The 57052-nt window shown below is 65.5% G+C and carries 56 protein-coding genes (1 of these 56 cut by a window edge); 25 read left to right on the forward strand and 31 right to left on the reverse strand.

The annotated features are described in order from the left end of the window. Window positions 1-23: 23 nt before the first annotated feature. From ACZ50J_RS22620 to ACZ50J_RS22645, 6 genes are all read left to right on the forward strand, one after another. Window positions 24-533 (forward strand): LPD29 domain-containing protein, encoded by a 510-nt coding sequence (locus tag ACZ50J_RS22620; RefSeq protein ID WP_464301606.1) that lies wholly within the window; start codon window positions 24-26, stop codon window positions 531-533. 576 nt (window positions 534-1109) lie between these two features. Beyond that, window positions 1110-1889: a ParA family protein gene (locus ACZ50J_RS22625; RefSeq protein ID WP_464301607.1), complete on the forward strand. Its 780-nt coding sequence runs from the start codon at window positions 1110-1112 to the stop codon at window positions 1887-1889. Continuing rightward, a complete protein-coding gene (locus ACZ50J_RS22630; RefSeq protein WP_464301608.1) occupies window positions 1889-2491 on the forward strand; it encodes a hypothetical protein in 603 nt (200 codons plus the stop codon). The genes ACZ50J_RS22625 and ACZ50J_RS22630 overlap by 1 nt, the downstream gene beginning before the upstream one ends. Window positions 2492-2788: 297 nt before the next feature. Next, window positions 2789-3262, forward strand: a complete 474-nt coding sequence (locus tag ACZ50J_RS22635) for a thermonuclease family protein (RefSeq protein WP_464301609.1) — start codon at window positions 2789-2791, stop codon at window positions 3260-3262. Next, window positions 3234-4445, forward strand: a complete 1212-nt coding sequence (locus ACZ50J_RS22640) for a hypothetical protein (protein WP_464301610.1) — start codon at window positions 3234-3236, stop codon at window positions 4443-4445. The genes ACZ50J_RS22635 and ACZ50J_RS22640 overlap by 29 nt, the downstream gene beginning before the upstream one ends. A gap of 51 nt (window positions 4446-4496) precedes the next feature. After that, the gene (locus tag ACZ50J_RS22645; protein ID WP_464301611.1) at window positions 4497-4847 is read left to right on the forward strand and encodes a hypothetical protein; all 351 of its coding nucleotides are present in this window, start codon (window positions 4497-4499) and stop codon (window positions 4845-4847) included. 9 nt (window positions 4848-4856) lie between these two features. Here ACZ50J_RS22645 and ACZ50J_RS22650 read toward each other — a convergent pair whose 3' ends face one another. Further along, entirely contained in the window at window positions 4857-5162 is a 306-nt protein-coding gene (locus ACZ50J_RS22650; protein ID WP_464301612.1) for a hypothetical protein, read from the reverse strand. A gap of 46 nt (window positions 5163-5208) precedes the next feature. Between ACZ50J_RS22650 and ACZ50J_RS22655 the strand changes: the two genes are divergently transcribed. Continuing rightward, entirely contained in the window at window positions 5209-5628 is a 420-nt protein-coding gene (locus tag ACZ50J_RS22655; RefSeq protein WP_464301613.1) for a hypothetical protein, read from the forward strand. A gap of 128 nt (window positions 5629-5756) precedes the next feature. Here ACZ50J_RS22655 and ACZ50J_RS22660 read toward each other — a convergent pair whose 3' ends face one another. Then, a complete protein-coding gene (locus tag ACZ50J_RS22660) occupies window positions 5757-6320 on the reverse strand; it encodes a hypothetical protein (RefSeq protein WP_464301614.1) in 564 nt (187 codons plus the stop codon). Between the two features lie 224 nt (window positions 6321-6544). Here ACZ50J_RS22660 and ACZ50J_RS22665 point away from each other — a divergent pair, with 224 nt between their 5' ends. The 7 genes from ACZ50J_RS22665 (at window position 6545) to ACZ50J_RS22695 (ending at window position 12848) form a co-directional block, all read left to right on the forward strand. After that, window positions 6545-7435 (forward strand): helix-turn-helix domain-containing protein, encoded by an 891-nt coding sequence (locus ACZ50J_RS22665; RefSeq protein WP_464301615.1) that lies wholly within the window; start codon window positions 6545-6547, stop codon window positions 7433-7435. Then, window positions 7429-8037, forward strand: coding sequence for a hypothetical protein (locus ACZ50J_RS22670; protein WP_464301616.1), 609 nt, complete (start codon window positions 7429-7431; stop codon window positions 8035-8037). The genes ACZ50J_RS22665 and ACZ50J_RS22670 overlap by 7 nt, the downstream gene beginning before the upstream one ends. Window positions 8038-8057: 20 nt before the next feature. Further along, entirely contained in the window at window positions 8058-8594 is a 537-nt protein-coding gene (locus tag ACZ50J_RS22675; protein ID WP_464301617.1) for a M48 family metalloprotease, read from the forward strand. 206 nt (window positions 8595-8800) lie between these two features. Further along, complete coding sequence (locus ACZ50J_RS22680; RefSeq protein WP_464301618.1) at window positions 8801-9580, forward strand: hypothetical protein; 780 nt, start codon at window positions 8801-8803, stop codon at window positions 9578-9580. Window positions 9581-9672: 92 nt separating this feature from the next. Next, window positions 9673-9990, forward strand: a complete 318-nt coding sequence (locus ACZ50J_RS22685; RefSeq protein ID WP_464301619.1) for a hypothetical protein — start codon at window positions 9673-9675, stop codon at window positions 9988-9990. Between the two features lie 32 nt (window positions 9991-10022). Beyond that, a complete protein-coding gene (locus ACZ50J_RS22690; RefSeq protein WP_464301620.1) occupies window positions 10023-11441 on the forward strand; it encodes a hypothetical protein in 1419 nt (472 codons plus the stop codon). 63 nt (window positions 11442-11504) lie between these two features. Then, window positions 11505-12848 carry an ATP-binding protein gene (locus ACZ50J_RS22695; RefSeq protein ID WP_464301621.1) on the forward strand — a complete coding sequence of 448 codons (1344 nt, stop codon included), beginning with the start codon at window positions 11505-11507 and terminating at the stop codon, window positions 12846-12848. A gap of 26 nt (window positions 12849-12874) precedes the next feature. Here ACZ50J_RS22695 and ACZ50J_RS22700 read toward each other — a convergent pair whose 3' ends face one another. From ACZ50J_RS22700 to ACZ50J_RS22715, 4 genes are all read right to left on the reverse strand, one after another. Further along, window positions 12875-13741 carry a M48 family metalloprotease gene (locus tag ACZ50J_RS22700; protein ID WP_464301622.1) on the reverse strand — a complete coding sequence of 289 codons (867 nt, stop codon included), beginning with the start codon at window positions 13739-13741 and terminating at the stop codon, window positions 12875-12877. 166 nt (window positions 13742-13907) lie between these two features. Further along, a complete protein-coding gene (locus ACZ50J_RS22705; protein ID WP_464301623.1) occupies window positions 13908-14474 on the reverse strand; it encodes a hypothetical protein in 567 nt (188 codons plus the stop codon). A 16-nt stretch (window positions 14475-14490) separates the two neighbouring features. Next, window positions 14491-14874: a hypothetical protein gene (locus ACZ50J_RS22710; RefSeq protein WP_464301624.1), complete on the reverse strand. Its 384-nt coding sequence runs from the start codon at window positions 14872-14874 to the stop codon at window positions 14491-14493. Window positions 14875-14968: 94 nt separating this feature from the next. After that, entirely contained in the window at window positions 14969-17521 is a 2553-nt protein-coding gene (locus tag ACZ50J_RS22715; RefSeq protein ID WP_464301625.1) for a hypothetical protein, read from the reverse strand. Between the two features lie 458 nt (window positions 17522-17979). Between ACZ50J_RS22715 and mobF the strand changes: the two genes are divergently transcribed. Beyond that, window positions 17980-23970 (forward strand): MobF family relaxase, encoded by a 5991-nt coding sequence (gene mobF, locus ACZ50J_RS22720; protein WP_464301626.1) that lies wholly within the window; start codon window positions 17980-17982, stop codon window positions 23968-23970. 72 nt (window positions 23971-24042) lie between these two features. On the opposite strand, the gene ACZ50J_RS22725 is transcribed toward mobF, so the two are convergent. The 3 genes from ACZ50J_RS22725 to ACZ50J_RS22735 all read right to left on the reverse strand — a co-directional run bounded on the left by ACZ50J_RS22725 (window position 24043) and on the right by ACZ50J_RS22735 (window position 25993). Further along, window positions 24043-25188, reverse strand: coding sequence for an IS30 family transposase (locus ACZ50J_RS22725; RefSeq protein WP_464301635.1), 1146 nt, complete (start codon window positions 25186-25188; stop codon window positions 24043-24045). A gap of 144 nt (window positions 25189-25332) precedes the next feature. Continuing rightward, window positions 25333-25593, reverse strand: coding sequence for a metal-sensitive transcriptional regulator (locus ACZ50J_RS22730; RefSeq protein WP_464301627.1), 261 nt, complete (start codon window positions 25591-25593; stop codon window positions 25333-25335). Continuing rightward, entirely contained in the window at window positions 25577-25993 is a 417-nt protein-coding gene (locus ACZ50J_RS22735) for a DUF302 domain-containing protein (RefSeq protein WP_464301628.1), read from the reverse strand. The genes ACZ50J_RS22730 and ACZ50J_RS22735 overlap by 17 nt, the downstream gene beginning before the upstream one ends. Window positions 25994-26082: 89 nt before the next feature. Here ACZ50J_RS22735 and ACZ50J_RS22740 point away from each other — a divergent pair, with 89 nt between their 5' ends. Beyond that, entirely contained in the window at window positions 26083-28254 is a 2172-nt protein-coding gene (locus ACZ50J_RS22740) for an MMPL family transporter (RefSeq protein WP_464301629.1), read from the forward strand. A gap of 400 nt (window positions 28255-28654) precedes the next feature. Here ACZ50J_RS22740 and ACZ50J_RS22745 read toward each other — a convergent pair whose 3' ends face one another. The 4 genes from ACZ50J_RS22745 to ACZ50J_RS22760 are packed head-to-tail and all read right to left on the reverse strand — an operon-like array spanning window position 28655 to window position 31461. Continuing rightward, window positions 28655-29548: a cytochrome c biogenesis CcdA family protein gene (locus tag ACZ50J_RS22745; protein ID WP_464301630.1), complete on the reverse strand. Its 894-nt coding sequence runs from the start codon at window positions 29546-29548 to the stop codon at window positions 28655-28657. Then, a complete protein-coding gene (locus ACZ50J_RS22750; protein WP_464301631.1) occupies window positions 29545-30240 on the reverse strand; it encodes a DsbA family protein in 696 nt (231 codons plus the stop codon). Before ACZ50J_RS22750 ends, ACZ50J_RS22745 begins: the two co-directional genes overlap by 4 nt. Window positions 30241-30292: 52 nt before the next feature. Next, entirely contained in the window at window positions 30293-30778 is a 486-nt protein-coding gene (locus ACZ50J_RS22755; RefSeq protein ID WP_464301632.1) for a hypothetical protein, read from the reverse strand. A gap of 5 nt (window positions 30779-30783) precedes the next feature. After that, window positions 30784-31461, reverse strand: coding sequence for an ArsR/SmtB family transcription factor (locus tag ACZ50J_RS22760; protein WP_464301633.1), 678 nt, complete (start codon window positions 31459-31461; stop codon window positions 30784-30786). Window positions 31462-31619: 158 nt separating this feature from the next. On the opposite strand from ACZ50J_RS22760, the gene ACZ50J_RS22765 reads away from it, so the two are divergent. Next, window positions 31620-32021 (forward strand): cytochrome c oxidase subunit 4, encoded by a 402-nt coding sequence (locus tag ACZ50J_RS22765; RefSeq protein WP_464301634.1) that lies wholly within the window; start codon window positions 31620-31622, stop codon window positions 32019-32021. Between the two features lie 87 nt (window positions 32022-32108). Here ACZ50J_RS22765 and ACZ50J_RS22770 read toward each other — a convergent pair whose 3' ends face one another. Both ACZ50J_RS22770 and ACZ50J_RS22775 read right to left on the reverse strand, forming a co-directional pair. Beyond that, window positions 32109-32879: a GntR family transcriptional regulator gene (locus ACZ50J_RS22770; protein WP_464301636.1), complete on the reverse strand. Its 771-nt coding sequence runs from the start codon at window positions 32877-32879 to the stop codon at window positions 32109-32111. A gap of 35 nt (window positions 32880-32914) precedes the next feature. Further along, window positions 32915-33259: a DsrE family protein gene (locus ACZ50J_RS22775; protein WP_464301576.1), complete on the reverse strand. Its 345-nt coding sequence runs from the start codon at window positions 33257-33259 to the stop codon at window positions 32915-32917. A 141-nt stretch (window positions 33260-33400) separates the two neighbouring features. Here ACZ50J_RS22775 and ACZ50J_RS22780 point away from each other — a divergent pair, with 141 nt between their 5' ends. From ACZ50J_RS22780 to ACZ50J_RS22790, 3 genes are all read left to right on the forward strand, one after another. Next, window positions 33401-34777: a rhodanese-like domain-containing protein gene (locus tag ACZ50J_RS22780; protein WP_464301577.1), complete on the forward strand. Its 1377-nt coding sequence runs from the start codon at window positions 33401-33403 to the stop codon at window positions 34775-34777. Window positions 34778-34813: 36 nt separating this feature from the next. After that, the gene (locus tag ACZ50J_RS22785) at window positions 34814-36019 is read left to right on the forward strand and encodes an NAD(P)/FAD-dependent oxidoreductase (RefSeq protein WP_464301578.1); all 1206 of its coding nucleotides are present in this window, start codon (window positions 34814-34816) and stop codon (window positions 36017-36019) included. 154 nt (window positions 36020-36173) lie between these two features. After that, entirely contained in the window at window positions 36174-37451 is a 1278-nt protein-coding gene (locus tag ACZ50J_RS22790; protein WP_464301579.1) for a chloride channel protein, read from the forward strand. Between the two features lie 482 nt (window positions 37452-37933). On the opposite strand, the gene ACZ50J_RS22795 is transcribed toward ACZ50J_RS22790, so the two are convergent. From ACZ50J_RS22795 to ACZ50J_RS22860, 14 genes are all read right to left on the reverse strand, one after another. Continuing rightward, the gene (locus ACZ50J_RS22795; RefSeq protein ID WP_464301580.1) at window positions 37934-38236 is read right to left on the reverse strand and encodes a hypothetical protein; all 303 of its coding nucleotides are present in this window, start codon (window positions 38234-38236) and stop codon (window positions 37934-37936) included. A gap of 130 nt (window positions 38237-38366) precedes the next feature. Beyond that, a complete protein-coding gene (locus ACZ50J_RS22800; protein ID WP_464301581.1) occupies window positions 38367-38615 on the reverse strand; it encodes a hypothetical protein in 249 nt (82 codons plus the stop codon). A gap of 5 nt (window positions 38616-38620) precedes the next feature. After that, complete coding sequence (locus ACZ50J_RS22805; RefSeq protein ID WP_464301582.1) at window positions 38621-39436, reverse strand: hypothetical protein; 816 nt, start codon at window positions 39434-39436, stop codon at window positions 38621-38623. Then, window positions 39433-41319, reverse strand: coding sequence for a type IV secretory system conjugative DNA transfer family protein (locus ACZ50J_RS22810; RefSeq protein WP_464301583.1), 1887 nt, complete (start codon window positions 41317-41319; stop codon window positions 39433-39435). Before ACZ50J_RS22810 ends, ACZ50J_RS22805 begins: the two co-directional genes overlap by 4 nt. Next, a complete protein-coding gene (locus ACZ50J_RS22815) occupies window positions 41319-42962 on the reverse strand; it encodes an ATP-binding protein (protein ID WP_464301584.1) in 1644 nt (547 codons plus the stop codon). The genes ACZ50J_RS22810 and ACZ50J_RS22815 overlap by 1 nt, the downstream gene beginning before the upstream one ends. A gap of 11 nt (window positions 42963-42973) precedes the next feature. Beyond that, window positions 42974-44515: an SCO6880 family protein gene (locus ACZ50J_RS22820; protein WP_464301585.1), complete on the reverse strand. Its 1542-nt coding sequence runs from the start codon at window positions 44513-44515 to the stop codon at window positions 42974-42976. 94 nt (window positions 44516-44609) lie between these two features. Beyond that, entirely contained in the window at window positions 44610-46142 is a 1533-nt protein-coding gene (locus ACZ50J_RS22825; protein WP_464301586.1) for an ICP22 family protein, read from the reverse strand. Between the two features lie 27 nt (window positions 46143-46169). Beyond that, window positions 46170-46988 carry a hypothetical protein gene (locus ACZ50J_RS22830; RefSeq protein ID WP_464301587.1) on the reverse strand — a complete coding sequence of 273 codons (819 nt, stop codon included), beginning with the start codon at window positions 46986-46988 and terminating at the stop codon, window positions 46170-46172. Window positions 46989-47046: 58 nt separating this feature from the next. Next, window positions 47047-47391 (reverse strand): hypothetical protein, encoded by a 345-nt coding sequence (locus ACZ50J_RS22835; RefSeq protein WP_464301588.1) that lies wholly within the window; start codon window positions 47389-47391, stop codon window positions 47047-47049. A gap of 19 nt (window positions 47392-47410) precedes the next feature. Then, window positions 47411-48289, reverse strand: a complete 879-nt coding sequence (locus ACZ50J_RS22840) for a hypothetical protein (protein ID WP_464301589.1) — start codon at window positions 48287-48289, stop codon at window positions 47411-47413. Continuing rightward, entirely contained in the window at window positions 48286-48600 is a 315-nt protein-coding gene (locus ACZ50J_RS22845; protein WP_464301590.1) for a hypothetical protein, read from the reverse strand. Before ACZ50J_RS22845 ends, ACZ50J_RS22840 begins: the two co-directional genes overlap by 4 nt. 22 nt (window positions 48601-48622) lie before the next feature. Continuing rightward, complete coding sequence (locus ACZ50J_RS22850) at window positions 48623-48982, reverse strand: hypothetical protein (RefSeq protein ID WP_464301591.1); 360 nt, start codon at window positions 48980-48982, stop codon at window positions 48623-48625. A gap of 296 nt (window positions 48983-49278) precedes the next feature. Then, the gene (locus tag ACZ50J_RS22855; protein WP_464301592.1) at window positions 49279-50379 is read right to left on the reverse strand and encodes a C40 family peptidase; all 1101 of its coding nucleotides are present in this window, start codon (window positions 50377-50379) and stop codon (window positions 49279-49281) included. Beyond that, window positions 50376-51485 carry a MinD/ParA family ATP-binding protein gene (locus ACZ50J_RS22860; protein ID WP_464301593.1) on the reverse strand — a complete coding sequence of 370 codons (1110 nt, stop codon included), beginning with the start codon at window positions 51483-51485 and terminating at the stop codon, window positions 50376-50378. Before ACZ50J_RS22860 ends, ACZ50J_RS22855 begins: the two co-directional genes overlap by 4 nt. Before the next feature lie 1237 nt (window positions 51486-52722). On the opposite strand from ACZ50J_RS22860, the gene ACZ50J_RS22865 reads away from it, so the two are divergent. The 3 genes from ACZ50J_RS22865 (at window position 52723) to ACZ50J_RS22875 (ending at window position 54079) form a co-directional block, all read left to right on the forward strand. Then, window positions 52723-53049 carry a helix-turn-helix domain-containing protein gene (locus ACZ50J_RS22865; RefSeq protein ID WP_464301594.1) on the forward strand — a complete coding sequence of 109 codons (327 nt, stop codon included), beginning with the start codon at window positions 52723-52725 and terminating at the stop codon, window positions 53047-53049. Further along, entirely contained in the window at window positions 53039-53419 is a 381-nt protein-coding gene (locus tag ACZ50J_RS22870; RefSeq protein WP_464301595.1) for a hypothetical protein, read from the forward strand. The genes ACZ50J_RS22865 and ACZ50J_RS22870 overlap by 11 nt, the downstream gene beginning before the upstream one ends. 273 nt (window positions 53420-53692) lie before the next feature. Further along, window positions 53693-54079 (forward strand): helix-turn-helix domain-containing protein, encoded by a 387-nt coding sequence (locus ACZ50J_RS22875; protein WP_464301596.1) that lies wholly within the window; start codon window positions 53693-53695, stop codon window positions 54077-54079. Here ACZ50J_RS22875 and ACZ50J_RS22880 read toward each other — a convergent pair. Further along, window positions 54035-55195 (reverse strand): MFS transporter, encoded by a 1161-nt coding sequence (locus tag ACZ50J_RS22880; protein WP_464301597.1) that lies wholly within the window; start codon window positions 55193-55195, stop codon window positions 54035-54037. The genes ACZ50J_RS22875 and ACZ50J_RS22880 overlap by 45 nt on opposite strands. Before the next feature lie 20 nt (window positions 55196-55215). Continuing rightward, window positions 55216-55803 (reverse strand): helix-turn-helix domain-containing protein, encoded by a 588-nt coding sequence (locus ACZ50J_RS22885; protein ID WP_464301598.1) that lies wholly within the window; start codon window positions 55801-55803, stop codon window positions 55216-55218. Between the two features lie 395 nt (window positions 55804-56198). On the opposite strand from ACZ50J_RS22885, the gene ACZ50J_RS22890 reads away from it, so the two are divergent. Next, a complete protein-coding gene (locus tag ACZ50J_RS22890) occupies window positions 56199-56441 on the forward strand; it encodes a hypothetical protein (RefSeq protein WP_464301599.1) in 243 nt (80 codons plus the stop codon). Between the two features lie 269 nt (window positions 56442-56710). After that, window positions 56711-57052, forward strand: the start of a protein-coding gene (locus ACZ50J_RS22895; RefSeq protein WP_464301600.1) for a hypothetical protein. It continues 903 nt past the right edge of the window; 342 of the gene's 1245 nt are visible here — the first part of the coding sequence; the start codon lies at window positions 56711-56713; the stop codon falls past the right edge of the window.

Here is a 57052-nt window from a genome sequence, read left to right on the forward strand (position 1 = left end):
TATCGACCAGAGGAGCAATTCTCATGTTCAAGACATCTGTCACCTCGACTTTTACGCCTTCCGAGACCGCGCAGTGCATTCGGCAGACCCTGCGGTCGCGCCATCGAGGTACCGACTTCCACCTGGTGTGCAGCCAGGGCAAGAACTACGGCTTCATGAGCTTGCAGTGGACGGGCGGGCCTTCGCGAGAGGAGGTCGAGCACACGCTGCGCCCGTACGTTCAGGAGCCCGCCGGCGGAGCCGATCGGCGATTCACCTGTAAGGGCATCGACCTGGTGCGCACTGACGAGCCAATCGCAGCCGAGGTGACTGCGCACCAGGACGGAATTCTCGTGCTGAGCGAGTCCGTGATGTTCCACGACGGGAATGGCAGCGTGATCACCGCCGCCGTCGACCACGACACCTCACCGGCACAAGTCGTGGTACGCATCGAGGGGGAGGAGCTCACCGTCGGACTCCCCACTGCAAGGGCACTGATCGCGGCGCTGACGGGAATGGTCAACACAGCCGAAATTGTCGGCTGCCTGACCTGACGTCGAGCCTTGCAGGGCAGACGGGGCAGGGGGCTGGCTGGGCCAGGCCCAGGCCGCTGCCTACGGCTATGCCAAGAAAATGGGCCGGCGCCTCTCCGCAAGGAGGGACGCCGGCCCGGTGTCAACACAGTGGAACCGGAACCACCCGGCACCAAAGTGAACGGCCAGCCTACCCGACCGTGCTAGTGCGACGAGCACATCTCACTCACCGGACTAACTAGGCTAATGTGACTAACTGCGCTAATCTTTTGGTTGTCAACGCAGGGTATGAACCACCGAGAACGGCGGAGCCATGACATGCAGATCCTCACGGTCGGCGGCCCGGCTGCGGTCGCCCGGGTCGGCGGCGCCCTGCACGACGACAGCACATCGACTTTCCGGCGGACGCCTGGTGTTGACAACGCAGGTTGAAGCCGCGGCAGTTGGCAGGCACGGCTGGGTGCGAGCCCAGGTATCGAGTCCTGCAGGCAGCTGCCGCGACAGCCGGCGCCTCGAGCGACTCTTCTTGGTTGGGGGAGTAGCACGAGGCGCCGGCGGCACCCCAACACACATCCACCCGAACGGAGATCCCGCGGCATGACTATCTACGCAATCGCGAACGGCAAGGGCGGAGTCGGCAAGTCCGTCACCGCGGCCGAGCTCGTGGCCGCGCTCCAGCGAGCTGGGCGCATCGCACTCGGCGTCGACCTGGACCAGCAGGGCAACCTCACCAAGCGGCTCGGAGTTAACGAGGCCACCGGCGGCATCCTCTACGACGCAGCCGACGTCATCCGCGGCGACGCAGGCCTGACCGAGGCCGCGATCGAAGCACCTGCGGTCGCCGGCGCACACCTGGTCGTCGGTAGTCACAAGATCGCCACCGTGACCCCGCAAGAGGTGCCCGACATGGTCACCGGTCTGCAGACGCTGATCCGCACCACCAGCCCGCTGCCCTGGGACGACGTCGTCCTGGACTGTCCGCCAAGCCTTGTGGGCACCACCCTGACGGCCCTGGCGGCCGCCGATGTGGTGATCGGTGTCAGTTCTTGTGAAGAGTCCTCGGTTGAGCAGGTGGACCGGCTCAACGAGATGATCAGTGGGGTGATCGCTCGCCGCATCCGCCCTGAAGCCGTCATCAACTGGATCGTGCCGACCATGTACACCAACACGCGCGAGGCGAAGCGCGGGTTGGAAGACCTGCAGATCAAGTGGGGGAGCAGCGTCACCACGCCAATCCGTCGCGCCACCGTCGTCAGCGAGGCATATCGCCATCACCAACCCGTCAGCCGCTACCGACCCGGCGCAGACGTCAGCACGGACTACATCGAGGCCCTAGGGCCCATTATCCGCCAGCACAGCACCTCCAGGAGCAACTGATGAGCGACCGCCAAGCGCGCAAGTACGGCGACATGAAGTACGACGGCATCGCGGATGCCCTAGGGCTGCCACCCGAACTCGCCACCGACACCGATAACAGCTCGGACGGAAGCGTGCCATCGACCGGGCCGGCGAAACGCACCCAAACCAGCTACGAAACCTCCGCCATCGAACACCAGCTGACGCGAGCGGCGTACCTGTACGACAAAGGCACCCAGCCCGCAATGGCTGATGCCTCGTTTCGCGACTGGAGAGGAATGGCGGTCGAAAAGCACGCCCAGCTACAACCCAAGCGACGCGAACAACTCGCGGCTGGCGCCAGCCGGATCGTCAACGACCTCGAGCAGCCCTACCTGGACGATCCGGCCCGCAGCAAGAAGAGCATCCGCTCTCTGCACCTGGACGACGCTCCCGCAATCGCCCTCGAGCGCGCACTGCAAGCCGACGCCAAGGCGGGCATCACCTCGGGAGCAAGCCGGTTCGTACGCGAGGCACTGCGCGTCGCAGTCGCCAACGTCAACGACAAGGCCGGAGGACTGAAGCCGGTCGAAGGAGCCCTGCGCGGGGGAGGGCCACGCAAGCGGACGGTGAACGCCAAGTAGTAGGCGTCCGTCAGGCCGAGAAAGCAACCGCGCTAACTCAGCTAATTCAGTCTGCCGACGTAGCTCGTGCCGTCAAGCCGCCGCGGCCGTTCCATCCACGAATGGGAACAGCCTGGCCGGTGTCTTGAGCACCGGCCAGGCCCCGGAATCGAGACAGGAGCTCGACCCATGCAGGAGATTACAAACGACGACGGACAAGGCAGGACCGGTGGTTCTTGGGCAGTTGTGGTGACCGCGATGTTGTTGGCCGGCTGCCAGTCCGGCACGGGCCCGACTGGCCACACAGTTGAACCCTTGATGCCCGGATCGAAGTCTTCCACGGCCTCTGCAAGTGGGGGAGTGCGGGCCAAGGTGACCGCCACGGTCGACGGCGATACCTTCCGAGCTGACGTCGACGGCCGATCGCAACGCGTTCGAGTCCTGGGGATCAACGCACCGGAAGTCCGACACGGCGAGGATCCGGAGCAATGTGGGGGAGAGGCTGCCCGGACCGCCCTGGATCGAATGATCTGGCGCCACACCGTCACATTGTCGACCGGCCCGGGCAGTGCCCGGGCAGATCAGTATGGCCGCCTGCTGCGGTACGTCTCCCTCGACGGGCGCGACGTCGGGCTGGCCATGATCGAGAAGGGCAGAGCCTCGGAGTACCACCCACGCTCCGTCTCGGCCGAGTCGCGCGAGCACGTCTACTCGGCGGCACAGCGAACCGCAGAACAAGCGAAACTCGGGCAATGGGCAGTCTGTGCCAGATCACAAGAAACGAAGCGATGAGCGCACTACGGTGCTCGACGCGATTGGGGTGATTGATGTGGCGCCGCATCTTTTTCGTCACCGGAGCAATGCGGATCAGCCCGGAGCCAGCCAAGAAGAAGTCTTGGCGAGCGTGAGGGACGTGATCGCGACCGAAGGCGAGCTGGACTTCGGGCTGCGAAATGGTGTCGCAGCGGACGTGGCCCACATGTGCTCGGAAGCACTTTGTGAAGTCGTCGGCGTAGTCGCCCCGCTCCCCCAGAGATTCCCCTTCGAGAGGCCTTTGGCCGGATCACGATTCCTCGAGGACCTGTCGTTTGTGCGGGTGCGCCTAGGCCGATCAGGAGCGGCACGTAAGAAGGCGCGGGTGCTGGAGGAAGCACGCAAACAACTCCTGCTGTCGTTGATGTTCCGGACGCATCAGCGGATACAGATCGTCGCGGACACGGCACAGGCGTTGACTGATCTCTTCGAAGCAGACAAGCTCTCCGTCGCGGCGCCTATTTCGGTCGCACGGACAAGTCTCGAGACTGGGCTGCTGCTCGATAAATCGCTCAGCGGCGGCGTCCCGGGAGAGCGGTTTGCACGTACGGCGGCCGCGGATCTGTGGGAGTACGAGCAATCACACAAAGCCTCTCTGGTGCTCTGGGACACGGAGGGTGCGGAGAAACCAGATGGTCCGTGGGAGAAGGCGACGATGACACCGGAGAAGGTGGAAGAGGCGTACGCCGCTGCCCGCAAAACCGCAACCGATGCGGGATTTCGAGCGGACGACGCCAAGAAGAGGAAGTTCGCCGGAAAACCGGCACCTGCCGGCGTAATGGTCGAAAACACCATCGCTCCCATTGAGCCCGGGACTACTGAACTGGCAAAGGCGGCGACACCGGTGCTACACGGAACGCCGTCCAGCCGGGTCAGCTTGCTCTGGGCGCTGTGCTCCGGTGCAACGCATGGGGCGTTGTGGCTGGCGGGCAGCGAACTGCATCGTTCTGCCACCACCCGAGAGTTCGCTGGCGCCGAGGTGATGACAGCGACCGAGGCTTGCATGACGGGCGCGATACTTACCGCGCGCGCGGTGGAGCGCTACTTCGGACTCGATCCGGTTGCTACTGCAGAACTCCAACGCATCATGCGACGGAACAGGATCCGGACGGGTCCACGGATAGTTCAGGCGTACCCCGCTTGGCTGCGCACCTTCATCTAGTAGCGCCGCGGGCACACATTGGATGTCGTAGTGCCCGGGCACAATCTCGTGATGCGCGTTGGTGAGTTGGTCGACTACTCGAACACGTGCGCCTTGGGCGCCGGTACAGAACACCGCGAATGGATGCGCGAGTGGATGGACCGGACGATGGGGTTTGCCGCCTGGGTCGAGGATCTGCGAATCGAGGTCGTCGACGACCGGGAGCTCGAGGAGCTGGTCACGTGGTCTAGCGACCGAGCCAGGTACGTCACTCGTGCCGAGTATTCAGCTCGCGCCGAGAGCGGACAGTTGCGGGAACGGTGGGCACCGGACTTGCTGCGAGTGACGCGACGCTACCGAGTGCTGCAAGGTCCTCGCGGCGAGTGTCCGCTACCGGATCAGCTGCCGCCCCGGTTGGCCTGAGTAGGGCCGTCAGACTGCGACGTTCTCGCAGGAGATCTCCTCGAGCTGGGTAGGAGTGCCGGCCTCTGAGATGGCACGTGTGACCAGGCCGCGCGCGACGCTCGAGGCGCCATAGGTGGGCAACGGGTCGAGCTCAACGACGAATCTGATCGTCCCGTCGATCATGCGCACATCCGCATACAGCCCCTGATCGCCGGCCATCGTGCGGACCGTGGACGCGACCTCGACGAGACGGGCCAGGTCCTCCGAACTGATCTCCGGCGTGCCGGCGTCGTCAGCGGGGGAGCGGTACGTCAAGGCGATGGCAGCAGTCACGGGCATATTCTGCTCTGGACCTGCTCACGTGGGGAGGACGAGGTCAATGACAGTCACCGTCAAGATCCGACCGGGCGCCCGCACCGAGGTGCGGGGTATGCCGTTCAACAAGGACGATCGAGGGAGCAATTACGAGCTCCTCGAAGACGCGATCGACGCGACCCGAAGAGGCCAGATCAAGTATTCCGGGGGAGCGTTTCGTGTTGCCAGGGATCACACCAGCCCGCTGATCGAGTTTCTCGCGCATCATTTCGGACGCGTGCACGTGGTTCAGTACGGCGGCTTGGATCGCTGTGTGGCGGCCTGCTGGGACGCCCGCCCCGAAACCGCCATGCTGTGCGAATGTTCCTGCGCCGGCGGCAACCACGGCACCGGCCGTCCCATCGGTCGAATCGTCGCAGAGACGCCCGTGGGCGCGTTCTCTGTCGCGTCAGCAGCGCCCCGTGAGTACGACGTCCGGGGATAGCTCCTCCTCGTCGTAGGACGCGTCACATATGAGGTGACATGTCGACGAGCCGGGCTCGAAGTTGCACATCTAATTCGTCGATCGTGGCCTGCGAGAACGAAGCGCTCTTCACTGTGAGTGCCTACCGCTCACGGCGACCCCCAACGGTCGCGGGCTGCTTGACGGGTGATGCCGGCGACTCGGCCGATCTCGGCCCACGACAGTCCGGCTGTACGTCCAGCGGCCACCTCGAGGTCGAGGGTTTGCTTGGCGGACGCGACACCGTCGAGTGCGGCCCGGATCGACCGGGCATGGTCTTCGGGTGCAATGTGGGCACGCCATTCGTCGATCAGGATCTCTTCGAGGTCCTGTCGATCGTCGAGGTCGACATCCTGCGAGTCCAGCGGCACGTAGACCAGGTGCTGGTCCAGGTCCTCGGCGTCGGGGGAGTAGACCCGTCGCCACAACGTCGGTGAGAACCACCGTTGGTCGTCCTTGAAGAGGCTCCAGGTCCCAACGATGTCTTCGCGGTCAGTGGTGCGCGCGTGGGCGCAGGTGACGCGCCAGCCGATCACCGCGGCCGCCGGCCGGATCTCATCGCCAGTGCCGACTCCGTACCCGGTAGCCGTCGACCGCCCATTGCCCGTCGCACCGTCGCCGAACACCGGCGCAACGTAGCCCTCATGCCAGGCGCTTTCGTCTATCCAGCCCATCAGGTGCCTCCATGCGTCAGTGCTTTGCAGATGAAGGGAGGGAGGTGCATCATGGCCCACGGTGGCATGCTTACCCTGACATTGCAATATCGCGCGACAAGTTCAACTTGTCATAATCTAAGTTATCGGTCATTTCATTACTGTTACAGTCTCTTGACGACTGGCAACGCTCCTGTCACGCTGGCAGCGTGACGAAACAGGAGAACTCGGCCGAGCTGCGGCCGGTGACGTGGACGTTGTCGGTGGTGATGGCCATGCGCGGCATTCGCAGCGCGAGCGAGCTGCGCCGCCGACTGGTCGACGTGATGGGCGACGAGGCGCCATCGGTCGAGCAAGTACGCCGCCTGACGTCCCGGACACCGGATCGCCTGACGTTGCGCACATTGGCCGGCCTGTGCGAAGTCCTTGAAGTCACACCCGGGGATCTGCTCATCCGATCTGACCTTGAACACGACGAGGCGTGGACGGTGGCGCCTTCGGCTGAGCCGGCGTTGGAGGTTGTGCGCAATCCTGATGCCGCATACATCCTCGCTGGCCACGACCTGATGCCCATCGACCCCAAGCGCCAGGCGCACCTGCGTTCCGCACGTGAGCGCGGCGCATACCTAGCGCGGAGCAACCAGCCGGGCGATCGCCCACTACGTCGACACACACCGGAAGGTCAACTGATGAACGACAGAGTTCTGCCCAGCCCGCGGAAAGCACACATGCGAGAAATTCAACCCGGTGTTGTCTTCTCAATCCCTGACGACGGTGACCTCGAACGGCCGTCCGTCGTCGTCGAGTTGCAGCCAATCGATGAGCGAGTCTGTTTCGTCCGAGTGCGAGACCTCGATGACCTCGACGCCGAAGATGAGCCGCGTAAACAGCACCAGCTGCGCAGTCAGCTCGATTTTCTGATCTATGACGTGACCCTAGAACACCACTTCTACAAGAACGTGTCGGACCAAACGCAGACGGTGCAGCTCGGTCGCCGCATCGAAGAGGCCGACCCGGGAGACGTTCTTCACTTCACCGACGCGGTGGCCAGGCCCGACCTCTTCAGCGAGGAGTTGTGGGAGCACAAGGCAGAACCCGTTGCAGTACGGAACGACCGATCTGACGAACCATGTTGAACGAGCGCCGGATCGGATCGCCCGAGGCCTTCGACAAGGCACTGTTGGGATCGGTCAATCTGTGGAATCAGATCGGTGGCCCGCATGGCATAACCCATGCTCACGTTGCCCGTGCCAGGGAGATCCAGCAGTTGCGCTGGTTGCTACGTGACCGCCCCTGGACCGCGGCCGAGGTGCTCGAAAAATGGCAATCCCTCAAACACCCGACGGAGAGGTCCGCGGTGTTGGCGTATGCCCCGCCGCTCGACCTATCCGCTGAAGTCTTCGAGGCGGCAGCGGCGCTGCTGCGCGCCGGAAGTCGCGATCGCGACGCCGAATGCATAGTGCGCGCCGGGACCGCCGAACTCCCACCGGAAGCTGATCAGCAGGCACGGACGGCCGCACGCGCTGTCATCGATACCTATGCGGCGCTGGAGCGGTCACGATCGAGCGCCGGTGTTGAGCCCGCCGCCACGGAACTGGCCACCGCGGCGATCGATGCCGCAGTCGGGCGTGTCCGTCGACTCCTGGCAGCACAGCAGGAGGATGCCATGCGCGAGCTGCAGGTGCAGGCGAAATACACCGCAACGTGGTCGACCGAACACACTGACCTGACGCTCTGACACCAAAGGGGCGGCGAACAGTGACGGACCCGGTCTCCAAAGACAGCGTGACGGCATTGGTTGCCGACCTGGCCCCTGCCGCGGCCGTGCAGTGGGATCCGGACAGTGTCGTCTCGTCGGCCATCATCACCAGGTCTGGACGTCAAGTGATCACTATCGGCGAACACCTTCTCGACGACCGCCGGCAAGCGCTCTTCTTCGCGGCGCACGAAGCCGGCCACATCACCCTGGGACACGGCACCTTCGCCCGACGAGCGTTGAACGTCACCGGCCTCCTGGTCGTCATGGCGGTCGCCGTCGGCCTCGTGCTCGTGACGACCCCATTTGCCGCGTGGACCCTCCCGACAGTTGCGCTAACTGAGCTAGTGATGCTGCACGTCTTTCTGCGGTTGCGGATCCGGCCGGCGGAATACGCCGCTGACGACTTCGCCGCGGTGCACGGATACTCGATCGTGCGTGTGCCAGAACCCGAGCCGTGGCATTGGTGGCACGAAATCTTTCCCACTCACCCATCGTGGCCGCGCCGGCAGCAACGAGCGGCACGCGAGAAGGGATGACCCCTACCGGGGCGCGATGCACGACGATCCCCCCGAATCGCGGGCCCGGCAGCTGCGGTCAAGAGGATCATCGGTAGCACCTTTTCCATACACCTCCCGGCAGTTTCGAATCGTCCACAAGGACGCCACGTTTCGTGGCCGTGCCAGCCGGTCGCGCCGAATGCTGTTGAACTCCAACACCATTCCGACGGAAGGCGCAAGAACTCATGGTTACGACGACACCGACCCCGACGGGCGAGATCCTCGAAACGCGCGACTGTGACCTCGTCGCCGGCGGACTGTCCTACCGGCTCGGCTGCCGCCGCGTGACCGGCTGGCTGACCCTGTCTCCAGACGCCTATGGATGGCCCACGGAACGCACCGGGCGACGAGTGGTGGTGCTGCCTGGTCTGCCCGCCGAGAAGGCGGATTGGGGAAACCGGGTGGCCGTGATCGACGGCTTCGTGGTTAACGGTGTGCCGATCGGCAATATCGCACCGATGGACACCGACGACGCCGCCCAGATCACCGATGGTGCGTACATCAGCGCGTGGAGTCACAACGTGCGGCGCAGCACCGACAACATGACCGGCAGGGCACCGGATGCCACCGCACGCTGCGTGGTCTCCCTCGCCGCGCACGCGGTCCGCGACTTCGCCTCCCGCGACGACTACGCCGACCGCGTTCGACGGGTCGAGGCAGCCCGAGCCCCGGACCGGATCAGCCGACTGTCCGGCGACTTGAACCTGGCCCGCGCCGAGCTGGCCGCCTGGCGCGAGCACCTCACGCGCATCACCGCGCTGATCCGAAGCCAGGAACAGATCCTCGGCGACGAGACCGTTGAGCCTGACTCGCGCGAGATCCCGCCTTGGCCGGACCGGCACGCGAACCTCGACCGGCGCCCCATCACCGGGCACACCCGCACCGGCCGCGACAGCGAGACCTACCTGCGACGATCCGGCCGCGTCGACTACACGCTGCTGCACGCCGAACGAGCCGACAGCTAGGAAGCACCACCATGCTCTCCCCCGATCCGAGCGTCGCCGGCTGCCGGCGAACGCGGAACAACGCACCATCTGCCTGTCATAGGCTGGCCGGTATGGCGACCATCGAGCACCCCTTGGACCGGGCCTGCTCCCTGCTGGCCGGCGTATCCCAGCAGCTGACCGCGCAAGGTGACTACGCCTCCACCTCCGCGGTCCTGCGGTGCCATGAGGTGATCGCTCTCCTCGAGGAGTGTGGTGCCCAGGGCGCCCAAGAGCCACACCAGCACAGCACCGCCGGCGCGACCGTCGACGCCGTCGCCCAGATCCTCGACGACATCCCGGCCGACGAACGCCCCGACAAACTAGGGGTGGCGCGGGCCGAACTGGCGGGACTGGCCCTAGCGATCAACGACAGCTCTGCGTCTAACTGAAAAGACGCCAATAAGAAGGGGATTGACGTTCGGTGGCTACTAGTGCGGACGACCTGCTGCAGCAGGCGCAGCGAGAGTTGTATGTCGCCACCCAAGAGCTGCCGACCCATTGGTACGGCCGCGGCGCGGCCGCCACGCAGGCCTTGCACGCCTACACCGCGGCCTGGCCGACACTCGCCCAGGCATACCTGCACGTCCTGCGACCCGAACTGTCCCCTGGCCACGAAAGCGTCTCCGCGTCCACGCAGTCCAATAAGCCCAACCACCTAGATGTGTTGCGCCGGCACCTGCAGAACATCGCGGCAGGCGATATCGAGGGCGTCGGCGACGCCGAACCCGAGCAGCACCTGATGCGGGTGGCCGAACTCACCACAGCAGCCGGCGACGCCCTTGCTGTCGTGCGCGGTACCCAACCCGGCGCCGGGCCGGCGTTCGGCACCATTGACCGTGCACTAGCCACCCTCGACCACGCGGCCCGTCTGACAGCGGTATACGCCGAAACCTCCACGGCTGGAATCAAATACAGCCATGTCGATGCGCGCCGATGGTTGTGGATCAGCGGGCACGCTCAAGCTGCCGCTGCCAGCCCGGACCCCACCGCCCGATCGTCCAGCACCGGCTCGACCCCGATCATTTCCTCCGATGACTCCAGCCTGGTAGCTGCTCTCGACCGGTGGCGCGGTGCAGCCAATGACGCACTGCAGCCGACCGATTCACCGACCGCCCGGCTGCCGCTGATCGCTGCCACCTTGGCAACAACCCACTCGGCCGCCGCGGCCCTTGGCATCAACGATGGCCCGCACCAAGCATTTGCTGACTCCTGGGGAGCTGCAGCGAACGCATGGCAGGGCGGCGCGATCCGCCTACCTGGACCCGACCACCTCGAGCTGCGAACGCACACCCGCAACCTGCGCTCGGCACTGGACGGACTCGTCCACCAGCACCAGTCCGGAAACGTCCCCCCGACAGCCGGCCAGGACCGTCACGCCCTCGCCTTCTTCCTGGAGCACCAGGCCCCCGCGATCGAGGCCGGCTATCGAGACCGCACCGTGCAGCTGGTGCAGTCCATGCGGCCGATCATCGCCGCACGCGCCCTCGCCCGTGCCACACCCGGTCCTACGCCCCCACGTCTTGCCAATGCCGCCCGCGCCGGTAAATGGATCCCGCTGCCGCCCAATTCGGCCCAGGCCCAGGACCTGCAGAAGACCACAATCGCGGCATCACGCACGCTCGCACGGCCCGAAGAACCGCTCCCCCAGCTCTCACGCGAGGAAATCGCGCAAGCCCGCCGGGATCGCCAGCCAGGCAGCGTCAAGAAATCGCGCGTGAACATGCAAGCAGTCCAGGATCAAATCGCAGCCCTCAGCGCTGGAGACACCGCCGCCGACCGGACCCAACAGACCGGCTCCCCCACACACAGCCGCAGCCGGTCGCAGGAACCTCGACACTGAGAAACCGTAGACAACCGTAGAAATGGCCTTGTTTTCTACGGTTGTCTACGGTGTGCTGTGAGCATGTTGGATAGCCCGTACGAACCCGGCCCAGGCGCTCGACCCTCCGTGGTGGTCGGCCGCACCCGACAACTCGACCGCGCCGGCGCGGTCCTAGCCCGCACCGCAGCGACGGGACGACCGGCCGCGTCCGCGGTGTGTTTCACCGGATCCCGAGGGACCGGCAAAACTGTCACCTTGGACCTGGTGCGCGACCGGGCCCGCGAGCTGGGATTCGTGACCAGCGAAGTGACCCGGTTCGACAAGACCTCCTCCAGCCCGCAACGCCTCGCCGCCGGTATCGCCGAAGGGGCGCAAGCGGCCGGGTTGGACCAGTCCTCCCGCTGGGACAGGTGGCGACAACGTCTGGCGCAGATGTCGGTCGAGGTGTCCGCCGGAATCGTGAAAGTCACCGGCCGACTACCGGAGGTCGGCGAAGATCCCGGTCAGCGAGACAGCCTGACGAATCTGCTGGTCGAGACCGCGGTCCTGGCCCGGGAAAGCAACCGCGCCGGTCTGGCTGTGTTCGTCGACGAGCTGCAGGAAGCCGGCTACCCCGACCCCGAACGCAGCGACCTGGTCGTGATCGCGAACGCCGTTCAGGACTCGCTGCGGCGCGATGCGCCAATCGCGTTCATGACCGCCGGCCTGCCGGACACCCCGGACCGGGTGATGGCTGCGGCCAGCTTCGCCGAACGGTTCGACTTCAACCAGCTGCCGATGCTTGCCCCTGACGAAGCGGAGATCGCGCTGCTGCAGCCGGCCGCCGAGCTCGGTGTCCGGTTCGACCCCGACGCGGCCGACAAGGTCCTGCGGGCTGCGGGTGGCTCACCGTTCTTGGTGCAGCTGTATGGCGATGAGCTGTGGCAGCGCGCAGCACCCGAACGGGGTGCAACACTGACCGGCGCCGAGGCCGAAGCAGCCATCCAGGACGCCAACACCAACCTGTCGACCGGAATGTTCCGCGGCCGGTGGGGAAAAGCGACCGACGCCGAGAAGACCGTCATGACCGCGATCGCGGCGGCGGCCGGCCCGGACGGTGTTGCCGCCACCAGTGACGTCACGGACCAGCTCGGCGCCAACGATCCTCGAGCATGGAGCCGGGTACGGGACCAGCTGATCGACAAGGGACTCGTCGAAGCACCCGCGCGAGGCCGCGTCGGATTCACCATGCCCGGGTTCGCTCAATACGTGCGAGACCACCACGGCCCAGACCTCGAGCGCGTTAACCGCACCGCTCGGCCACGGGTCGATATGCACGCGGTACAGGAACAGGTCGCCGGGCTACTCAACGCTGGCGACGAGCAAGGGTCGCGCCGCAACGACGATCCCCCATCACCGTCTTACCCCCGCGGCCCTCACCAATAGAGGATGGTCACCGACCTGCTCGAACCTCAGCCCGTTTCAGCATCGCTCTCGATCAGTGGACGGAGATGCTCGATCCTGGATGCCATCGACGGGTGAGTGCCGAAGAGGTCCTCCTGCCAGGTCCGATCCTCTGGCTCGTCCAACTCGCCCAGCACAGCATTCAGGAACGCTGCAAGTGGCTGCGCATAGCCGCACGCGGCCGCGAACTCATCGGCCCGGAACTCCTCGGCCTGGCTGCTTCGAGCGCTGAGGTAGCGCAACAACACGAACACGACTACTACCGCGACCAGCGCCAAGAGGATCAGCGGCCGGCTCACCGCCAATCCCAGCAGCACCATCAAACCGATGAAGGCCAGTCCACACTTGATCAGGACACCCGATACATCAGCGCTGGCATTGCGCCACATCGCGCCGAACCATCCTGCCGGTGCGCGTAACCAGAGCAGCATGACTCCGGCGCGGACACGCTGGCCGGCGTGGTGGCCCAACTCGTGCGCGATGAATGCCTCGGCCCATTCTGGGATCACTTCATCGTTCCTCCACATGTCCAGGAAGAGCGATGTCACCGCAACCGTCCGGCCGCCAATCGCCAGCGCGTTGAACTCCTCCGGATCATTGGTGCGGTAGAAGTCGAACTGTCGCAGATCCATGCCAGTTGCGTATGCGACCTCGGCCGCTACACGGCTGCTCAGCTGTTCCTCAAGTTCGACCGGCTCCCACCGCAGCATCCGTCGCACCAGCCACCGTTCACCAGATGGCCGCAGCATCAAGAACCCGCAGAGCACCCACACGATCACGCCAGCGGTAAACCACCACCACGGATAGGGCGCCGCCGCCGCGCCCGTCCAGGACGCGACAGCACCCGCCGCGAGCATTCCCACGAATCCGGACACGAACACTCCGACAACGATGTGTGGAAGGTTCGTGACGAACAGCAAAGCCGTAGCTGCTGCACGCGGCCGCCGCGGCGGTTCCCCTGACGTATTAGCCATCTTCCAAATCCCCTGTCTTCCGCTCCTACCCACAAGCCAGCATGCGCGATCGCATCGACTGATGGGCTCACCACAGCAACAGTTGTTGCTCGTCCAACGGGCTGACACCTAACGCAAGAACAGCGTCGAGGTCCTCGCCGTTCAGAATCGCGTGGCGGATCGCGCGCGCCCGGCCCGCGGCGCCACGGACGTCACGCAGCGGCGATCGAGGGTGCCAACGGCGGCGTAACCAGTCATCTCGGTTGGACTCCATCGTCGCCGGCGCCAGATGGGCTGGGTTCTGACAGCCGGCCTCATCGCACTCGTGCGCGAGCACTGGCACCTCAAGCAGGGCGCCCAGACCGTGCTCGAGCGCCCACGCGAACCGGTGCGCGATCACAACGACGTCACGCTGGCCGCCGCCCGCTGCTGGGAGTGATCCGACCCAGAAGCGTCCGTGGCCGTGCGGGTGGATGGCACCGAGCCAGTGCCAGCATCGCGATCGGGAACGTCGACCGACTTTGGCCTCGAACCGTTCTCGTGCGCGAGGATCGTCCAGTTTCGCCCTGATCAGAGCGAGCCGGGCCAACTGCGACTCCCCCGGCACCGGAACTGATTCCGGCACCGGGGACATCGGCAGGACGGCCTCACGCATCGTGATGTCCTCCTCCTTACGAGGCGACCTGCTCGGCCGGTTCCGCCTCGTCGGCCGGGACGTTTCCGCCTGCGGGCAGAGTCGCCGGCGCCTGTCCGGACGTGGCGTTGCGGTGCTGCTTGCGCAGCGCGCGGACCTCACCAGGCTCGATCCCCAGCAGCTCTGCCGCGTCGTCGACGCTCACGTTTTCTTCGCCGAGTGCGACCACCACGCTGGCCTGCTGCGCGCGAGCTTCCTCGACCGCCGCTTGCGCTTGGGCGATGGTGTCCTCCAGTTGGTACCACTCGGTCGCCTGTTCCTCGACACGCTTGTCACGAGCCTTACGGTCCGCGTCGAGCTTCGCCTTCGCGGCCCGGGCCCGCTGCCGTGCACTGACCGGACCGGTGTTCTTGGTTGCCATCGTTGTTCGCACCTTTCATTATTCGGAACTGAGAAGTCACGGTGTCCGGCCCGCCGTGTGATCGTTGCAGCGAGCACACCAGGGGCCGGGGACATCACATCCGCATCGTGGGGTCGTCCTGGGTGGGTTGGGTGTTCTCGAACGCGTACCGGTCGTGGTGGCCGGCGCCGACCGCATCCAGAGACGCGATCTGTTCCTGTACCTGCTGCATATCGACCGGCTGCCGGCCCGGGTCGGCGCGGTCTTGCCCCTGTCGGGCTACGGAACGGTCGTCGACCATGCCCAGGTTCACCACCTCGTCAGGGTCCGGCTCGTCCTCCTGGCCCTGCCCGCCGGATCCCGCCCGGTATGCAGCCCACGCTGCCCGGGTTGCGTCGCGACCGTCCTGCACGGGTGCACCTTCGAGGATTGCTCCCCGGTGTTGCTCGGCCAGTTCCGCGGCATACTCCCGATCGGGTTCGACGTACACCTCCCGGAGTCCGTCTTCGTCGTCCACCAGCTCCAACCCGCCGGCAATGCCCTCGTGGTCAGCGACCACGTCCTTAAACGCGGGCGAGGCCGTTGCCGCCGCCAGGTCACCGCCGTGCTCGATCACGAGGTCTGCAGCCTTCGGCCGATCCAGTCCAGGGTCGACCTGGGAGTGACTACCAACTGCCGCCTCGTAGGCGCGGGTGTCGGCTGCGTCCCACTGCTCGACCACGTCCTTCGCGTTGGCCACACGCTGGGCGTTGTCCTCGGGTCCGTCGCCGGCGACCCCGAACCGCATCGCTTCTGCCAACGGCATTTCACGCCGCGCTAGATCCCGGTAGGCCGGCAAGTTCTGTTCCTGCTCAGGGTGTGTCATCGTCTGCTCCTCTTGCTGCTGGCCTGGTTGGTCGGCTTCGTCTCCTGCCTTCCCCGGCGTCCACGTGAGCGATTCCCGCGCGGCCTGGCCCTGGTCGCGGTCGAACGCCTCGACCCGCTGGTCGGCGTCGATGTCACTGTCAGCGCCATAGGCGACCTGGCCGCGCTGCAGCTGGTGCGCAGCTTCCATCACCGCTTGGTTTGCGTCGGCCTCGCTGATGCCCAATGCGGCGGCCACCGCCGGCAGGTCACCGTCCGTGCTGCTGTTGGGGCCGATGACGCCTGCTCGCACCCGGTTGTCTGCGTCGACGTGCACTTGGACTCGGTCCCATCCGTGCGTGAAGTTCGCCAGTTCCACCGATGCGTCGTCGATCAATTCTCCGAACTGCAGAGATGTTGCGCCGATCCGAGCGTCAGCGACCGCGTCGATCTTTTCGTCGTTGAACGTCGATGCCGCGATGTCGTGCCGGTCGCTTGCTTCGCGCGCTAACGACGGTGGAGCGCCATCGGGGTCTATCAGCCCTCTGAGATACCGATTCGCCTCAAGTTCGCCGTCGAGCTCTGACCGCATGAGTTGTTCCTGTCCTGTCCTCGTTGATGGTTCCCAACGCGGTGTGACTGTGGTCTCGGCCGGGTCCACCATCGGTTCGCCAGTGCTCAACGCGACCTGACCTCGCTGCAGCTGGTGTGCTGCCTCGAGCACGGTCGCGTGAGCCTTCCCCTCGTCCACGCGCAGCGCCTCCGCCACCGACGCCAGGTCAGGGTCTGTGATGTATTCGTCGGCCAATGTGCTCAGGCCGACGTGTACTTCTCCGTCCCGTGCGACGCGCACGCTGACGTTCTCGGTGTCTGATTGGACCCTGGCGATGGAGGACCGTGGCACCAACACCACTTCGGACTGGTCCGGATCCGCACTCCACACCGGCGGGTATACGCCGACCTCATGCTCCGCCGTGCGCTCGATCGCCTTGTGGTGAAAGGCCATCCGGGCTGCGCCTTCGTCCGGTGCCGCTGTCTGTTCGTGCAGAGTCTGCCCGTCAACTCCCCACCGCTGGTAGATGTCAGCGTTCAGGACGTCTTCGGTCTGGGCCAGGCGCGTGTGCGCCTGCTCGGCGAGTTCGTAGTCGACTTGGGCTGATGGTCCGTGCCGTTCGGCCAGGCGCACCAAGTGATCATGTGATGCCTCGACCGCGGCGTGCGCATGCTGCCATGCCCGCCCGACCTCCGCAGGTGTCGCGATGTTCATACGGTCAGGGTTGAGGAACGGTTCGGCCTCTACCGCGTGGGTGCCGGCCGCGACCGGCAGGTGGTGCCGTTCTGCGAACGCGTGTGCTCGCCGCGAGGCTCGTGTGATCGCTTCCCAATCATCGGTCTCGCGGCCGATCCGTTCTTGACGTTCGACATCGCCGATCTCGTCCTCCATGAGCGACAGTGCGTCACCAGACATGGGTGCCGGTCGCGGTATCACCTGCTCGCGCAGCTGGCGGACCTGATCGCTGGCCAACACCGGTGGAAGCCGCGTCGCCTGAGCGGACGCCGGCAGCGCTTCATATTCGCGTGCGGCGCGCTCGAGCTGGTGCAACGCCCCAACCGTGCTCCCCTGTGCGTTGGCGGTAGCGCGCGCGATCGCCAATGGTGTCAGTTCGTTTGCGTCGGGATCAGCCAGCGGGCCGAGCTTGTCGACCATCGATCGCGCGGTATCGGCACGTTCCTTGCGGACGCCGGCACTGTCTCCGATGTATCCCAGCGTCAACGCGTCTGCCGGACTCAGTGCCCGCAGGTCTTCGTACGTTTCCAGTCGCATCGTGCACCACACCCCTCCTCAGAGGTTTCGTGGTGCTCTCATTCCCGCAACTAGTGAACCACGAGAGTGTGACTCCTGCGAAGACCTCAGATCGGAAACGTGGAAGTGACCTTGTCAGGAACGCACCTAACGCAACGACTAGACCACGACGAAGGTGAGTTGACGATCCGAATCGTCAGTTGTGCCAAGGACTCTCAGGTGGTCGTGGTGAATGGCAGCGGTTCTTGGAGGGACTCAGACTGTACGCACCTCTTGCACCCTCGGTGAGTTGGACAATCGTCCACGTTCGCGCGCCGTGCTCGACCCCACGCCGCGCCGTGTGGTTTCCTAGGTCTTGGGAATGAGAGCACCGCCCGTTCAGCGGGGGTGCGATCGATGGTTGACCACCGGATTTTCGGTGTCGTTGCGACCACGCCTGCCCACCGCCCCTCCCCTGTGCGTCGGGCAGGTGTGCGCTGATGGGAGCCTCACTCCACAAGCTGTCGGCCGGGTCCGGATACACGTATCTGACCAACCAGGTCGCCCGCCAGGACCTGACCAAGACGAACGGTCAGGTGCTGGCTGACTACTACTCCGAGAAGGGCGAACAGCCGGGCCAGTGGTGGGGCTCGGGCCTGCAAGGGTTGACCGGCCGGCACGGCATCGAGCCCGGCGACGTCGTCACCGAAGACCACATGAAAGCCCTGTTCGGGGAAGGCCTGCACCCCAACGCCGACCAGGTCACCGCCGACGCGATCGCCACCGGCATGGACGCCGAATCCGCCCTAAAGCAAGCCCAATTGGGCACACCGTTCACCGACCCAGACACGGCAACCAACCCGTTCCTGACCGGCGTCACCCGCGCCTACAACACGTGGTTGAAGGACAACGGTCTGCGCCGCAAAGACCCGATCCCGGACGATGTGCGCTCACAGATCCGCACCCGTGTCGGCCGCGAAACGTTCGCCGAGCAGTACGGCCGCGACCCGCTGGACGCGCGTGAATTGTCCGCGCACATCACCCGGTCCTCGCGCCCGGCGAAGACGACGGTGGCCGGGTACGACATGACATTCGCGGCGCCGAAGTCGTTCTCGGTGCTGTGGGCGGTGGCCGACGCCGACGAGCGAGCCAACCTGCAACGCATCCACGACGACGCAGTGACCGAGACTCTCGCCGAGCTCGAAACCGAGGGTGTGTTCACCCGGCGCGGCAAGGCCGGCGTCCGGCAAGTGCGCACCAATGGGTTGATGGCGACCCGGTTCACCCACCGCGACAGCCGCGACGGCGACCCGCATTTGCACACCCACGTCGCCGTCTCGAACAAGGTCCAAGACCCTACCGACGGCAAGTGGCTGACCCTCGACGGGCAGGTGATTCACAAACTGGTGGTGCCACTGTCCGAGGCGTATAACCAGCGGTTGGAGGCCAAGTCACGCGAGGCCGGCTATGCGTGGACCGAACGTCCCGGCAGCGCCCGCGACGGCAAACGCGGAGTCCGCGAAATCGTCGGTGTCCCGGTCGAACTGCAGGAAGCGTGGTCCTCCCGCAAGGCCGCGATCGCGACCAAGCTCGCGCAGCTGACGGCCGATTTCACGGCCGAGTATCACCGCCCGCCGACGACGAAAGAGGCGTACAAACTCTCCCGAGTCGCGCACGAAGCCACGAGGCAGGCCAAGGCCGAACCACGGTCGATGGCCCAGCAGCACGCCGAATGGTTGCCGTTCGCGCAGACGGTTTTGGACAGCCTCCCGACCCCGTTCGACGGCACGCCGGCGGACCTTCCCGCGCACGCGAAACAGGCCGGGGCGAAGCGCGAGCTGCCCGCTGCCGAGAAGGCCCGGGAGAAGTTGGTGCGCCGTGGCCAGCTCACCGAACACGGCGTGCGGGACCTGGCCGGTGAGGTCGTGACGACCATCACCGACTCCCGTGCCGTGTTCGACATGTCGCACGTGCGCTCGGCGACGGTCTACAAGCTGCGGCCGCTGGGCTTGAGCGAGGAAGGGTTCGCCACCGCGAAGAAACGCGTGATCGAGGCCGTCACCGGCACCGACGTGTCGATGCGGTTGGACGCCTACGACCCGGTCACCGAACCGGCCGACATGCGCGACGGAACCCGGTCGGTGTACCGCAAGAAGTTCTCCGAACAGTTCACCACCACAGCGGTTTTGGACGCCGAAGACTCCCTGCTGAGTGCGGCTCGCCGTACCGGCGCCCGCACCCTGGATCCGCGCACTGTCGAGATGGCGTTGCTGGAACATGCCGCCAACCACGACTTCGCACTTAACGCCGGACAGGCGCAACTGGTGCGAGACATGGCCACCTCCGACCGGTTCGTGCAGCTGGCGCTGGCACCGGCCGGGACCGGCAAGACAACCGCGATGTCGGTCCTGACTCGCGCCTGGCAGGACTCCGGCGGCACCGTGATCGGCCTCGCCCCCTCGGCCGCCGCCGCCGAAGTGTTGGGTGAGTCGATCGACACCGACGCCGACACGTTGGCCAAGCTCATCCACCACATCAACGGCGGCCCCGGCAAGACACCGGAGTGGATCAACCGGGTCGGACCGGACACGCTGGTGCTCGTCGACGAGGCCGGTATGGCCGGCACCGTCGACCTCGCGCGGGCCGTGGACTACGTAACCTCCCGCGGCGGAACCGTCCGGTTGATCGGTGACGACCAGCAGCTGGCCGCGGTCGCCGCCGGTGGTGTGCTGCGCAACATCGCCTCCGACGTCGGCGCCCTCACCTTGAGCGAAGTCGTCCGGTTCAACACTCCCGGCGAGGCTGCGGCCACCCTGGCATGGCGTGCCGGGGACACCGAAGCACTCGGGTTCTACCTCGACCGCGGCCGAGTCGTCGCCGGCGGCGAAGCAGACCTGCCCGACCAGGTGTTCACCCGATGGCAGCAGCACCGTGCAGGCGGCAAGGACGCGCTGATGATGGCGCGCGAACACCGCCTGGTCGACCAGCTCAACGTCCGCGCCCGCGAGGCACGCCTGACCGAACTCGCCACCGCCGGTGACCCGGTCGGACCGGCCGTGGCGTTGCGGAGCCAGTCCGAGCAGTCCATCGAGGCATCGGTCGGCGACACCATCGTGACCCGCAAGAACCAGCGCAAACTGCGCCTGGGTGGCACCAAGTTCGTCAAGAACGGTGACCGGTGGACCGTGCAGGAAGTGCGGTCGAACGGGTCGATCGTGGCGCAGCACACCAAACTCGGCCGCACCGTCACGTTGCCGGCCGAGTACGTGGCCAAACACGTCGACCTGGGGTATGCCGCCACCTTCCACGGCGCTCAAGGGCAGACCGTGACCGTCGGACTGCCGATCATCACCGACAAGGACGACCGCCAATCCACGTATGTCGGGATCACCCGCGGCACCGATGAGAACACCATGTTCGTCGCGACCGGTGGGGACGGCGACGAACACAACATGCTCACCCCCGGACACGTGGTGCCCCCGGTCGTGGTCGAGACCCTGGAGAAAGTCATCGGCCGCGACGGCGCCGCGATCAGCGCGACCACGATGCTGCGCGACGAGCACGACCCGGCCCACTTGCTCGCCCGATCGGCCGAACGGTACGCCGACGCCCTCGGACACGCCGCCGAGCAAGCCGCCGGCCCACAGCAGATCGAGGAACTGACCGAACAGGCCGAGAAGATCGTCCCCGGTGTCAGCAGCGCGCCCGCCTGGGAGACGTTGCGCGATCACTTGCTGCTACTGCATTTCGACGGCGCCGACCCCGCCGCCGCCCTCGCCGAAGCAGCCTCCAGCCGCCGGCTAGACGGCGCGAAAGACGTTGCCGCCGTGCTGGACTGGCGCCTCGACCCCTCCGGAACCCGCACCCGAACCGCCGGCCCGGTGCCGTGGATGCCCGGCGTCCCGGCCGCGTTAGCCGACCACCCGCAGTACGGGAAATGGCTGACCGCCCGCGCCGACCAGGTCGCCTCCGACGCCGACGCAGTCGCAGCCTCGGTGACCGACGTGACACCCGAGCAGGCCGACAAATGGCAGCTGCCGATCCTCGATGTGCCCGAACTGCACGGCAAGGTCGCCGTCTGGCGGGCCGTGCACCAGGTCCCGGCCACCGACACCACCCCCACCGGCCCGCCCCGGCTGTCGACCCGAGAACGCACCTACCAAGACCAGCTGACGACCGCGGTCCGCACCCATCACGGCGCGAACGCCCACGCCCCCGGCGCGGCCTACGTGACCCAGTTGCGCGACCTCGAGCCACGCGTCCTCTCCGATGGGCACTGGCCCATCGTCGGCGAGCACCTGGACCAAGCCGCAGCCGCCGGCCGTGACGTCCCCGCACTAATCAACACCGCGCTCGGCATCCCCGCGCACGGCAACGGACCCGTCGCTATGCCCCTGCCCGATGAGCACGTCGCGGCCGCCTTGTGGTCGCGGATCCTGCCGCAACTGGGGTCGACGACCGCCGCCGACGTCATCACCGGATCCGCTACGGGCCGGTTGCGCACCAACTGGGAAACCGCGCTCCGCGACGCACTACCGCAGCCCTTGCCCGACCGGGTCATGGCCGACCCGGCCTGGCCGACACTGGTCGCCACGGTCAACACCGTCGCCCGGCAGACCGGCACCAGCCCCGCCGACGTCGTGACCGCCGCCGCCGGCCTCATCTCCCCCGACGTCCTGCCCCAGCCCGGCCAAGACGACGGCACCGGCCGCATCCCCTTGCACGAACTCACCCACGTCCTCACCTGGCGCGTCGGCGACATCGCCGCCGCCGAAGACACCGAACAGGCCCCGGATCAGCATGTCGCCGAAGACGACTTCGCCGACTCCGAAATGCAAGCGTTCCTGACCGACCTGGCCGCCGAACACGATGCCGCACCCGACTCCCCTGCTGCCGGCGACGTTGACCCTGAGGCCGCCGTTGACGTGGAGCCCCCAGCGTCCGGGGTATACGACAACGGCACCTACCCGGATGAACTGCTCGACCAGCTCGCCCCGCCCGAGGACTACGACAACGACCAAGAGCACGTCGGCTACACGCCAGGGAAGTTCCCTGCGGATGCCCAGCTGCCGACCGTGCCGGAAACACCACCCACTGCGGTGGACACCAACGAGGTGTATGCCGCTGCGCCAGCATTTACCCCATCAGCCGCGCGATTGGAAGAACCGACCGCTGCCACCAGCCGCGAACGCGTCCTGGAGCTCAACGCCGAGGCCGCGCGCTTCTTCGCCGCGAAGTACGACGGATCACCCGCCCAAGACCATGTGCGATCCCGGTTCGGCACCGACCTGACCGAGACACCGTTCGCGGTCGGGTACGCCCCCGGCGGGTGGCGGGACTTGACCAACCACCTTCGCCGCACCATCAAAGCCACCGACACCGAGCTGGTCGACGCCAACCTCGCCGTGTGGAACAAACGCGAGCTGCTGATGGACACCTTCCGCGATCGCGCCATGGTCGGGATCCGCGACGAGGAAGGTCAGATCGTCGGATTCACCGGACGCGACCTGACCGGAGACTCCCCCGCCCGGCACAAGAACTCAGCGACTACGCCAGCGTTCCGTAAGGGGAACCAAGTGTTTGGGCTGTGGGAAGGACGACAGATGGCACGCGAGGCTGGCGCACCACGGCCGCCGGCCGTGGTGCGCGCCGAGGGTGCCTACGACGCCATCGCTCTCACCCTCGCCGGCCGCGACGCCGTCGGCCGCACCAACGACAGCATCGGCGTCTCTACCATGGGCACCGCGATGACCGAGTACCAGGCCGACCGCATCGCAGCGCACGCCCGCGACGGGGTCGTGTGGGCCGCGCTCGACCAAGACCGCAGCGGATACAAGGCCACCGCCGACACCATCACCGCCATGGCGCACCGGTGGGTCGAGGTCCGCGCCGTGACCATGCCGGCCAGCGTCAAAGACCCCGCCGAACTATGGGAGCAAGACGTCGATCTGATGCGAGTGCTGGCCGGCACCCTCGACACCGCCGACCGCGCGATCGTTCCCCTGGCATACGCCATCGCCGCAGGGAGGGCCGACGACCCGGAGCACCAGGCCACTCAGACCGTGCCCGAACGTGTCGGGCAGATCATCGCCGAACTGCCGACCAACACCTGGCCCAAGACGATCGAGAAAGCCACCGCCGAAATCGTCGCCGCTAACCCCGGTACTGACCCGGGTGTCGACATGCCCGCGCACACTCGCGAACAGTTGTGGCACTCCACCATCATCTCCGCAGTCGGCTGGACCGAACACCGCCTAACTCCCGGCGCTGCCCAGGCTGCCGCACGAGAGTTGGACCAGGTCGACGCCGACCTCACCGCCACGCCACAGCCCGTACGCGATTCCCACCGCATCGCCCGCGAAACCATGGCGCGCGTCCGTGACGACATCGACAAACTCTTGGGCAACACCCCAGGCAACGATGAAGACAAGGACGTCGATCTGGACCGCGGCCGCGACCACGACGGGCCCAGCCACATCATCACCCCGTGACGGCATCGAGATTCACGTCAGCGGCGGCAGCCAACAGCAAGGGCCTGGTGTTCCAATTGCGGATCGGCGGATTCAGGCGGTCGTTGCAACAGGGGGAGTTTCCGGGTCATGCAGTAGACGTTGCAGGGCTTCGGCCGGGGTGATGCCGCCAAGGGTCTTGCGGGGGCGGTCGTTGAGCTCGGTAGCAACCTCAAGCAGCCGCTCGGGTGAGTGGACCGACAGGTCGGTGCCCTTGGGGAAATACTGGCGCAGCAACCCGTTCGTGTTTTCATTCGATCCCCGCTGCCACGGGCTGTGCGGGTCACAGAAATAGATGGCCATCTTCGTGGCCAGAGTGATCTGCTGGTGCTGAGCCAACTCGCTGCCCTGATCCCAGGTCAACGACTTACGCAGGTGCTCCGGCAAGGTCTTGATCGCGGCCAACAGACCATCACGCACCGCGATCGCGCCGTGCCCATCGGGCAGGTGGACCAGCATCGTGAACCGGGTCTGGCGCTCGACCAGGGTGGCGATCGCCGAGCGGCAGTTCGATCCCAGGATTAAGTCGCCTTCCCAGTGGCCGGGTACGGCCCGGTCGGCGACCTCTGCAGGCCGGTCACTGATCATGATCATGTCCGGGATCTTGCCCGAAGGCCCCTTGACGGTGGAGCGCCGCGGGCGGCGCACCGCCCGCCCGGTGCGTAGGTGTTGATGCAGGTCAGCGCGTAAATGACCCCGGCCCTGCACGTACAACGCCTGATAGATCGTCTCGGGGCACACCCGCATCTCCGCACGGTCAAGGAACGTCCTGGCGAGGTGATCACTGACCTGTTCCGGACTCCACTTCACACACAGTTTGGTCTGGACCACCTGCGCCAACTCGGCGTGCTCGAACTTACTCGGCTTCGGGCGCCGGGCCCGTAGCTCGGCCCGCTGCTGTGCCGCGTACGGCGCGTACTTGCGCCGGCCCCGCGCGTCCGGTCGTGAACCGTTACGGGCCAGTTCACGACTGACCGTGCAGGCCGGGCGGCCGATCTGCCGGGCGATGGCCCGCACCCCGGTCCCGGCCAGGTGCAGATCAGCGATCCGCAACCGCTCGTCCAGGCTCAGGTACCGACCCGACGGCTCGGGCTTCTTACGCGGGATCCGCCCGCCCGTCGCTTGCCGCCACCGGCGGCCCGATACTCGATCCACGCCCACAGCATCACAGGCCGCCTGCAGGGTCGACCCCGCAGCCATCAGCACCCAGAACCGGGCCTTCTTCTCACGAATTTCCTTCTTCGACCACACTTCGCGACACCTCACAAACAAAGGGGTGTTGCAACGACCGATTGAGCCCGCCATCGCTCTACGGGACAGCACGGCCGACGTGGCCTACTCGCCTTAGGCGAGTGCGAGGAACAGTTTCTCCAGTTTCTTGGTGTCCACGCTTTCGCGGCCGCTTTCGGCGATGCACTGTTCGAGTCCCGTCGCCACAAGGGCATACCCGCCGCGGCTGATGGCTTTGTTCACCGCGGCCAACTGGGTGAGTGCGTCTTCGCATTCTGCGCCGTCCTGCAGCATCCGAATGACGGAGGCCAGGTGTCCGTTGGCGCGTTTGAGGCGGGTGATGATCGCGGTGATCTCATCAGGCTCGAGTTGCATCGCGGTCCTTCTGGTCGTTGGTCAGTGCATCCATCATCATGGACAGCCGCGCTCGTGCCTCGCCGGCGACGTCATCGAGCACTGGGCTGAACTCGGTCATGACGACAGGGTCGAAGACCTCGACGACACTGCCGGAACCCTCTGCGCTGACCACGACATTGCAGGGCAGCAGCGTGGCGACCCGTGGGTCGGCGATGAGTGCCTGGTGAGCCAGTTCCGGGCGGCACGCGCCCAGGATGATGCGTGGTGCGACCAGGACGCCGAGCTTGGCCTGCAGCGTGGCAGCCAGGTCGATCTCGGTCAGGACGCCGAATCCGGCGTCGGCGAGCAGTTCGCGCACCCGGGCCACCGTCAGGTCGTAGCCCTGCTCGACGGTCACCCGCATTGTGAAGGCTTTCATGCTCATCTCTCCTCAACTGACTTGCGCAACCCCCCAGGGGGTTAGGTACTGTCCTCAGCGTATCCCCCCAGGGGGTTAGAGAGGAAGCCATGACATCTACCCGGTCAACAGCCGCTGCGGCATCGCACGGGAAGGACGAGCCCTCCGATCGCCGTCCTGCGGGGCCGTTGGGACGCCTCGGACTGAGGGTGCTCGGCCATGCCCGTGTGACGCTCGTCCTGTGGGTGCTGATCGTGGTCGGACTGGGCCTGTTCGCGCCCCGGGTCGAGGCTTCCTTGTCCGGAGCCGGTTGGCAGGCCAGCGGTTCGCAGTCGGTGGCTGCCCGGCAGCTCGCGCAGGATCACTTCGGCGGCAACGCGAGCTCTGCGTTGCAGGTGGTCGTTCACAGCAACGACAGTCGCCTGTCCTCATCCCAGGGGCAGCGGGCGATTCATGCCGTGGAGCAGACGTTGCGTAGTGATCACCGGATTGCCGCGGTGATCGCGCCGCAGCCTGGTGCCACGTTGAGTAAGGACGGTCGCACGGCGATCGTGCTCGGTGGCGCCGGCGCTGACACGAATGACATGGTCCGGGCGGCCGTGGATCTCAAACCCGAGCTCACCGCATTGTCAGGGAACGGCATTCAGGTGACTCCGACCGGGTCGTCACAGCTGTGGGCCGACTTCAACACTGCAAACCTCGATGCGATGCTGAAGTCGGAAATGCTGTCCTGGCCGATCACTCTCGCGATCCTGGTTCTGGCCTTCGGCGCGTTGGTCGCGGCCGGCCTGCCGCTGCTGTTGACCCTGGCGGGCCTCGTCGCCTCGGCCGGGTCCTTGGTGTTGATCAACGAAATCGTGCCGGTCTCGATCTGGGCGATGAACTTCGCGATGATGTTCGCCCTCGCACTGGGTATCGACTACGCCCTGTTCATCGTGGTGCGCTACCGCGCGGCCCGCGCAGCCCCTGACGCCACCCGGGAGAGCGCGGTCGCCGAAACGATGGACACTGCGGGCAAGGCTGTGCTGCTGTCGGGGCTGACGGTGCTGGTGTCGTTGTCCGCCGTCGAGATCGTCCCGTCGCCGGCGTTCCGGTCCATGGCCGGCGGCATCATGCTCGCCGTCGTCTTCGTGCTGGCCGCCACGCTGACATTGCTCCCGCTCGTGCTCGGCAGCCTCGATACCCGGATCAACAAACTGGCGTTGCCATGGGCTCGCGTAGCCGAGCACCGGTCACCGGCCTTCGAGAAATGGGGCCAGCGACTGTGGCGCCGCCCCCTCGCGTACGGGTTGGCGGCCTTGGTCGTGCTGCTCGCCCTGGCCGCACCGATCACCGGCCTACGCACCGCAATGCCCTCGATCAAAGTCCTACCCGACAACGCAGCCGCCCGAATCGGATACGACCGCGTCCAAACAGCATTCGGTCCCGGCGCGCCGGGGATACTCCAAATCGTCGCGCCCGCTCACGAAGCCAAGACCGCTGCGGCGACCGTGGCCACGGACCGTGGGATAGCAGCAATTCTTCCATCCCAACCGGCCACCGACGGCACGCCATACACCCTGATCCAGGCAATGCCGAAGACGGACCCGTCCGACCCCGGCCTGGAACACACCGTCGACCGGTTGCGCTCCACCCTCCCCCACGGAGCGGTCGTCGGTGGTGCCGCGGTCGAGAACCTCGACCTCAAGGCCCAACTCGATCGCTCGACACCATGGGTCATCGGCATCGTGCTGAGCCTCGGGTTCGTGCTGCTCCTCGTGGCACTGCAAGCACCATTGATCGCACTACTGGGCACCCTGGCGAGCCTGCTGTCGACCGCCGCGGCCTTCGGGGTGGCGCGCCTGATCTTCCAGGACGGGCACCTGCACGGCCTGTTCAGCTTCGAGCCCCAAGGCTTCCTGGACGCGTGGGCGCCCGTCTTCTTCTTCGCGATGATCTTCGCGATCGCGATGGACTACACCGTCTTCCTGCTCGCCTCCGCCAAAGAACACTGGGAGAAATCCGGTGACCCGCGCGAGGCGATGGTCGGCGCCGTGGCGCACTCCGGGCGGGTGATCTTCGCCGCCGGAGCCGTCATGGTCGCGGTCTTCTTTACCTTCTCCCTGTCCGGACCGCTACCACCCAAGGAGATGGGCGTCATCCTTGGCGTCGCCGTCCTGCTCGACGCCTTCCTGGTGCGCCTCATCTTGCTGCCAGTGCTGTTGCGCTTGACCGGACGCGCGGCCTGGGCATGCCCGTCCTGGCTGCGCCGAATCCTGCCCACCATCCGCTTCTCGCACTAAGGAGCCACTGCACAACACGCGTAGCCACAGCGCCCGACGATGACACCGTCGGTGAACTCTCACCGAACCGATCGAACCGGCCCGCACAGGGCTATAAGTGACAGGAGTTGCATCATGTGTCGACCCATCCGCTGCAAGCAGTGCGGTAAGACCACTTGGGCTGGCTGCGGCCGCCACGTCGACCAAGTCATGGGCCAGATCCCGCCAGCTGACCGTTGCCCCGGACACCCGAACCCGCCGCAGAACTCTAAGAGCTCCGCCTGGCGGCGGTTCCTCGGCCGGTGATGACCCGCCCAGGCTGCTGCGGAGCTTTGGCAAGTTGAGTCCGCGTCCACCGTGTAGAGGGTTCGCTGGGAAGGAGTGCCACCGAGGCGAAGAGAATTGAGGGGTGAGCAAGCCTTCACTCACGAGTGCGGTCGTGGCGCGGACCGCTACATTCACCGTGCAATGGTGTTGCCTGCCGCCGGGATCGGGAAAAAGCAACAGCGGATGCCACGACTGCGATCATCAGCGGGAAAACCCAGACTGGGACGGCTTCCGTGACGCGCGAGATCGCCTCTTGGGCGCTTGCTTCCAGGCCGGTGGTGTCGGAGAGTCCAAGGCTGCCGGTCAGGCCTGCGGTGCCGTCGTAGAGCAGGAAGAGCACGCCGATGACGATGAACAGGGCGCCGGAGACAAGCGAGGTCGTGTGGACCTGAAACGGTCCGATGTTAAAGGCTTTTCCCCGAATCCATGAGCGCTGCCCTAGATGGAAGCGATCCCAGAACCATGCGAGCACGAAGAGCGGCAGTGCCATGCCCAGTGCGTACACGGCCAACAGGGCCCCGCCGAGAGTTTTGGACCCTTGGGTGGAGGCCATAGTCAGGATTGCTCCGAGTACCGGCCCTGAGCAGAATCCTGCAAGCCCGTATACCGCGCCCAGGGCGACTGTTGATAGATAACCGCCGCGGCCGGCGCCGCGGGATGCCGCCCAGGTTTGCAGGCGTGCGGTCAGTGGGAGGCGGAAGCCGCCGCCGAGCAGCTGAACTACGCCCATGCCGATGATGATCCAGCCAGCGATCAGGATCAGTTGTCCGCGGTGGCCATACATCAGCCTCGATGCTGCTGCTGTGCCTGTGCCCAGCGGCACTAGTACGAGCGCAAGTCCGACGTAAAAGGCGGTGGTCCGGGCGAGCAGTGCGCGTCTGCTAGAGAATGCGTAGGCGAAGAATGATGGCAGCAACAGAGCACTGCATGGTGACAATAACGACAGGGTTCCTGCGGCCAGTGCCGACAGCAAGCTGACGTTGTTCACTGTTGGTCCTTGGCTGCCTGCTCGATCGCTTTCTCAAAGACGCTGAGTGGTTGGGCTCCGATGACTGGCGTTCCATTGATCACGAAAGCAGGCGTACCGCTGATTCCGAGTTTCTGGCCTTGCGTGAAGTCAGCTTTGATTGCCGTGGCGAGCTTCGGGTCGCGCATATCGGCGCGAAGCTTGGCCCCGTCCAAACCGACTGAAGTGGCCAACGACACGATCCGGTCGGTGGTGAGCTCCCCGCTGTTGGGCGGTGCCTGATGCGTGTACAGCGCATCGTGGAGCTTCCAAAAACCGCCTTGTTTGCCGGCTGCTCGCGCTGCCAGCGCCGCATCGTAGGACTCCTTGCCGAAGTAGGGAAAGTCACGCCACTCGATGCGTAGCACGCCTTTTTTGACGTACTTGTCAACGAGTTTCGGCTCGGTGGTGCGTGCGAACTGACCGCAGTAGGGGCACTGGAAGTCGGAGAATTCAACCATCACCACTGGAGCGTTTGCTTTGCCTTGAGCAAGCGGGTCAGCGGTCTGCCGGCGTGCGAGGTGCCGGAATTCCTTGGGTACATCGCCTCCTGATACCGAGGCCGTCTGATCGCTTGCTGACTTTGAGGAGTTCGTCGAGTTGTCGGGTCGGGTGGCGATGAAGGCAACGACTGCGACCACAGCTGCCACGAAAGCCACGAGTAACGGGGTCATTACGCGACGCTGTGTGGCATCTGTATTTGGCTTGCTCATTAGGGGTCTGTCCTCACGTCGTTGGTTGAGGCTGTTTGGCCCGGCACTGTGTCTGCGCGGTCAGACGGGCCCGCAGTGCCCACAGCAGCAAGGCGATGGCCAACAGCTGCAGGAACGGCTGTACCGGCTCGAAGAAACTGATCGCCCCGGCGTACCCCAATGCCATCAACACGATCTTGTTGCACACGGGGCAACCAACAGCGAAGAAGGTCAGAAGGCCTGCCGCTGTCCCGTGCCGCACTGGCCGCGCGGATGTCTCGGCCGATTCGGCTGCTGACGGCGACGCAACGTACGTCGCCATCAGCAGCCCCATTAGAAGGCTGGACACCAGCAGCGCCGGCCATGCCCACCACTGCGGCGCTATATCTCGCCGGAACAAGGGGTTCGAGAGTAGATCGGTGGGGATGGCAACAACTACCACGGCCAGGACCGTCACGGCACCGGTAATGCCCCACTGCCGCGGAGCCCAGTGTCGGATCGCCGCCAGAGCCTGACCCATGTCGCTCAAACCCCTTGAGCGGTTCGCTCGAGCGGCAGACCGGCCAAACGCCATTCAAGGATCCCGTCCTCTAGGCGTTTGGCCTCTCGGCCTGCGGCTGTCAACAGTGCGACTGCGTCGTGTGCCAGCAGGCAGTAGGCACCGCGACAGTACGCAATGAGATTTCCGGCGGGTAGCTGCTGAAGTGACCCGGAGAACTTTTCCAGCGGCATCGACACCGCACCGGGTAGATGAGCCTGGTCGAACTCCTCCGACGGCCGGATATCAAGCAGCGTGGTTTCCGGAGTCCCCAAAACCTCCATGAGCTCAGCACGAGTGATCACTTCCGGTCCGTCATCGCCCGCACCCAGGTAGGCCCGACGCGCCACCGTCACATCAGGTGAGTGCACACGTGCCACCACACCCAGCGCTGCGAACAGGTCTGCTACGTCTTCCCCGGCAAGTCGATAGATGACACGTGTGCCATCGCGTCGTGAACTCACCAACCGCGATGCCCTCAGGATCTGCAGATGAGCCGACACGGTGCTCAACCGCTGGTCAAGCGCCCGCGCGATCTCCTCCACCGAATGCGGGCTCTGTGCCAAGAGCTCGATGATCTCCAGCCGCCGAGGACTACCGAACGCCTTGCCAACCACTGAGAGCTCTTCGAACAACCGAGTTCGCGCACCCACTACATCCTCCATGAATATCTGGAATACTGGAACCGTGCCATACCGCCTCCCTGACGGCAAGCCCGGCCCCCTCGGCTTGCGGGCGTGGCACAGAGTCACGGCGCGCACTGCGTGTCGGTAGAGTCCGAGGCAGGGCACGCCGCACCCGCGAGGTTGGCAAAGGAGTAAGCGTGAAAGTTGAAACGAAGATCTTTTTGCTACTGGCCGTGTACGGGCTTGCCGTCGGCACGATCTACGGTGTTTTCAGCCATTGGAGCGAACCGGTCGGTGCGGTTGCCTTCTACCTGACCGGTATGGCCTGTCTGCTGATCAGTGGTTTTCTGTGGTGGACCGGCCGCAAGATCGACCTGCGCCCGGACGATGACCCGTCCGGCGAGCAAGGCGACGTGGAGGGCGACTACGGCTTCTTCAGCCCGCACTCGTGGTGGCCGTTGTTCCTGGCCGCCTCGCTTGCCGTCATCGCCTTGGGGCTTGCGGTGGGATGGTGGCTAGTGATGCTCGCTGTCCCGTTTGTGGCGCTGACTGCGATTGGCTGGGTGTTCGAATACTTTCACGGGGAACATTCTTTGTGAGTACTCGAACGGGGCGGCTTACAGCGTGAGGCGGTCACATTCGCCCGTCGGGGTGTTGAATTCAGCCTGCGTGTGGCCGCTGCCCGATCAGGAGCCAGGTCCAGCTGCTCGGTGCACCGCTATGCGGTATCCGGTTCGCGCGTCGAAGTCGGCCATCATGCTGAATCGATCGGCGCGCACGATGGTTTGTCGCCATTCGGTGGGCTGATTGTGTGAGATTCCGAGTCTGTCGATGCAAAAGACCGCTTCTGAGGGCGGAATGTGCAGCAGTTCGCGAACGTGCGCCGTGGGGACGGCTGCTCGTAGTTGCTCCTGGCCGCTGGTGAGCCGGATGCCGCACTGCTGGTCGAGTTGGTCGTAGAGGCTGGTGTTGTGCCAGTCGACGTTTAATAGCGGACACGCCACATCGGCCGGCAGCCAGACGTCGTCGAGAGCGAGCGGTTCGTCACCGGCCAGGCGCAGCCGGGCTAGGTGAAACAAGGAGCTGTCGAGGCTCAGGCCGAGGCGGTCGGCGACGTGGGCGTCGGTGGTGATGGCAAGCGCGCGAACAACACTGTGTTGGCTGATCCCGGCAGCCCGGACCGACTCGAAAAGGCTGTACAGGGCGCCGACAGGTTGCTCGATCTCCGTGGGCGTCGCCAGCCGCGGCGTTCTGCCGCGCTCGGCAGTGACGATGCCATCTTCACGCAGCTGGCGCAGAGCCTGCCGGACGGTTTGCCGGCTAACGCCATAGTGCTGTTGAAGTTCGGACTCGGCCGGAAACGCGCCGGTGAATTCTCCCTCGGCGATGCGCCGGGAGAGGTCTTCGCGGATTTGGCGCCACAGTGGCGCGCGGCCGGCTCGATCGATAGCAGGCATCTTCCTGATGGCTTTCCGTTCCGAGTCCTGGTCGTTCACAACCTTAGGTACGCGGCGCCGTCCCACTGGCGACTAGCCAGTTCCGCCACCCCTGAGGGCACCACGGACACACCACTGATCAGGTCCGACGCAGTTAATCCTCTGCTGCGCATCGTGTTGGCACAAGCCAGCACCCGCACGCCGTGGGCCAGCAGCTGCCGGACTCGGGAGGTTCGCAACGCGGCCGCCTCGGGTACTTGTTGCGCCAGCGCCATATCGATCCCCGCGCCCAGGGCGACCACGTCGATGGCTGCGTCCGGCGCCGCGGCGTGCAGATTCTCGACCTGACGGGTCATCGCCGCGATATCCGCGGTGCCGGCGTGCACCACTACGGACTTCACGCGCTGATCTTGTGGCCATGACGACATACCGTTAATGTACGTACATATGAAGCGGGAGCGCAATCTGCCGCTGACTCACGTCGCACGAGCCGGCCTCGACCAGGCTGGATGGACGCGCGCAGCGATCGGAAGAAGGTTGGCATGACGGTGCATATCACTCAGATCGAGACTCCTGAGCTGGGGAACCGCAGCTACGTGGTGGATGACGGGCACGTCGCGGTGGTTATCGACCCGCAACGGGATCTGGACCGCGTCGAGGAGGTCTTGGCGGACCGCGACGTCGCGGTCGGTGCAGTCGCCGAAACGCACATGCACAACGACTATGTCACCGGCGGGTACGTGCTTGCGCAACGTCACCAGGCCCCCTACGTGGTCAATGCCGCCGACCCGGTCAGTTTTGACCGGCGCGCTTTTGGTGACGGCGACGTGCTGGTGGTTGGTGGGATGCGTGTGCAGGCCGTTGCGACCCCCGGACACACCGACACTCACTTGTCCTATGTGATTACCGATGCCAACGACGAGGCGGCCACGCCAGCGGTTTTCACGGGTGGGTCGCTGCTGTTCGGCAGTGTGGGACGCACCGATCTGGTCGATCCTGATCGAACCGAAGAACTGACGCACGCGCAGTACCGTTCTGCCCGGCGACTGGCGGAGCTGTTGCCCGAAGATGCCGCGGTGTATCCGACGCACGGCTTCGGTAGCTTCTGCTCCTCCGGCGCCACCACGGGTGCCGATGCCAGCACTATCGGTACCGAGCGGCGCACCAACGATGCTTTGACCAACCCGGACGAAGACGACTTCGTGCGCAGGCTGGTCGCCGGGTTGACGGCCTATCCCGCCTACTACGCCCACATGGGCCCGTTGAATCAGCAGGGTCCCGGCGCAGTGGATTTAAGTTCTCCGATGCCCGTTGAGGCGCAGGAACTGATCCGGCGGTTGACCGCCGGTGAGTGGGTCGTCGACCTACGAGACCGGCGCGCGTACGCAGCCGATCACATGGCCGGCAGCGTCGGCATCGAGTTGGGCCAACAGTTCTCCACCTACCTGGGGTGGCTGGCACCGTGGGGTGCCCCCCTCACCCTGATCGGCGAGTCGCAAGAACAGATCGCCGATGCCCAACGCCAACTCGTCCGGATCGGAATCGATCAGCTCGCAGGTGCCGCTGCAGGCGACCTGGACGACATCGCAGGTGCGGCTGATCGGGCGCACTACCCCCGGGTGACGTTCGCCAACCTCAGCGCCAAAGCACCGCAAGACATCGTGCTGGACGTCCGCCGTGCCGATGAACGAACCGGCGGCTACATCGCCGGCTCTGCGCACGTTCCCCTCCACCGATTGCTCCTTGACCTGCCGCAGCTACCCGCCGGGCGGTTGTGGGTGCACTGCCGCTCGGGATACCGGGCCTCCATCGCCGCCAGTTTGCTGGACCGTGCCGGGCGAGACGTGGTCCTCATCGACGACGACTTCGACGATGCCGCACGACAGGGCATCGAGATCGTGCACGACCACGGGCACTGACAACGCACCACCTTCAACAGGCCATGGAGGCCAGCCATGAATGCACACACCACACACCACCGCGTCGCTATTGTCGGCGGCGGAACGGCCGGGATCAGCGTCGCCGCCCGCCTGCTGCACCACGGCATCAACGACGTCGCAGTGCTCGACCCCGCGGTCACGCACTACTACCAACCGTTATGGACGCTGGTCGGCGGCGGTCGAGCACCGATGGACGAGTCCGGCCGGCCAGAAGCATCGGTGATGCCGAAGAAAGCGACGTGGGTGCAGCAAGCAGCCACCGGATTCGACCCCGACAATCACAAGATCACGCTGCAAGACGCCAGCACCATCGAGTACGACGCCTTGGTGGTCTGCCCCGGTATCCAGCTGGACTGGGACGGCGTTCCCGGGATGGCCGAGGCGTTGAACACCCCATACGTCTCCAGCAACTACTCGCCCGCACACGCACCCAAAACCTGGGAACTGATCCGTAATCTGCGCTCCGGGACCGCGATCTTCACGATGCCGTCCAAGCCAATCAAATGCGCTGGTGCACCACAGAAAATCGCCTACCTCGCCGCGGACTACTGGCGCGAGCAGGGCGTGCTGTCCGATATCCGTGTCGTGCTGGTGCTGCCCACACCAGGAATGTTCGGGGTGAAAGTGTTCTCTGACGAACTTGAACGCGTCGCGGCCCGGTACGGCATTGAAGTCCGCACCCAGTCCGAACTGACCGGTGTGGATCCCCAAGCCCGGCAAGCTGTCATCAGCGACCACGACGCTGGGACAGACGAGACCCTGACCTACGACCTGCTACACCTCGTACCACCGCAGTCCGCGCCCGACTGGGTCAAGGCCTCACCGCTGGCCGGACCCGACGACCCGGCCGGGTACGTGCAGGTCGACAAAGAAACCATGCAGCACACCCGGTACCCCGAGGTCTTCTCGCTCGGCGACGCCGGATCGACCCCGAACTCCAAAACGGGTGCCGCCATTCGCAAGCAGGCGCCCGTCGTCGCGGACAATGTGCGAAACCTCCTGCGCGGCGACACACCGGTCAGCCGGTACGACGGGTACGCATCCTGCCCGCTGACCACGTCCCGGCACACCATGCTGCTGGCCGAATTTGACTACACGATGCAACCCGCGCCGACCTTCAAGTTCATCGACACCACCAAAGAACGCCGCGACATGTGGTACCTGAAACGGTACGGACTGCCGGCGATGTACTGGAACGCGATGCTCAAAGGCCGTGCCTAACCCGGCCCGGCAACGGCCACACCCACCGGAACCCACCCAACCCCGCGGCCACAGCAGCATGCCGGGAACCACGACAAAACAGTCTCGCGTCCGAGGCGGGCTGAGACTATGCGCGGCGATCCTGATTGCCGGGGTCTTATCAGGGCTTGCCGGGGTGGCCCTGACGTTCTTGCTGCACCTCATCGAACGGTGCGCATTCGGGTACGGCCACGGCTCGTTCCTGACCGGTGTACACGCCACGCCGTGGTGGCGCCGCGTCGCCGCCACCACCGGCGGAGGACTGCTCGCCGGCACCGGGTGGTGGCTGCTTCGCCGCCGCCGGAACGTGCCCTCCCTGAACGATCTGGTTCACAAGCCCGCCGCAGCGCAACGAATCGGCACGGTCCTGGCGGATGCCCTCCTGCAGGTGCTGGTCGTCGGATCCGGCGCCTCCATAGGCCGCGAAGGAGCGCCCCGGCAAAGCGCCGCCGTGCTCGCCGCGACTGCCACTCGCCGCCTTCGGCTAGCCGACATCGATCGGCAATCCCTCATCGCCGGTGCCGCCGGTGCCGGGCTATCCGCCGTCTACAACACACCCATCGCCGGCGCAGTATTCGCCCTCGAAATCATCCTGCGCACACGACGACCACGCACAATCGCAATCACCGTGGGAGTGTCCCTCATCGGGACCAGCATCCTGTGGCTCATCCACGGCACCGGCCCCACCTACCAACTGCCGCCCATGACATCCGGCTGGGCCCCGGTAGCAATCTGGTCCGTCGTCGCCATCATCCCGTGCCTCATACTCGGGCGCGCGTTCACCCGCCTCACCCACACCGCCCGCAGACACCCCACGGCAGCCACACCCCGGCTGATCCTGTCGCTCGGCGCAACCGGGATAACACTCGGCATCGCCGGATGGTGGGCACCAGAACTCTTCGGCAACGGAAAAGCAGTCATCGACGCAATCGCCGACGGCAATCGCTCGCTGGCCCTACTCGCAACGCTCATCGTCCTCAAACCCGTCGCCACCGCCGGATACCTACGCGCCGGCGCGACAGGTGGCCTACTCACCCCATCCCTGGCCACCGGCGCCGCCATGGGGGCGGTCGTCGCGATCGTCCTGCACAATGCAGGATTCCCCGTCGACGTCCCCAGCTTCGCCCTCATCGCCGCAGTCGGGTGCCTAGCCACCACGCAGAAGGCTCCGCTCTTCGCGGCCATGTTCACCTTCGAACTAGCACACCCCGCAACCTGGGAACTGGCCTGCTTCGTGATCACCGCCCTCGGCACCAGTTACCTCAACAACAGAGCAACGCTGCCCCGACCCAGTCGGCGATCGCAGTACAACCGGCCCGAAGAAGCGCGTCCGACGGACGGGTCATACGGAAACGACACACCAAGAGCGTTGCCACCATCACCGACATCACCACCGATTTCCTCGACCGAGTAACTACCGGCAAACAAAACGATCAACCCAGGCGACCAATTCGGAAACAGCCACCGATCCCGTTAGACGTTCCACAAACGGTGAACCCGCAAGTCAGAACGCGGTCTGGTCGAGGCGTGGCAATGTGGGTGCCGTAAGACCTGTCCGGACATCTTCACCGGGACGGGCGCGCCTTGCGGGAACACTGCGGACGGGGCTGCCGATTCAGGTGGTCTTCGCCGCGTCTCGACAAGAGGGCCATCGCAGCCGTCGTCCGTGTTCCCCCTATCGCCTGCCGCGTGATCTTGACTTCGGCCCCCCGCCAACACCCTGACCGGGCCGCTCCCAACCGGTAATGGTGGTCGACCACCACCACGGCCGCTTGTGTGGACCCTCGCGCCCGTCCGGTATAGGCATCTGATCGCGCGCCAAATACGAACTCACCGTTTTCGTACCGACGCCCAGGTGCTCGGCTACACGTTTCGTGTCCCACTTCTCCGCCGCGATCACAGCTGACCGTCCGACAAGCACCGTGCGATCCGGTCGAGCGCACCCGGCACCAATGCCCACTCGTATGTCACTCGGCCCTCGCCCAACCGTTCCGACTTGATGACACCTATGTCCTCGAGCATGTGCAACTCGTCCGTTCGCGCCGGCAGATCGGCCGACAGCTTCGGCCCGTCGATCAGCAGCTGCAGGGTCTCCAAGCGTGCCCGTGTCCCGAGGACGTGCAGGATCGACGCCAACGGGGTGAGGTCCTTCGCGCGCGCCAGCGGCACGGCCAGCTGCGCAGCAATGGGACGAACCATCCCGGAAGTATCGCGTGACCTCACGCGATGAACGATAGGTACCGCAGCAACGCGGCAGACGCGTTGAGCAAGTTCAGCAGGGCATAGCAGCGTTAGCGCAGTTAGCCCGGCTGCGGTCGCGCCATACCGTCTAGTCCTGGCTGCGTTGCTGCTTGGCCAGCTGCGACACCGTCGAAGGCTGACCGTTCACGAGGACTTGTGTCTCGGCACAGATTGGTCGGTCGTCCCATCCGCGTGCTGCACGTGCAGCACGCCGTGCTTCCTTCAATGCTCTTCTTTCCAGCCGCCGCCGGTCGGCGCGGATCAACGCGGTGGCGGCGTCCAAGTTCTCGCCGACGTGCTGCGTGTCCGAAACCGGTTCAGTTTCGCGCTCGTCCATGGTCGTCAATTCCTTTGGCCCTCAGCGGGTTTCGGCGGGTGCAGCTTTGCGAAGAGGTCTTCGAACGCGGCACACACGTGTGCAGGCCGCGGCACCCACAGCCCGTTCGGCGAGTTCGCGAGGATCGCCCACCAAGTGCCGTTCCACCGCACCGGCGATGTCGGATCCTTCGGGTCGAGCGGATCCGCGTCGCCGGCATCGATCGCCGCATGCACGGTGTCGGCGTCAGCGCCGGCCGTCACGTGCGCGACCAAGCTGGCGGTGAAGGGATCGAAGTCTTCGCTGCGCGTGGTGAGCTGCTCATTGTCGTCAACGTGCTGGATCGGAGTGCACGATTTGAACACCCTGTAGGTCTTCAACCGTTCCAAAGCGTGCCAGAACCAACGGTCGTGAAAAGCAGTCAGGTCGTCGCTGTAGGCCCGTGGTTTCTCCTTGTAGGTGGATCGCCAGGCCACGTACAACGCGGTGAGCTCCTCGATCGCCACTCCGTGTCGGAACCAGCACGGCCGTACGTACTCATCGACGTTGTATCGGACGACCATCCAGTCGACCCAGTCGCGCAGTTCGATGAACAACGCTTGCGTCTCGTACGGATCGAGGTAGCGCCAGCACCAGGCACCACCAGCTGGTGCCTCCTGCAAATATTCGACCAGGCCCTGCACCGAGCGCTCGGCAGCGTCCAGCCTGTCGAGGACCTCCTCGGTCTCGGCGCACAGGTCGTCGGTCTTGGCGACCAGTTCGCTCAGGGTGAGTCCACCGCCGGCGCTTCCACCGAAGTCGCCCGGAGGCGGTGCGTCGGCGTCATCGGTCCAATCGCTCATCGCTGTTTCCCGGACACTAGGGCGTCACGGGTCTGCTGCGACACCAATGGGTCACCGCCGGCTGATGAGTTCTTGTCCGCTCGACCGCACCGGATCTGCACGCTGCGGATGCTGTCTTCGAAGTCGGCGTGGTCGTCGCGCTCCCACCAGGCGGGCAGGTTGATCACGGCGTTGCCGGCGTTCTTCCACATCAATAGTCCGGTGCCGTCGTCCAGTTGTTGGATGGCGTCGACCGGCATGATCCGCTCGAGGCGGGTTGACCGGTTCGAGCTGACGTTGCCGGATCCGAACAGCCCTGAGGAGCTGAAGCTTTCCTCGACGACTTTGCGTTCGCCCACCAGGCGCGAAACCTTTTCCAGGTCATCGGTTTCGCTGCATCCGGGCAGGATCAGTTTCAGGCTGCTGGCGCCCCACATCTCGCCCCAGCCGTGCTCAGTCCAGCGCTTTCGGGCTTGACTGAACGACTGCAGGATTGCCCAGGTGGACATGCCGCGGCCGCCACCGTCGGACAGCATCATCCCCATCTCCGGGATAGGGGCCACGTTCGCGGCCTCGTCGAGCACGAATGACATCATCGGCTCCAGCCGACCGCTGCCGAATCGTTGGCTGTGGCGGCGTGCGGCACGGATGATCGAGGACACGAACGCGGTCACCAACGGCGCTGTGGTCACTCCCGCTCCTCCTTCGGACAGCACGTAGAGGGTGTCGCGGCCACGGTCGATGAACTGTTGAATGTTGAAACTGTGCGCCGGTTCGCAGCAGACCAGGTCCATCACTTCCGGCCGCGACAGCGACCCCAGCGCCCCGGCCAGGGTCAGCGATGTCGACCCGACCGTTTCCCGGGCATCGGACCCGGTCGCGTTGCTCAGCTCTTGGTGCCAGTCGGCGATCGCGCCAGGGTGCGTTGTCAGGATCCGGTAGGGCTCGGTGTCGGAGAAGTTGTTGGCCCATCGGTAGACGTCGCGCATCGTCTTGCCATCGAGTGCAGCCGCGTGCAGAAAGCACTTCAGCACCGTGGTTGCCTGGCCCTTGAAGAACGCCGTGTTACCGCCGCTGCCTTCGAGTGATGGTGCGGCGGCGATCATCGCCGCGGCGCGGGTCTCGGCCTCGCGAGAGTCCTCGCAGCCGAGCACGATGTTCCACCGGCACAGGTCGGGCCACCCGGTCAGATCGTCTGGGTCGAAGATGTGCACCCACCGGGATTTGGCCGGGTCAGCATCCAGCACTTCGCGGAAACCCGCGGTCAGGTCGACGATGTCGACCTTCGTGCCGGTGGTGACGACCGCACCGGGTGCGTCCTTGATCCGGCCGACCGCGACACGGGTGGTCTTACCGGACTGCTGCGGTGCGACCACCAGGGCCGCATCGTTCGGCAGCGGGGAGAACTTCAACCCCAGGTAGCGGCCCACGGGTGCGATCAACGGCCGGCTGCGGCTCAGCGCGGCGTTCCATTGTTTGCCGAGCATGAACTTGAACCGGTCTGATGGCCCCGGGAACCGGCCTCGTTTCATGGCCTTCTTCATCCGCGATCGGGTCATCATTCCGTACTCACCACGGCGAACAACAGCGACAACGACAGCGAAGGTCGCGACGAAGAGGAAGGCCATCTCGACCGCACCGACAGTGATCCAGAACCCTAGAGCTGCGGGGATGCTCGCCGATTCGGGGTATGCAGCGGAAGGGTGGCCAGGGTCGGTCAGCAGTGACCCGAGGGCGTCGAAGAGGTGGCCTGACGGCCAGGCCCAGTGGCCGGTCCACCACAACCCCGATATGCCGCCGCCGACCAGGATCAGCGCCGCGACAGCGACGACGGCGACGATCATCAGCAGCAGGGCGACGGGGCGAAGATCCTGCCGTTGTGTGGTGTGTACGGTGCGCGCCATCACGACACCTCGTTTTCTGTGGTGGCATCATCGCCCGCGTCCGGCGTGCTTGCGGCAACTTGGGATTCGCCGTAATCGGTGCGGTCGTTGGTGTTGAACAGGTACTTCTCTTCGTGCGGTGCGAGCATTGTTTCCACGCGCAGCGAGTGGTCGCCGATGCGCCACAGGGCGCGGCCCTTCTTGCGGCGACACCATCCGGCGATGGCTGCCTGTTCTTGTGAGGACAGGCCCCACTTCTCCCCGGTTGTCTGAGCGATCGTCTTGTCGTGCCCGAGGGAGACTTTGGTGTCGCACAACGCCCAGAAGTCTTCGGCGATCGCCGCCTCTTGGCTACCGGCCGCGCCGACACTGCTCAGGTCCGAGGGTTTGTGCATGATCAGCATCTCGATCTTGCGCTCATCGCGTGACAGCCGCAGGTTGGAGTCCAGCGACTTGACCGCGTTCACCCCGAGCCGCATCACGCGCCAGACTTCGTCGCGCGGGATGTAGATCGGCTGCCCGGTTGGGTTGACCGCGGTCATGCCGGACACCCACGAGTTGGCGCACGTCAACGCAACGCCGATGACCTTGTCGTCAGCCATCTCTTTGAGGCGCTTCATTGACAGTGACTGGATCGGGGCGTTCCAGTCGACATCGATGGTGGTGTGGTCGTCGAACATGCCTTTCAGTGCACCGTTGACGAGCACGTTGAGGCCGGTGACCATCGGTCGCAGATCCGCGTAGTAGTCGCGTTCGCTGTCATAGCGAAGCTGCTTCAGGAGGTGGTCGCTGGGGTCGTAGGCGGCTTTCCACACTTGCGGGATGATGATGTCGGGCACGGCGGTGACGTTGCCGCCGCCGGCGGCGGCGCCGGTCAGCTCGTCCACGACAGCGGCGATCGCCGTTTGGACGGTGGAGGTGACCGCCACGTCCTGAGCGCCGAGCAGCCCCTCGAGCAGCACGAGCCACCGTGCCCGGATGTCGACCCATCGCTCGTCGCGGGTCTGCTGGCTCAGCGATCGCCAGTTCGCGGCCAGTGGACCGGGATCCAGTGGGTTGATCCGGGTGGGCATGCCCGGACCTACCTGCCACGGGGTGACGCCCCACTCTTTACACACGAGCACGTATTCGTCTTTGAGGTCGCCGGGGACGAATGCTCGCGCGCCGTGCCGCAGCGCCCGGCGGATGATGGCCTTCACTGTCCCGGACTTTCCTTGTCCGGGTTTGCCCTGGATCATTAGGTTCGGGTTGCTGACCAACCCCAGCTGCACCCATTGCCACGGGTCGACGTAGAACCCTGTGGCGGTCGCTGCAACGTAGCCGAGCGGTGCTCCCTGTTTCGGCATGGGCGAAGCGGTCAGAAACGGGAACACGCCCCCGACCTGGTCGGTCGTGGACCGGTAGACCCGCCCTTGTGGCGTCCCGACCGCCTGCCACCCGTAGCCGGGGCGGAACACGCCACGGCGCTGGGGGCGCAGTGGAAAGTCCACCCGGCGGTCTTTGCCTGGTTCCGGCGGGGTCTCGGGCGCCAGCGGGAATTGCACGCCCTGCTCGGCGAACGCGTCCTGAAACGACTGGCCTTTGTCGGTGCGTGATCGCACGAGCCGGGACCGCATCCGGTGCTGCCCGGTCTTGCCGGTGTGCTTGCGTAGCGTCGTACTCATGACCGGTTCTCCTACTTTCGCAGTCCGCGCCTGGCCGGCATTCCGACCCCGACCGGGATACAGCCGCTGATGAACCCGATCGGTTGTGCCAGGTCCAGGCGCATCAGTTCGAACTTGCGCCGCCGCGCTGAGGCCTCCAACAGCGCCGTGTGGGTTTCCAGCGGCTGAGAGGCGGGCACCGTCACCACGGCGATGCCGGTGACCCGGGTCAGGGTGTGACCAGCGGCCAGGATCTTTTCTTGAGAGGTGGTCTGCTGGCGCAGTCGCGTCTGCCGGGCGCCAACCTTGAACCCACGGCGTTTCTTCAGGTCTTCGGCCAGTGACGCGTTCGCCGAGTCAGACTCGGCGGCCTTGGTCGCGGCCTTGTCGTCGAAGGGTTCGTAGTGCAGCGCGAGGCTGCGACGCTCTCCCCTGGCACCGGGTGTCAGCAGCGGCCCCAACGAGCCGACGGTGGTGCCGAGCTCGGGCAGTATCAGCGAGTACGCAGCCGACCGGTAGTTGTCGTGTGCGTAGAACCGCGCATTCGGTGATGGTGCTGCGGAGGGGCCGGCCGCCACCGGGTGTACGTCGGTGAACGCCTCATGACCTTGCGCAGCTGCGGCACGGGCCACCTGAATGGACTGCAGCGCTGCCGGGTTGAACCCGGTCCGCACTGCTGCGGCGACCTCGCCCTTAGTCATCCAGGTCACCGATTCGGCGCCGCACCCGGTCAACAGGCTGGTGATTTCCGGCAGCGACCGGTACATGACCGCCATCCGGCCCGCGACCCCTCGGCCCGAGCCTTTGGCCTGCCCGGAGATCTCGTCCTCTCTGAATCGCAACGCCACATAGATTTCGTGGCCTACCGATGCCGAGAGCACTGACTGCTCGACCGCCGCGGTGTCTTTGAGGACTTGCTCGGGGATCGGCACTCCCCCGACCACGGTCGGCGAATGCTTTTCCAGCCACGCGCTGCGTTCGGCCCCATCGTCAGGGACCGTGCGCACGTAGATCGAGACCCGATGCGGCAGGCTGTTTCCGCGGGACACCGCGGACAGCAAATCGCCCAACGCGTCGGCCCACCGGTCGCCGGCGTCCGGGTCGGTCAACGACAGGCCAGGATGCTGCACCTTGGCCACCATCACCCACGCCGAGTCCGGGTCTTTGAGCACGCACAGTCGCCGCATGGCACCCGCCGCGTACGGCGGCCCATCGAACACTTTGAATCCTTGCAGCGTGCCCGGAAGGTCGAGCTGGCCAGCCTGCTCACGGCTCAGGGGCTGGACGGCGGCTGCGGCTTCCCACTGCGCCGCTTGGGTGGCTCGCCCTGCCAGGTGCAGTACGCCGTGGGTAAACCACCGCCATGCGGGCCGCTCATGGATCGGCACCACGACGATCAGTGCCAGCACCACCCACACCGCCAGCCAGGCCCCGGCTCTGGCCCACGCGCCTTGCTGAACCGCGATCAGCGGCGGAAGTGCGGCAAGCCCTAGGAATGCCAGCTGCGGCCAGCCGAGAACGCCGAGTATCCCGATGCGTTCATTACGCCATCCTCCTCGTGTTGCGATGCTCATCGGTCGTCTCCTTGGTTACGTTTCTGCTGGATTGTGTGCTGCATTTCGTTGCTGTTGCTGGCTGTTCGTCGTTGCGTGGTGTGGCTGCGGCACCTCAGAGAACGACCGCCGCCTCTGCCCCACCGGCTGCCTCGCCACCGCCGGCTCCTGCGCCCCCGCCGGCTCCTGCGCCCCCGCCAGGTGGGTTCTGCCCGCCTCCCGGTGGTTGGGGGCCGTCGTCTTGCCCGGAGGAGTCACCGGGCGAGCCACTGGGTGATGTGCCACCCATGCCGTCGGGGTTTTGTTCACCGCCGGGCATCTGGGTGGTGATGTCCCCGCCGCCGTTGTCGTCGCCATCGCCACTGCCGTCGGGGGGTGTCGGGTCGTTGGAGTCCTGGCCGTCGCCAGCGGAGGAGCCTCCGCCTGATTCGGCGTCAGAGTCGTCGTTGTCGCCCTGGCTCTGCGGATCGCTGTCGTCGTCCCCGCCGCCTTGTGGGTCCGCCCCGCCGGGATGGCCAGCGCCGACTCCGTCCATCGACCCGGATGCTCGGTTGGCGGCGGCTGCGGATTGGTCGCCTCCGAAACTGCGCAAGGCCTCCGTGCCTGCTTGCAGGGAGCTCATCGCGTCTCCCCCGCCGCTGGTGGAATCCCCGGCACCACCAGCTCCGGGGACCTTCGGGGCGCTGGTGATCTCGCCGGCACCGCCGTCGCTGGTGCCTTCCTGCTGTTGAGACTCCTGCTCGGTGTCTTCTCCCCCGCCGGACTTGCTACCACCGAACATGCCATCGACCGAGCCGCGGAAACTTTGCCCTGCAACGGTGTGCGGGTCGACGAACGCGAAAAGTTTGAACAGGAAGAACGGCCATACCAGGCTCAGGCAGGACACGATCCCGGAGACCGCGGCTTGTGCCACGTCGGCGCCGGCGTTGCCATTGGTGTGTCCGGCGGCTAACCCGATCGAGTGGCCGATCGCCAGGGACAACGCGATGAGCGGCAGCATGAAGATCAGGGCGAGCATCCACCGCAGCCCGGTCCAGTACCACCGGGCGAATTTTTCGTGCACCAGGCCGGCGCTGATGATCGGGAACGTGGCGGCCAGGACCTCCATGGCAGCCTCGCGGATCAAGATCTCGCTCAGCAGGCCCAACGCGAACGGGATCACCAAGAGCACAGATAAGAACCCCAGGCCGATCCCGGACAGTCCCTTGATGGATTGCGCCATGAACGTTTGGTCGCCGCTGAGGCCCTGCCAGTCGTCGACGTTGAAGGTGGCGGCCAAGATCCCGGTCGCGCACACCCCGGCGAAGCTGGAGACACCCGCCAAGATGCCCAGCGATGTCGTGGACAGCAGCACGTACTGACCGATTCCTTTGAGCATGAACGACAGGCTGCGGACCCCGTTGAACGCGACCATGCCGGTCTGCGCGAAAGACAGCCCGATCACCAACAGCAACCCCAACCACAGGCAGATCGGGAAGACCTTCCCCAACGGCCCGTCCGGGGTGTAGATGATCGTGGGTTTGGAGAACGAACTCAGCAGCGAGAACACCCCCGACAGCAGGCTCGAGGCGAATGCCCAGATCGCCTGGGCGATCTTGTCGATGCCCTTGTTGATCAGGTCACCCACGGAGGGAAATCCGAGTCCCATCAGTTGTGTCCTTTCGTGAACTCGTTGTTACGCCGGCGGGTTCTGTAGGTCGCGGAATCCGCTTTGGTACGACAGCTGGTCGCGTGGCCAGGTCAGCGGTGCCTTCGCTGGGGCGCCACCGGGCGCGAGCATCCACCGCTTGTGCTGGGTCGACCACTGCATGCGGGCGCAGTCCCACGCGGCGACCGTGCGCGCATCACCTTTGTAGGAGTAGGTCAGGTGCCCGTTGATGCACACGACGGTGAAGTCGTGCCCGACCGAACCTTTGATCAGTCCCTGCACCGGCGTGTATGACGCCTGCAGCAGTTGCGGGTCGGTGCCCGGATTCGCGGCGTAGTACTTCAACACTTGCGAGGTGGGGTTCCATTGGTTGATGCCCACCGCGCCGGGCATCGCGAACTGGTTGTAGACCTCGCGCCCGGCGTCCGCGTCGAAGTTGTGATACGCGGTCGCATCCATCGCCGCCAGCTGCGCCACAGCGCCTTGCGGGGTGCGTGCAAAGCCGCTGGCTACGCCGGCGACCTCGCCTGTGGACTTAGGTAGCTTCAACGAGGGAGTGGTCGCGTTGACCTCGATCTGAGGATCGAAGTTACCGACGTCCTGGTTCGTCGAATCGCCCTGCGGTATCTGCTTATTGGCAAGCTCGTTCTGTGCGCGACGAACTGCCGCCGGGTCATCAGACGCCGGCCGCAGTGTCGGAGGCGGCGTGTTCGCACGTGCGGTGCGCGCCGCGCTGGTCCGGGTGTGGTCGTGCTGCGGACCGACGACACCGGCCCACTTCAGAATCGACAGAACACCGCCGAGCAGCAACGTGCACCCGACTAAGGCGATCGTGAACCACGGCACCCACTTCTTCGGCGGCTTGGCGGGCCGCGATCGCCACCTTCTCCACAACCGCACGGCGTCACCCCGTGATGCTGTGCAGGAACGGGTAGATACCCACCCAGATCAGGGCACCCATCACTGCCGCCAGCAGCGCGCCGACCCCGAACTGTGATGTCTTGTGGTGCGACAGGAACTTGCCGCCGGCGATCGCGCCTGCACCGATGAACCCGCAGGCGATGATCACCACGAGCGCACCCCACTTGACGTTCCCCATCAGCTCTCCCGCCTTATTGCCGACGCCTTTGGGTGGCTTCGGCGCCGGGTTCAGATCGTCGGCGTGCAGGCTGTTGGCCACATGCCAGGAATAGGCGACTGCCTGGTGTGCAGAAGCGGCTGTCTCGTGTGCGATAGCGAGGTAACTCATGACTGAATCTCCTTAGTTGTTAATTGGTTTCGTTTTTCCGGTGCCACCAGCGGCTTCGGCCGGTGACGGGTTCAGGGATAAGGCCCAGGGCCTGGGCGATCAATTGGTGTCCTACTGCCCGCAGGCTGTCGTGGCGGCTATCGGCGGTGCTGAAATCGCCGACCCCGTAGCGCTGGAACTGCGCATCCCAGGGCATGTGCTGTCCGGCAGCGAACGCCTGGCTGAGCAGTGGACACAGCGGGTTGGCCATCGGTGGTGTCGCGCCGATGGCGACGACCTGGTCGATGCCGGTGAAACCGGCGTCCGCCCACTGCGCCAGGACTGCTTCGCACCGGTTGCCGCTCATCGCCGCGGTGGGCACGACCAGAACCACCGTTGAGGACTGGGCCTGCGGGCCCGTCAGCCACCCGGCAGCATCGTGGGCGCCGGCCACGATCTCTTCGGCGCTGATCCCGACGTCGACCACATGGATCCTGGCCGAGGTCGTCGCCGGTGAGGAGTCCCAGGATGAGGGTGCGTCGATCCGCCGGTTGGGGTTCAGGGAGTCGATGTAGCGCACTTGGGTCCCCTCGCCGTAGGCCGGGACCAGCCGAGTGTCAGCGCAGATGTCCAACGCGACGCCGACGGTCGGGCACACGGTGCGCAGCTGTGACCGGCGCGGACTTGCGGCGTCGAGCACATCGACGCCGTAGCCGTGGCTGCGCGTGGCGGCCGCGATGGCGAACGCCACCGTCGAGGCACCCGCTCCCGGTACGGCGCCGATGACCACGAACCGTGCCGTGGCCCCGGGCGTAGTCGACTGCCGGCCAGGCGCCGGGTGAGTTCCACGCGTGTGCTGATCCGGGTCGCCGGTAGCATCCGTCGAGCCCACCACGGGCCGCTCGTCGAGTGCAGTCATACCAACCAGCCCCACAGGCCGACAGCAGCGAGAGCGAGCACCGCGCAGACCAGCACTGCCACGTAGATCAGCGCGGCCAGGGTGAACGCCCAGCGCATCAGCCACACCAGGTAGCGGGGGCTGTTGGCCCGCCACACGGTCCACAGCACGATCCGGGAGTAGTAAACCGGGACCGCCCACCAGGGTGTGGCAGCAGGCGCCGGCCAAAACAGCCGGTACCCGCCGGCGAAGAACAGCCAGAACAGCGGCCCGCGGCGCGCACGCTGCACACCACCCAGCACGGGTCCCGAACCAGACGAATTCACTTTCATGACAGTCACTTTCGTCACCCGCTCAGCTGTCCGATACCGAAGAAGAGGCGACCTGCCACGGCTCCGCCGCACTGACCCGGGTCACCCGGATGAACATCACCAGGTGCTGCGCGGCCGCCTTCACCCCGACGGTGGTGACGGTGACCTCGACGGTGAACACCTGCGCCTTGTCCGTGGCCGGTGGCGCATCATCGGTGGGGATCACGCTCACCTTCACTGCCGTGTAGGCCTTCTTGGCCTCGATCGCGTTCCATGCCGCGCCCGGAGCTGCCTCGGCGGGCTCTTGCAACGTGGCCGCGTACTGCGCAGTGGCCAGCCTCGAGGAGCGTTTCTGGGCGTTCCACGGGCTGGTGTCAATGCGGCCATCTTGTGCCCATGTCAAAGCCGCGAAACCCTTTGCAACTGCTTCCGGGTCGGCCGTGTCAACGTGCTTCAGTCCAGCAGGCAGCCCGCGCGGGTTGGCGTGAGTCTTCCCGGTCGGGTAAGGCTGCACAGGTCGAGCCGTATCGTCAGTGCCAGCGCTGTCGCTGGCAGCGGGCGGCTGCGAGACGGCCCCACTACCCGGCGTGCTCCCGGCACCACTGCCATCCGGCTTCTCACCGCTGTGTCCGCACCCGGCAAGCAGTATCGACAACAACACCGCTGAGCCAACGCTCTTGTAAACAAACCGCATTCGCTTCACCTCTGCGTCTTCGCCATGTGGTCGTACGGTGGGCGGGCAACTGTCGACGGCGTGAAGTACAGCCCAGTCACCCGGGCCGCTAGGCCCGGATGCGGCTCTTCGATGATCTTGCCGCCGCCGTAGTAGATAGCTACGTGGGTAGCCGGACTGCCCTCGAACAGCACGTCACCCGGCTTCAGCGAGCTCGAGCCGTGAAATGTCGGCACGTTGTACGCGCGCAGGTACTTCTGCTGCTGCGACGCAGTGCGCGGCACGGTCAAGCCCACCTGATACAGCCCGAACCGGGTGTAGCCGCTGCAGTCAAAGCCGCTCATGTGGCAGGCATCCGGTTGCACACCCGAACAGTTGCCAGGGCCGGGGCCGGTCAGCGTTCCCCCACCCCACACATACGGAGTGCCGATCTTGGACTCCATGGCCGCCAACACGACCTTCGCGGGACCATGCACCCCCGATGGACCAGTCCCAGCAGGTTGCGACCAGCTGCCGCCGTACCTCGAGATCGCCAATTTCGGGATCTGCACCACGTAGTGCTGTGTCTGTGCGTTGTTCGGAATACCACCGGCACGCTCAACAGCGCCCCAGCCGGCGTTGTAACCGGCCAACGCCAGCTCGATCAAGGTGCCAGACACCACTTGCGAGGCGGTACCTCGTGTCGCCTGATCGGCCAGAGAGCACATGTACTTGCCCTGAGCCACGATGGCATCGGGCGCCTCCCACGGTGAGGCGGTGCCGTTGCCGTTCGCGTCGACCTTCCACGACGCCCAGCTGCCCGGCATCCACTGCGCGATGCCTTCCGCACCGGCGCCGCTGCGCGCTTTCGGGTCCCAATCCGATTCTTGGTCGAGCTGCGCGGCGATCAACGGCGGACTGATCTGCGGGCAAAGATGACCGGCCTTGTTCACCCACTTCACGAATTGCGGCTTCACCGATCCGGGCTCCAACGACCCAACGATGGTGCCGGTGCCTACTTGCCCGCCACCGCCGCCGCCGTCCGAGGCACACCCCGTCAGCAGCATGAGCAGCACCGCCACCAGGGCAGCGGTCAGCTGGGCGCTCAGCCCCAGCTGGTGCCCACGGTGCGATGCTGCCGCGCTCATCCGCGATACCGGTCCGCGATCAGTGCGGCGATCTCGGCGAACGCTTCACGAGTGCCCGGCTGCATCCGGTCCAGGCGCACCAGCGCGCCATCGGCCAGGTGTGGGTCCTGTGGCACTACGACCAGTGAGGCACCGTCGAACTGTGCCCGCACCGCGGCCTTGTCGACGTCTCGGCTGACTTGATCCTTCGCGGTCAGGGCGACGATCGCCGAATCCGCAAGACGCTCAAACTTGTTGTTTCGCAACCACTTCAACGTGTCCGCGGCCCGCTTCGCGCCTGTGATGCTGTATGCGGCAGGCACCACCAACGTGTCCGTACGCGCCAGGATGCCCGGCATGATCGGGTGGGTGATACCGGTCCCGGCGTCGACATGGATCGAGGAGTAGTAGCACGACAGCACCTCGATCACGGCGTTGAACTGGTGAGAACTCAGCGACTCCCCCAGCTGCGGATCCGGCTCCCCCGGCAGCACCGTCAGCCGGCCCTCGGTCTCCAAAAACCGGGACAGCTCCGCGATGCTGTGCACCCGGTCGACCTGCTCGGCAAGACGATTCACCCCTGCCAGACCTTCGCGGCCCAACACCCGTTCGGCCAAGTCACCGGCGTCAGGGTTGAAATCCCCGGCCACGACGGCTTCGGGCCGGTGGGCCGCCGCAGTCAATGCGGTGCCGGCGCATGTTGATGTCTTCGCGATCCCGCCCTTCAAGCACAGGTACGTCGTCACGTGCGCACCGCGCAGCGGGCGTTGAATGCGCCGCATCCGCTCTCGTTCGCGCACCTGCACCGCGGACGGGCCAAGATTCACTAGTCCGCCGGTCAGCACGTGCACCAGACGGCGGGCGCCCGAGTCAGGGACCAGTCGGCGTTCACGCAGCATGGGCGCCGGACCCGCAGGAGCCGCAGGTCGTGGCACCGGCGCCCATGACGGCGTTTCCTGCTGTTGGGCGATCCAGGGATTGCGGACCTCATCGGTCTGAGGCACTGGTGCTGCCGCGTGTTGCGGCGTGGCTGATGCTGCCGGTTCCGGCGCGGGCGGGCTCAGCTGCTGCTCGAACTCGTCCATCGACGCGGGCACTGGCCCGCTTCGAAAAGGTGACTGCGTCATCAGTTCTCCTCCTGGCTGGTTGTCAGGTGCTGGCCGGGCGCCACGCGACGGCGCCCGGCCAGCACCTCTTCCTCGACCGACTCAGGCCCGGACTCCGTGGGAATGAGAGCACCGTCAATTACGCCCGGCCGGTCAAGTTCTTGGCGTCCCGCGACCGGCCAAAGCAGCCGCGCTGCAACGCGTTTCAACGGGAGCGAGATGGTCCGCGCGCGAGCACCGCAATGCGTGGGTCGGGCGGTGGCCGCGACACCCATGGCCACAACACCGAGCACGACAACAACGCTTAGCGCAGTTAGCGCCACCATGGCTTCTCCTCAGGCCACAGCGCCGTCACCGACAACACGGCATCACGGGACGCGGAAGGCGCGGGCTGGATGGGCTCCCGCTCCGCCTTAGGCCCCAGGTATCGGCCGCCAGCAGGCCTATGCATTGCAGCCACCTCGCCTCGTGCCAGTGGGAGTGCGGCCGTGACGAGGCGCGTCGGGAGCTGGGCTCAAACCAACAGCGCTGCCAGGGGGGAGGAGAGCATCACTGCCGGCCTGCGACCGACGCACCTCGCCACGGAGCCTGTCCTGTGCGCAGTCGCGCACGGCGTTCAATAGCGCGAGGGTGTGCTCCTGCCGAAGCACACAGTCGTGCCACGCCATGAGATCCCCAACACGTTCCATTGGGACCTGATCCAGGTCAGCGAGTTGCCGCAAGTCCTCGGCGCGGTCAGCGGCTGCGTTGGCCCACTCTTCTAACTCGGTCTGCAGACCGGAGGCGAGTTGCTCGGCGGACACTGCAGCAACTGTGAATACGGCGCCATGACTTCCGATCGCCACAGTGACCTGGCATTCCCTATTGGACGTCACCCGACTAACTGCTCTATGCAGTAGCTCAACCGCGACCGGCTCGTACACGCCGGCCGGCACCTGTCGATGTACTCGCAGCTCCGGCTCGGTCACAGCACTACTGCGCATGGCGCGCCACCCTCCCCAGTACGTCCAGATAGGGGTAAGTGCGCCTGAATCGTGCTTGTTGAGACCCCACGGCCGGCCAACTCTGCTCGCGCAATAGCCCACGTGATGGCTTCGCGAGTCGCGACTGCATCACCGTTGCGGCCAGGCATCCACAGCCGGGGGCCGCTCGGCACGCTGCGGCAGCCTGAGGCGAGCGACCACCCCGCTGGCGCGATCTTGAATGTCATAGTGCAACACTATTGCATCACGCACGAACCGCGCAATAGTGTTGCACTATGACATCGTTTGGCCTCCCCGCATTCACCGAGTGGTTTCGGGACGTCTGGCGACAGAGTTGCAACCCGGGCACGGGGCAGCCCTACAGCGCTTCGGAGTTGACCGAAGCCTTGGCGGAGAGAGGGCTCGCATGTAGCGAGAGCTACCTGCGGCGCCTAAGGGCAGGATCGAAGGCAAGCCCGAGCATTGGCCTCGTCGTCGCCCTGGCGGACGTGTTTGGTCGGTCTCTTGCCGAACTGCAGTGCGTGGCGCGCAATCGCGCGGACTATAGTCACGATCAGAGTGTCGAGCCGCAGACGAAGGACAGGAATCTAGGTGGCAACTAAGCGCGGCATCCCAGGCCTGGCAGACAAACTGGGCTGGTTGTTGAAGAACCGAGACACGGCAGACGGCCAACACCTGACCATCGACGGTCTGGCGTGGCGGGTGACGTCACTCGGCGTGCCGTTGTCTTCGACTTACGTGCGGCAGATCCTCCGGGGCGGCAGCGATGCTCCCTCAGCACCCATTATCGACGGCATCGCCCGCCTCTATGGCATCCCCACGACGTACTTCACCGACCCGGCTATTGAGGATGCAGTGAAGAACCCTGCGCCACTCCCCGACTCGATCACTGAAATGCTGGAGGCCCTCAGCCCCGAGCAGCGTGCTCGACTTCAGACCGTCCTGGCGCGAAAGCCCCATGATGAGAATTGATCGCCGGACAGGTTGGCCAGCCACACCTGCGCCGCGGCCAGGCTTCGCTCTGGGTACTCCGTATCTGCTGCCCAACTGCGGATCGAGGCCTCCGCATGCATGACCTCGAGTGCTTCGCTCGGGCTGAGATTGCCCGTCCTGTCGACCATCTGAAGACTCCCCATCTGACGCTCCCTCGTCGTGCTGTCACTAAAACATCACACCGCCTGGACGGAGTCCATAGCCTTTACCCAACCCGGTTTGTTTCTTTACGGAATCAATAGAGTTGCCGTCATGACACGAGACGACCGTTGCGACGGCCCCTTCGGCTTCGCTGATTTCCAGACCCGTCTCACCCGCTTGATCGAGACCTGCCTCGTGCAGCGCGACGGGCGTCTCGTAGCTCTGGACGATGGCCGTCTGGCCAAGCACATCACCGAGGCAAGTGGAGAAAAGATCACTCGGCCCTACGTGTACGCCCTGCGAACAGGCGAGCAGACAAATCCGTCGGCTACCAAGCTCGCGGCGATCGCCGCCGCCTTCGACGTGAGTCCCCTCTACTTCTTCAGCGAAGCGGTCTACGACAGGACAAACGAACGCCTGGACCTGGAGCTCGAGCGGAAGCAGAACGAGTTGCTATTCGGTCCAGACACTACGGACGAGGAAGGCGCTGACGACTAGCAGCGCCGCGCCAAGCGTCACGATCGCCGCTGGGGTGCCCATGAGCGGCTGCAGTCCTGCCAAGAGGGCATAGCCAACCGGCGTGCCAATCATGATTGATCCAAGGCGCACGCCCACGACGCGGCCGATGAACTCCTTCGGTGCCAGATCGTTCATTCGGGCCTTGAGTAAGGCCGGGCCCATGCCCATGCTCACACCAGCGACGGCGCCCAGCACGCAACACCAGACCCACGACGAAACGACGCCGATTGACGCCAGAGCTGCGCTCATCGGTATGAGGGACAAGAGTGCCCAACGCGGGCCGGCGGGCTTGAGTTGATCGCTCCAATAGGTAACGGCGATACCACCTACCAAAGCCCCGAGGGCGACACCGGCATCGACCGATCCGAACTGCCATGCATGCCAGGACCGGTCGTGAGCGATGATCGGCAGTGCTGTGATCAGGATAGGGCTCGCGAAAAGGTTGGCGAGCATGAACGGCACCAAGAGCCGTGCAATGCCCGGGAGCCGTATCACTTTTCGCCAAGCGCCCAGGCCCTCTTGAATTAGCGCTACAGGCGGTGCCGCAACGCTCTCGTCGCCGCGGATTGTCCCCGTGAGTAGAGCACGAGAGAGGGTCAGCGCCAGGATCCCGAGACCAGCGACCAGGCTGACGTGCCAGCCGATAAGGACACCCGCGATCGGGCCTGATGCCAGCAGCGCGATCTCCTTCGACGACACCATGAGGCCTTGGACGCTCTCTTGGTCGCCGGGTGCCGCATCGATGCTCAGTGCCTCCATGGCAGGCCCGTGGACGCCGTCGACCGCGCCGAAGGCCAAGGCCGTCACAAAGACAGCGGAAACTGATTCCGCAGTGGCTGCGATTCCGAACGCCGCTAAGGCGAGCACTCGGATCAGCAACGTCGTCGTGACGACCGATCGTGCGCCGAATCTGTCAGCTACTGCCCCACCCAACAGGAAGGTGCCGAGGAGCCGAGCTACCGCGGCAGCTCCAACGATGCCTATCGAACCCAAGGGGCCGGCCAGAGGAGTCGAAATCCAACCCAGGGACGTGTAGAGAAGGCCATCGCCAAATTGGTCGCCGAGGTAGCTACCTAGATAACGCCAACGACCCACCCCCTGCGCCACAGCTGCCGTCACTGCTCACCACTCCGCCTGAGCGGGAAACAACTCACGGTGATGAAGACAGGCTCGACGTCGGTGTCCTCCCCTCGCGCCTTCCGCTTCACGCCCGCGGCACGCAGTTCGTCGATCGCCTCGGCCAGCCGGTCACCGAAACGCTCAAGATCCTCCGGGGTGGCCTGCTCGAAGTAGTCCGCCGTCGTCGCCGCACGTGCCCACCGCTCGGACCACTTCGTCCAATGTTCGGACGCCCACTGGCGGATTCTGTCGATACGGCGCTGGGTGTAGACGCGCTCAAACTCCATCAGCGCACGGCGGAGCATTTCATCGTCGGGATCTATGTCCAGGTCGACAGGCTCCCCGAGAGTCGGCCGGTAGCGTGTTACGCCGTGCTCGTCCGCGTAGCTCTCGACCAGCTGCGCCTTTTGAAGGGCGGGTAGGTGGACCTTTGCCATATTGCGCCGTGCGCCGGCGGGTACCTCCTCCGCCAGTTCTTCGGCGGTCATGTCACCGAACGCCTTCAATACGTCGATCGCCCACACGCGCGATGGAAACGCAAGGAGGCGATACCACTCGAGGGCCCGCTGGCCAGCCGTTGTCACGCCGTCGACCCTATACAGCCGAGTCGGTCGACAGGGAACAAGAGTTGGCCGTAATATTGCAGAGTCTGTAGCAAATCCGTCCCCTGGAAAGGCAATGCCGTGCGCAAATTCATCGTCGCCGTGCTGGGTGTTGTTGCCCTTGGCTCACTCGGAGTAGTGCAAGGTCCTGCGCAGGTCGGCGGACACAGCCAGGTTTCTGCATCGGGACGCACCTGTACCTGGTGCTGACCGAGCACGAGCTGAGCAGCACGGAGGAAGCCGCTGGTACTACCGGCGGCTTTTCTTATGACTGCGCGACGTAATAGCATCGGCAATAATGTTACTAGATTTCGCCCGACACGCCGCGCTAGCCAGGCTCCCCGTCTACCGGCTAGCAGTGCTGCAGGATTGCTGGCATGACTAACGAGAACCTGCGGTCGGAGGAACGCCGCGCGGATGTTCTGATCCGTATGTCTCGTTCGCGCCGCGAGGAGCTGAAGGCGCTGGCCGAGGCAGCCGGAGTGTCCGTGCAGGTGTACGCCGAGGCGAAGCTGTTCGATGAGCCCTTCAAACCGGCCCGCCTACCCCACAACGTCGCGCGGACACGTCGACCACGCGGAAGTCACTCCCAATCCGAGGAGCTGCCCTTGACCGGCTGACCCGGAACGGGCGAATCGCCCGTAGACGCACAAAAGCCGCCGTTACCAGCGGCGGCTGAGTGCGAACCAATCTGAAGTTCTTACGCCCGGTTACCAGCCGGGACTTGTGAGTCCAACTGCTCAAAGGTGGCTCTTCGTTGCCCACTGTACCGCAGCTTCACGCTGCCCAAAAGTCTTCAGCGCGCCCGCGTGACCGCGTGTCGTCGGGTATCCCCTCGCGCCGAGTGCTGCTGTTTCATCGCCGCTGCGCGCGTGAGCACGCTGCGTATGTGGAGCTGCACGCCGGCGATCGTCGGCAGTTCTTGCCGCGGTGGCACCAGGAGGACCGCGGCCCGGATCGTGAGCCATATGCCCATCACAAGGTTGCCCCGGATGGCGCGTACGCCAAGATCCCGATCTGGTCCGGCCGTGAGCAGTGGCTGCAGGTCGTCGTTCCGCTCGTCATCGCGGACGCCAAGCGGCGCGCGCCAGACGGGATGCTGCGCACCGTCCGGCCGGACCCGGCCGACAAGCGCCTCGGTTCACCGGTGTCGGAGAAGTTGCTGCGCCGCTACCTGACGGTCCGGTCCGCGTACGCCGATCAGCGGACCGGACGGCGGTGCATCGTGCGA

The organism is Flexivirga sp. G2, from assembly GCF_055397625.1.

What these genes read in the sequence shown, in the direction of transcription:
- ACZ50J_RS22620 (WP_464301606.1), top strand. Translation starts at nt 24, where the DNA reads ATGTTCAAGACATCTGTCACCTCGACTTTTACGCCTTCCGAGACCGCG.
- ACZ50J_RS22625 (WP_464301607.1), top strand. Translation starts at nt 1,110, where the DNA reads ATGACTATCTACGCAATCGCGAACGGCAAGGGCGGAGTCGGCAAGTCC.
- ACZ50J_RS22630 (WP_464301608.1), top strand. Translation starts at nt 1,889, where the DNA reads ATGAGCGACCGCCAAGCGCGCAAGTACGGCGACATGAAGTACGACGGC.
- ACZ50J_RS22635 (WP_464301609.1), top strand. Translation starts at nt 2,789, where the DNA reads ATGCCCGGATCGAAGTCTTCCACGGCCTCTGCAAGTGGGGGAGTGCGG.
- ACZ50J_RS22645 (WP_464301611.1), top strand. Translation starts at nt 4,497, where the DNA reads ATGCGCGTTGGTGAGTTGGTCGACTACTCGAACACGTGCGCCTTGGGC.
- ACZ50J_RS22655 (WP_464301613.1), top strand. Translation starts at nt 5,209, where the DNA reads ATGACAGTCACCGTCAAGATCCGACCGGGCGCCCGCACCGAGGTGCGG.
- ACZ50J_RS22660 (WP_464301614.1), bottom strand. Translation starts at nt 6,320, where the DNA reads ATGGGCTGGATAGACGAAAGCGCCTGGCATGAGGGCTACGTTGCGCCG.
- ACZ50J_RS22670 (WP_464301616.1), top strand. Translation starts at nt 7,429, where the DNA reads ATGTTGAACGAGCGCCGGATCGGATCGCCCGAGGCCTTCGACAAGGCA.
- ACZ50J_RS22680 (WP_464301618.1), top strand. Translation starts at nt 8,801, where the DNA reads ATGGTTACGACGACACCGACCCCGACGGGCGAGATCCTCGAAACGCGC.
- ACZ50J_RS22685 (WP_464301619.1), top strand. Translation starts at nt 9,673, where the DNA reads ATGGCGACCATCGAGCACCCCTTGGACCGGGCCTGCTCCCTGCTGGCC.
- ACZ50J_RS22695 (WP_464301621.1), top strand. Translation starts at nt 11,505, where the DNA reads ATGTTGGATAGCCCGTACGAACCCGGCCCAGGCGCTCGACCCTCCGTG.
- ACZ50J_RS22705 (WP_464301623.1), bottom strand. Translation starts at nt 14,474, where the DNA reads ATGCGTGAGGCCGTCCTGCCGATGTCCCCGGTGCCGGAATCAGTTCCG.
- ACZ50J_RS22710 (WP_464301624.1), bottom strand. Translation starts at nt 14,874, where the DNA reads ATGGCAACCAAGAACACCGGTCCGGTCAGTGCACGGCAGCGGGCCCGG.
- ACZ50J_RS22715 (WP_464301625.1), bottom strand. Translation starts at nt 17,521, where the DNA reads ATGCGACTGGAAACGTACGAAGACCTGCGGGCACTGAGTCCGGCAGAC.
- mobF (WP_464301626.1), top strand. Translation starts at nt 17,980, where the DNA reads ATGGGAGCCTCACTCCACAAGCTGTCGGCCGGGTCCGGATACACGTAT.
- ACZ50J_RS22725 (WP_464301635.1), bottom strand. Translation starts at nt 25,188, where the DNA reads ATGGCTGCGGGGTCGACCCTGCAGGCGGCCTGTGATGCTGTGGGCGTG.
- ACZ50J_RS22730 (WP_464301627.1), bottom strand. Translation starts at nt 25,593, where the DNA reads ATGCAACTCGAGCCTGATGAGATCACCGCGATCATCACCCGCCTCAAA.
- ACZ50J_RS22735 (WP_464301628.1), bottom strand. Translation starts at nt 25,993, where the DNA reads ATGAAAGCCTTCACAATGCGGGTGACCGTCGAGCAGGGCTACGACCTG.
- ACZ50J_RS22740 (WP_464301629.1), top strand. Translation starts at nt 26,083, where the DNA reads ATGACATCTACCCGGTCAACAGCCGCTGCGGCATCGCACGGGAAGGAC.
- ACZ50J_RS22750 (WP_464301631.1), bottom strand. Translation starts at nt 30,240, where the DNA reads ATGACCCCGTTACTCGTGGCTTTCGTGGCAGCTGTGGTCGCAGTCGTT.
- ACZ50J_RS22755 (WP_464301632.1), bottom strand. Translation starts at nt 30,778, where the DNA reads ATGGGTCAGGCTCTGGCGGCGATCCGACACTGGGCTCCGCGGCAGTGG.
- ACZ50J_RS22760 (WP_464301633.1), bottom strand. Translation starts at nt 31,461, where the DNA reads ATGGAGGATGTAGTGGGTGCGCGAACTCGGTTGTTCGAAGAGCTCTCA.
- ACZ50J_RS22770 (WP_464301636.1), bottom strand. Translation starts at nt 32,879, where the DNA reads ATGCCTGCTATCGATCGAGCCGGCCGCGCGCCACTGTGGCGCCAAATC.
- ACZ50J_RS22780 (WP_464301577.1), top strand. Translation starts at nt 33,401, where the DNA reads ATGACGGTGCATATCACTCAGATCGAGACTCCTGAGCTGGGGAACCGC.
- ACZ50J_RS22785 (WP_464301578.1), top strand. Translation starts at nt 34,814, where the DNA reads ATGAATGCACACACCACACACCACCGCGTCGCTATTGTCGGCGGCGGA.
- ACZ50J_RS22795 (WP_464301580.1), bottom strand. Translation starts at nt 38,236, where the DNA reads ATGGTTCGTCCCATTGCTGCGCAGCTGGCCGTGCCGCTGGCGCGCGCG.
- ACZ50J_RS22800 (WP_464301581.1), bottom strand. Translation starts at nt 38,615, where the DNA reads ATGGACGAGCGCGAAACTGAACCGGTTTCGGACACGCAGCACGTCGGC.
- ACZ50J_RS22805 (WP_464301582.1), bottom strand. Translation starts at nt 39,436, where the DNA reads ATGAGCGATTGGACCGATGACGCCGACGCACCGCCTCCGGGCGACTTC.
- ACZ50J_RS22810 (WP_464301583.1), bottom strand. Translation starts at nt 41,319, where the DNA reads ATGGCGCGCACCGTACACACCACACAACGGCAGGATCTTCGCCCCGTC.
- ACZ50J_RS22815 (WP_464301584.1), bottom strand. Translation starts at nt 42,962, where the DNA reads ATGAGTACGACGCTACGCAAGCACACCGGCAAGACCGGGCAGCACCGG.
- ACZ50J_RS22820 (WP_464301585.1), bottom strand. Translation starts at nt 44,515, where the DNA reads ATGAGCATCGCAACACGAGGAGGATGGCGTAATGAACGCATCGGGATA.
- ACZ50J_RS22825 (WP_464301586.1), bottom strand. Translation starts at nt 46,142, where the DNA reads ATGGGACTCGGATTTCCCTCCGTGGGTGACCTGATCAACAAGGGCATC.
- ACZ50J_RS22835 (WP_464301588.1), bottom strand. Translation starts at nt 47,391, where the DNA reads ATGAGTTACCTCGCTATCGCACACGAGACAGCCGCTTCTGCACACCAG.
- ACZ50J_RS22840 (WP_464301589.1), bottom strand. Translation starts at nt 48,289, where the DNA reads ATGACTGCACTCGACGAGCGGCCCGTGGTGGGCTCGACGGATGCTACC.
- ACZ50J_RS22845 (WP_464301590.1), bottom strand. Translation starts at nt 48,600, where the DNA reads ATGAAAGTGAATTCGTCTGGTTCGGGACCCGTGCTGGGTGGTGTGCAG.
- ACZ50J_RS22855 (WP_464301592.1), bottom strand. Translation starts at nt 50,379, where the DNA reads ATGAGCGCGGCAGCATCGCACCGTGGGCACCAGCTGGGGCTGAGCGCC.
- ACZ50J_RS22860 (WP_464301593.1), bottom strand. Translation starts at nt 51,485, where the DNA reads ATGACGCAGTCACCTTTTCGAAGCGGGCCAGTGCCCGCGTCGATGGAC.
- ACZ50J_RS22865 (WP_464301594.1), top strand. Translation starts at nt 52,723, where the DNA reads ATGACATCGTTTGGCCTCCCCGCATTCACCGAGTGGTTTCGGGACGTC.
- ACZ50J_RS22875 (WP_464301596.1), top strand. Translation starts at nt 53,693, where the DNA reads ATGACACGAGACGACCGTTGCGACGGCCCCTTCGGCTTCGCTGATTTC.
- ACZ50J_RS22890 (WP_464301599.1), top strand. Translation starts at nt 56,199, where the DNA reads ATGACTAACGAGAACCTGCGGTCGGAGGAACGCCGCGCGGATGTTCTG.